This window comes from Peribacillus sp. NPDC096622 (assembly GCF_044762665.1).
GTDB lineage: Bacteria > Bacillota > Bacilli > Bacillales > DSM-1321 > Peribacillus > Peribacillus frigoritolerans_B.
Genome location: NZ_JBIWES010000011.1, coordinates 115,344 through 173,014 on the forward strand (window position 1 = coordinate 115,344; position 57,671 = coordinate 173,014).

Consider the following 57,671-nt stretch of genomic DNA (forward strand, 5'->3'; position numbering starts at 1 on the left):
TTTTATATGTTGGTGCTAATAGGAGTATTAACGGTAATGGGCGGAAAATCTACTGTAGGAATCTCTTTGAATAATCCTATGTTGTGGTTTGTTTTATTATTAACAATCGTTGATATGACCGTAAGATATAGGAAAATGAATGCTTAGGGAACGCTAGACTTATGAAATTGGGGAATTTCCGGACGAAAAAACAGTCAGTTTCATTTCCCTAGTTTTCCAACGTTTTTTCTAGTTCCTGGATTATATGTAAAGTTTTTGGTGAAGTGATCCAATGTTTCAATGCCGTATTTATTAATTCTTTCCTCATTGGCTCTATTTTTTTATGTAGCAGTCCCATAATGTTCAATGAAAATCCCCTCAAAACCTAACTGGATCAATACTTGGACGTCCTTTCTCTGAATACATATCTTTCACTAAATCATAAATGAAAGAGAAATCAATGGAAGTCTCCACTTTACGAACTCAATGGTTTGCCTGCACCAGTGGGTCTAAAGTAATCATTTCAAGTTGATCTCGCTGAATAGAATCATGTTTAGAAAGCAAACTCATCATCTCAAGTTTTAATAGATCTATTTTAAAACAAAAATGACTGTTGGCAAAAGGAGTATCCAAATTTTTTTAACATAGTTGACTGGAACGGAAGGTGCGAGACTCCTGCGGGAATAACGAGTCCATGGGAGACCCCACAGGCGCAAGTGCGCCGAGGGCGGACCGCCCGCGGAAAGCGAGTGCCCTACGTTCCAATCAACGTCCAAATTTCTACAGTCTGAGGCATCCATTCATTTTGGATGCTTTTTAATTAGGAAGAGTGATGATGTTAACAATTATCTAATGATTTAGCGGATATTACATAAAAATTAGTCACGAGTCCAAGAAAAGTATAAGAGGTAAGAGAAATATGCTGCAAAACTGCACCGTGACAATTAAAAATAATCTCAAATAATTCCGAGTGATGGTTTCTGCAGTTGTAATGATCCCATGAAGTATTAGTAGAAAAATCAAATTAGGTTTCATTCCTGTTTTTAGACATAATCTAAATCATTTTCTTTTTCATTTCGCAAGTAAATTCAACAGTCTATCCAGTTCCTGGCTTTTATGTAATGTTTTTGGGGCAGTAAATCCATATATCAATCCGGTGGTTATTAATTCTTTCCTCAACATTTCAATTTTTTCATGTAATTCTTCCATACTCTCCAATGCAGAATCCCTCAAGTACTTTCTTTTTTAGTTTTGAAACTATTATTACATAAATTAGGATGTTTTTAAATGAAAGGTGAGTATTTACTTATGAAATATTGTTAAGTATTTATTAGTCCGATTTTGGAAAAAAATGAGGATTCCTATACTTCCTTCGAATCTAAGGGTTTCTACAACGATGAAATTACAGCCAATTAATGGCGATCTTTTTTTATTCTACTATTTCACCCGCTTCTTTGCGCTTATATATACAGATTGGAAGTTATAAATTTTTAAAAGTTTTTTGTAAAAATAGCCCATGGAAGTCATTTGTAACGATTAAATAAATGATTCGTTAAGAGAACTAGGATGAAAGACTGTCGTTATATGTAAAAGTTTGTAGGTCTATGTAAATGCATGGGCGAATCAAAACTCTTTTTGCATTCAATGGGTACCATAAGTCCTGACTAAAAATTCCTAATTGGGAATTTTTTGATTTACACATCTTCATACACCATTAAAAATGGCCTTCTATACTTGAACCAGATTCAAATAATAGGAGGGAAAGATCAATGAATAATGATAGAGCGATGGATGAATTAATTAAGAATTGGAGCGAATTAGGTAAGAATATGGACCGCCGGAACTTTATCCAGGGAGCAAGTAAGCTTGCTGGACTATCATTAGGTCTTGCCCTTGCCCAATCAATGGGCGGGATTGAAGTGAATGCTGCCCCGAAATTCAGTGATTATCCATTTACTCTCGGTGTAGCTTCAGGTGATCCGCTCTCGGATAGTGTAGTTTTATGGACAAGGTTGGCACCTGATCCGTTGAATGGCGGAGGAATGCCAAAAGAAGCCATTTCCGTTAAATGGGAAGTGGCAAAGGATGAGAATTTCAGAAAGATTGTCCAGCAAGGCAAGGAAATAGCCAGGCCGGAACTTGGCCACTCCGTTCATGTGGAAGTAAGCGGGTTAAAACCGGATAAGGTCTATTTTTACCGTTTTAAAAGCGGCGGGGAAGTAAGTCAGACTGGGAAAACGAAAACACTTCCGCCAATAGGTTCAAGTGTTTCGAGCTTGTCATTCGCGTTTGTTTCATGCCAGCAATTTGAGCATGGTTATTATACGGCCTATAAACATTTGGCAAAAGAAGATCTGGATATTGTCTTCCACCTTGGCGATTATATATATGAATATGGACCAAATGAATATGTTTCCTCTACAGGTAATGTCCGTGTACATAGTGGTCCGGAGATCATTACACTTGAAGATTATCGGAATAGATACGCACAATACCGCTCTGATACCCATTTAAAAGCGGCACACGCAGCTTTCCCATGGGTCGTGACTTGGGATGACCATGAAGTTGAAAACAATTATGCAAATGTCATCCCGGAAAAAGGACAATCGGTAGAAGCTTTCATCAAGAGAAGGGCCGCCGCTTATCAGGCTTACTATGAGCATATGCCCCTTCGTAAATCATCTTTGCCTAAGGGAGCGGATATGCGCTTATACCGAAATTTCACATATGGCGACCTGGCCTCTTTCTTTGTATTGGATTCACGTCAATACCGGGATGATCAGGCAAACGGTGATGGAAGTTCACCGCAAACGCCTGAGTCACTTGATCCGAAACGGACATTACTAGGTCCAGAGCAGGAACAGTGGCTAACTGACAATCTATCAAAATCAAAAACGAAGTGGAATGTTCTGCCTCAGCAGATTTTCTTTGCACAACGGAATTATGGAACACCAACCGCTCCAAAATTCAGCATGGATTCCTGGGATGGTTACCCGGCTGCACGAGATCGCTTAATTGATGTAATCAAAAGAAACAACATGGAAAATCTGGTCGTGTTGACCGGTGATGTACATGCAAGCTGGGCCGCCAATTTAAAGGCGGATTTCGATGATCCAAATTCAAAGATTTTCGGTGTGGAGTTTGTCGGCACTTCGATCACATCTGGTGGAAATGGTGCGGATAAGCGTGCGGACACGGATAAAATACTAAGCCAGAATCCGCATATAAAGTTCTTTAATGATTACAGGGGATATGTCCGATGCAAAGTAACACCAGAACAATGGAAGGCGGATTACCGTGTAGTCCCATTCGTGACAGAACCAGGTGCGGATATATCGACAAGAGCATCCTTTGTTTTTGATAAGGATCAAACAGGGCTGCGAAAGGTTGCATCAGCAGCGGTTAAGGAAGGTGTACAAAAAACGAACGAAGTCGAGGAAGATCGGACACGTGCCCATAATCGCGCACACGAAAAACAAAGAATGAAAAAGCAGGGGAAAGTGACTAATTGATAGGGAACCTTATGATGCATGACAAAAAATAGCAAAGAAAAATGAGAAGATCAAAGGAGTGAGTAAGAATGCTTTCAAATATAGGAATACCCGGTTTGGTGATCGTCCTCGTGATTGCACTGATTATTTTTGGACCGTCCAAGCTGCCGGAAATAGGCCGTGCATTTGGCCGGACATTGTCCGAATTCAAAAGTGCAACCAAAGGATTGGTGAATGATACAGAAAAAGAAGATGAAAACGAGAATAAAGCCGCATTGAGGGCTGTTAAAAAAGAGGGATGAATTTAATGGGTTAGAGCGGGCGGAAAGACTCGCCTGCTCCTTTTCATGAGAAGGGTTCGAGGGGAAGAGCTATTTGCAGCAAATAATATGTCTAAAAAGGAGGAGTGAAAGTGGAGGGGAAGGATTTACACGTTATTGAACATATGGAGGAACTCCGAAGCAGAATCATTAAAACACTGATAGGTTTTCTGGCTTTTTTCATAGTGAGTTTCATATTCGTACAGGATATTTATGAACTGCTCATTAAGGATTTGGAAGGAAAGCTTGCCGTGCTCGGTCCAAGTGAGATCCTGTGGGTTTACATGATTATCGCTGCGGTTTGTGCAATAGCTGCAACGATTCCGCTAGCAGCCTATCAGTTATGGCGCTTTGTGGCTCCAGCGCTGAAACCGGAAGAGAGAAGAGTTACATTTCGGTTCATACCCGGGCTCTTCATTCTATTCATCACCGGTATCTCATTTGGATATTTTGTGTTGTTTCCAATAGTGCTGGGTTTCCTCACTTCCCTATCGGCCGGGCAGTTCGAGATGATGTTCACAGCTGAAAAGTATTTCCGGTTCATGATTAATTTGATCTTACCTTTCGGGATTTTATTCGAGATGCCGCTTGTGGTCATGTTCCTGACCAGATTAGGCATCATCAATCCAACAGTGTTGAAAAAGTCACGTAAGATTTCTTATTTCATCCTGGTTGTCATCTCGATCCTGATTACGCCTCCTGATATAATTTCGGACATTTTGGTTATCGTCCCTTTGCTTGTGCTTTATGAAGTGAGTGTACAGCTGTCCAATATGGTTTACCGAAAAAGGCTAATGAAAGATGAGGCAGCCTTGCCTGTAACATGAAATGGCTGATCCACTACCTAAGAAACATTTCTTGGGAAATAGTTATTGAACACTAAAAAGTTGAGGAGCATATCCCTCAACTTTTTTTATTGCAGAATAATACTTTTGGAAATGATTAGGGGTCATGCTGGATGACATCTTCGAACTAAGTCTGTTGAAGCGAGTATACGATGTGATTATGAAAGGGGGGATTATGTTTTACTCTGTAAAAGCCTTCTCCTTGTCCTGCCTTGGGGAATTCAAATCAAATCATTCATGTAAATCAAAGGTTTTGTAAAGCGTTTAAAGGTATTCATAAGGTACATAAGTTGTACAGAAATACTGTAGTGCCTTAATGATTATGTAGTAAAAAGGAACATCTTCAAGTTTCAATGGGGATGTTTTATTTTATTTTTTAGAAGGAGAGAGGATTCTGGTTAGCGAATTATTGTATTCACTTGAACAGCTAAATGCATTCTGCGTATAATCATTCCAAACTATCGAAAGCGAAAAGGATCGAATAAAAGGTGAATGTGCATCTATCGTTCAAGTATAAATATATATTTAGGGGGGAAAAAACATTATCAAAATATCGAACAGGATGGTGAGAGTTTATGAAGGATTTATTGAAAATTATTGCAGGAAACATTTCCATGACCTTTGCCTATGCTTATTTAATCGTTCCCAATGAAATTATTAATGGCGGGGTAACTAGCTCGGCATTATTATTGAATGCATTATGGGGTTATAACATTGCCATGCTCGCCAATTTCGTTACAGGATTACTGTTAATCATTTGTTTAGTTTTTCTAGGGAAAGAGTACTTTTTTAAGTCGATCGTAAGTTCCCTTAGCTACATGGTTTTTTTTAATTTTTTTTATTCATTGAACGTAAATTTTGATATGAATATCGTTTTAGTGATTTTCATTTCGTCGATTTTAATAGCGATAGGATATTATTTATGTATAACAGCAAATGCCTCCACTGTTGGCTTTGACGTGATCGCCTTAATTTTACATCACAAAAATGAAAAAATAGATATTGCAGTGACAATAAGGATTATTAATCTTATCGTACTGGTATTGGGCCTTCTTGTTTACGGTTATGCATCGATTGTTAAGGGAATAGCTTTTACATTGTTTTTTTCATACCTTTTAAAGAAAATGCTGGATAGGAAGCAGAAGGCAGTAAAGTCAGCAACTGAAAGTGTATTGGATGAAACCCCAAGGGTTACAGAAGTAAAATAAATAAAATTGCAGACTTAAAGGAGACCGTTTGTTTTACTTGAAAACTTTCATTTTGTTATCTAAATATTCTGATTTTTAAATTGACTTTAAAAAAATCAGAGTGTATTATACACATAGAAAGTGGTACTAACATCATGACGTAGTGATGTTAGATCCGCTTTGGATTTCAAAATAGCCTTAAGGAAGGAGGACTAGTGATATAGAATCTTAAGTTCATAGCGTCTTACCCTGTGTTGTTTGTAAATGCCACGTTTCCAAGTTCCCACTATCTTTGTGAAAGTGTAAAGGACAGGCAGCTTAAAAGCCTGTTTTTACATTCAAGTAGCGATTATCTTAGTGATTCCCCAAAATATTGAAAGTTGGTGGAGGGTATGAAACATCAACAGGAAGAACTGAAACCAGGTCTGAAACAAAGGCATTTAACGATGATATCTTTGAGTGGTGTCATAGGCGCTGGTTTATTCGTAGGAAGTGGTATCATTATTGGTCAAACGGGCCCCGGGGCGATATTATCATATGTTTTGGCAGGCTTGATCGTTGTTTTAGTCATGAGGATGCTTGGGGAAATGGCCACAGTGAATCCCAATACTGGATCTTTTGCCGTTTATGCAAGAGAGGGGATAGGTGAATGGGCCGGTTTTACAACAGGTTGGTTATATTGGTTCTTTTGGGTTATCGTAATTGCTTTGGAAGCAACGGCTGGAGCAGCAATCATACACAGCTGGCTTCCTTCCGTTCCCGTCTGGGTCATAAGTCTATCATTGATCATCCTATTGAAAATGACGAATATTTTTTCCGTAAAATCGTTTGGTGAGTTCGAATACTGGTTTTCAATCATTAAGATAATCAGTATCATACTATTTTTGTGCCTTGGTGTGGCAGTGATATTAGGGTTTATCCCAACGATAAAACCACCTGGCGTTTCCAATCTTTTGAATTTTGGCGGTTTTATTCCAAATGGGCTAAGTTCTGTCCTTGTTGGCGTCGCAATTGTTTTTCATGCATTTGTTGGAGTGGAGATTCCAGCGATTGCCGCGGGTGAAACCAGTGATCCGGTTAAATCAGTTAGAAGTGCATTGAATAGTGTGGTTTGGCGAATCCTGATTTTCTATATTGGGTCCATCGCCATACTAGTGACGCTATTACCATGGAATTCGGCTTCTTTGCTGAAAAGTCCATTTGTTGCCGTACTTGAAATGCTGGGAATCCCTTCTGCTGCCCTGATCATGAATATAGTGATTCTCATTGCATTGCTTTCCTGTTTGAATTCGGGATTATATACGAGTTCACGAATGTTATTTTCACTTGCACAAAAGGGTGACGCCCCAAAGATATTTTCTAAAGTGAGCAAGAACGGCGTACCAATATTTGCTGTAGTCGGCTCTACTTTATTCGCCTTTATCAGCACCATTTTCAGTTATGTTTCACCTGATAAAATCTTTTTCTTTTTAGTGAATTCCTCGGGCGGAGTCGGAATTCTTGTTTATCTGGCCATTGCGGTTTCCCATCTCCGATTAAGGAAGAGAATGGAGAAAGAAAATCCCGGAATTTTTAAGATCAAGATGTGGTTATTCCCGTATTTGACTTATGCAACCATAATTTCCATGATTTCCGTATTAATATTAATGGCCTTTATCGATTCGCAGCGTCCACAGTTCATCTTTACCATGCTATTTAGCTTGATCGTTATTTGTTCATTCTTTTTCATTCGGCGAAAAAAAGCGAAGTATATGGAGAATGAATTAAATATTGTTTCTGGTTCCCCTAATTCTGAAAAGTTATAGCTTTGGCTCTGAACCATTGGCTTAATTTAAGGTTACTTCTATGGAATTCCTCAGACAAAATTCTTCAATCACTAATCAGCTAGAATATGATTTCCCATTGAAAAAGAGAGTTGTGCCAATAAGTGCTTGGTGCCATCTGTCTTTTAAATCATGAAGGAGGGATTATGTTGAATGGTTTTCGTGTAATAACTTATGGGGTTGTCCTTGGAGTCATATTGCTGTCAGGCTGCAATAATTCAGAAAAACCAGACGAGGTTCAACAAGAAAAAAGTCCAGTCATGAATGAAAATCCGGATGCAAATACGGGTGAAACCAAAAATGAAGAGCTTATTAAAAAAGGTGTCGGCGATGTGATTCAATCCATAAAAGGATTGGAAACAGAAATAAGTACAGAGGCGGATACAAAGAAAATTCAAGAAATGGGAAAGGAAATCAGTTCTGTTTGGGATTCGATAGAAAAGCAAGTGGAAGATGAATACCCAAATTGGTATGAAAGGATCGAGAAAAACCTTTACCCATTAATTGGGGAGTCAGGGAATCCGGAAAAGGACCTTGAAAAGATTAAACGACTCTCTGTAGCTACTAAAAAAGATCTACAGTTATTTTTGGAAGAAGTGAATTGAATTCTCTTCATACCCGGATTTAGCACGTTTGGTGATTTTGGAGGAGGTAAGATGAGGAGGGAGCATAGATTGCAAAGGGCAAAAGAATGCAAAGAGGTTCAGGCAGTGATATTCGATTGGGCAGGAACGACGGTAGATTATGGTTGTTTTGCGCCGGTCCAAGCATTTGTTGAGATATTCAGGATAAGGGGGATAGATATTACCATTAAGGAAGCAAGGGAACCTATGGGTTTATTGAAAATGGATCATATTATGGAACTACTGAAAATGAAACGAATTTCTAATTCATGGATTGCTAAATTCGGGAAAGAACCGGACGAAAGAGATCTAAATTCATTATATAAGGACTTTGAGGCTTTGCTTTTTAAGGTTCTAAAGGATAACGCCAAGCCAATACCCGGCGTAATTGAATTAGTCGGCCGTTTAAGGCAGCAAGGAATAAAAATCGGTTCGACAACAGGGTATACTCGTGAAATGATTGATGTTGTTAAAGAAGAGGCGAAAAAATGGGGCTATCAACCCGATTCCATCGTTGCGTCTACCGAAGTGCCAACAGGAAGGCCCGCCCCTTGGATGTGCTTTAAGACGGCGATGAATCTCCAAGTGTATCCACTCAGCAAAATCGTTAAAGTGGGAGATACGATCAGTGATATCAAAGAAGGCATTTCTGCGGGAATGTGGACTGTTGCCGTATTGAAAGGCGGCAGTGAAATCGGACTTTCAGAAGCAGAAATCAATGAAATGGAACCTTATGATCTGCAAAAACGGATGAAAAATGCAGAAAACCGCTTTTTGAATGCAGGTGCCGATTTCGTAATTGATGAAATAGGTGATTTATTGGAGATCATCGATAGGATCAACTACAGATTGACAGAAAAAAAGGATATATTTATTGGTTAAAAAAGAGTCAAATACATGAGTTAGTGACAATGATGGTCGGAGGTTTAAATTAATTCAAAATATTCAAATTATTTATTGACTGTTATGCCTAATGGTAGTATTATACATCTTATAACTGGTACGGACGTCACTACGTCATTATCAGAAATAAATATAAATTAAGGAGAATGTGCTATGGTCGAAACAAAAATGTTAAGAGGTACGAAAGTTAAAATGACACCAAGTGAAGCCATCGTTGAGACATTAGTGGCCGAGGGAGTTAAACATATCTCGGGAATTCTGGGATCTGCTTTCATGGATATGCTTGATTTATTGCCAACTGCCGGCATTCGTTTCATTGGTGTCCGCCATGAACAAAGTGCAGCACATATGGAAGATGCCTATTGTCGTGTCTCTGGTGTTGCAGGAGTTGTCATCGGGCAAAACGGACCAGGAATGACGAATATGGTCACCTCTGTTGCAGCGGCCAATCAAGCTCATACTCCAATGGTGGTCATATCACCCTCAGCTGGTACACCTACAGTTGGATGGGATGGTTTCCAGGAATGCGATCAGGTTTCCATCTTCAAGGCAATCACGAAAGAAACGGTTAGAGTGACACACCCAGGCCGGGTCGCTGATTGCCTTAGGACAGCATTTCGGATTGCCTATGCCGAGAGGGGACCGGTTTTATTCGATATCCCGCGTGATTACTTCTATGGCGAAGTGGAGGATCAAATACTTCAGCCACATCAATATCGCGTAGATGAAAGGGGCTGCGGATCTTCTGCATCCTTGGATAGAGCGGCAGAAATTTTAGCAGAAGCTGAGTATCCGGTCATCATTTCTGGTAGGGGAACGGTTGATTCCGATGGCATTGAGGAAATTAAGAATATTGCAGAATATTTAACAGCTCCGGTAGCTGTCTCCTATATGCATAATGATGCATTTCCTGCTGATCATCCATTGTCAGTCGGCCCAATCGGTTACATGGGTTCAAAGGCTGCCATGAATACACTTAAGAAAGCGGACGTCATATTGGCGGTAGGCACAAGATTATCGGTATTTGGAACGCTGCCATGCTATGACATTGATTATTTCCCTAAAGATGCGCAAATCATCCAAATAGATATTAACCCAAGGCAAATAGCGAGGACGCACCCTGTGGAAGTCGGGATCATCGGGGATGCCCGCGAAGCGAGTCGTGAAATCTTGAAACGGTTGAAGGCTAGTAAACCAAACCTAAAACAAGAAAAAGAGCGGATAGTAGAAGTTACGAATGAAAAACAAAAATGGGAAGAAGAATTGGTGAAACTTGCGATGATCGATGGGACCCCGATCAATCCGCGTCGAGCCCTATTGGAATTGACTAAAGTGTTGCCTGAAAATGCCATCGTTACTACAGATATCGGTAATGTATCTTCAACTGCAAACGCTTACTTAAAATTCAATCAGGGACGCAGGCATATCGCTGCGCTAACATTCGGGAATACGGGATTTGCTTACCCATCCGCACTGGGTGCCAAATTAGCTGAGCCGAATACGCCTGTTTTAGCCATTGTTGGAGATGGCGCGTGGGGCATGAGCTTACATGAAGTGAGTACGGCCGTTGAAGAAAACATACCGGTCATAGCATGTGTCTTCAATAATAATGCATGGTGCGCAGAGAAAAAGAATCAAGTCGATTTTTATAATAACCGTTTTGTAGGGGCGGATATCCAAAATCCTGATTTTGCAGAAGTCGCCCGATCAATGGGTGCTGTAGGTATTAGGGTGGAAAAAGCTGACGAGTTAGGCTCTGTCATTGAAAAAGCAATAAAATCAAACAAACCGACTGTCATTGATATACAAGTGGATGGAACACAATTGGCTCCGCCATTTAGAAAAGATGCATTAAAAATGCCTACTAGATTATTAGAAAAATATTCTCATTTAGATTATAAAAACTGGGATAAATAAGAGTGTGAAAAAGGTGATAGGACAGCTGCGGTGACTTGGTGAACTATTTGGGTCATCGCACCATCACCAATTCGCTTTAAAAGGTCTGTAACAGCATGGGAACTTAACTTAATGCATTCAATGAAAAATAAGGGGGTTTCAATGGTGAAGATGGAAACTGAAACGAAAGACCTTGTTCAAATGGATAAAGATCATTTATGGCATGCGATGCATCGCTATAATGAGAAGGATGCTCCCATGATGGCTACAGAAGGATCCGGCTCATGGTTCACAGATACTAAAGGGGATAAATATTTAGATGGTGTTTCCGGTTTATGGTGCTTGAACCTTGGTCACGGACGAAAAGAGATTGCCCAGGCAGCCTATGAACAAATGATTAACTTATCTTACTTCCCTTTAACGTTAAGTCATAAGCCGGCAATCGAATTATCTGCAAAAATAAGTGAACATTTAAAGGGCTCTTATACAACTTTTTTTACGAACAGCGGCTCTGAGGCGAATGAGACAGCTTTTAAAATAGCCAGGCAATATCATTCCCAAAATGGCAAGCAGGGTAAATACAAGTTCATCTCAAGGTATAGAGCTTATCATGGCAATACTTTTGGCGCGCTAAGCGCAACTGCACAGGCTAATCGGAGAGTGAAATATGATCCGGCCGTTCCAGGTTTCCTGCATGTGCCGCCACCGTACAGTTATCGAAGCCCGTTTGGGGAAAACGTTGAAAACTCCGATTTGCTTGCAGCTGAATATATCGATCAGGTCATTAACTTTGAAGGAGCTGAGACGGTAGCGGGTGTAATCCTTGAACCAATCATCTCTGGTGGCGGGGTCCTTATTCCTTCAAAAGAATACTTAACGAGGGTTTCGGAAATTTGTAAGAAGCATGATGTTCTATTGATTGTGGATGAAGTGGTTTCAGGTTTTGGAAGAACCGGAAAAATGTTTGGGTTCATGCACTCAGATGGGGTTCAACCGGATATTGTTACGATGGCAAAGGGTTTGACCAGCGGTTATCTTCCACTTGGAGCAACGGCAGTGAATTCCAGGATTTATGAGAAATTCAAAGAGAACGGAAATTTAAATCATTTCAGACATGTGTCAACTTATGGAGGCCATCCTGCATCTTGCGCAGTTGCGCTAAAGAACATTGAAATCTTGGAAAATGAAAACATCGTTCAACGAGTATCTGAACTTAGTGAATCGACACTAAATGAGCTCTTTGAATTGACAGCCCTGGATAAAGTAGGGGAAGTTCGAGGAGTTGGTTTTTTATATGGTATCGAATTAGTGGAAGATAAAAAGGCAAAAACGCCTGTTTCCGATGAGTTCATGGGTAAAATAATCGGGGCATGCAAGGAAAAGGGTCTTATCATCGGCCGTAATGGTGATACGGTTCCTGGATATGGTAATGTACTCATCATCGCACCGCCTTTATCTTCGACCGTTGAAGATTTACGCTTTGTCATAGAAACGGTTAAATCCGTTTTATGTGAATTATGCTAACCAAAAAGATGATGAGCTTTAGGGTGCTATCTATTATATAGAAGAATATGAAGATGGGCATGATATGTCTAGCCGATTTGACATCCATGTCCATTTTTTCATATTGGGTCTAACCGTGTGGGAAAACTGGAGAAACCGAAGTAGGAGGAAATATGCAATCACAACAAAGGTTATTGGTGGTTCTAGCACATCCCGATGATGAGTCATTCCTGTGTGGCGGAACCATTGCTAAAATGTCCGAGCAAGGTGTTCAGATAACTTTACTATGTGCGACAAAAGGCGAAATGGGCAGACGCATGGGAAATCCCATTCTTACAACAAGGGAGACATTGCCAGAACTAAGGGTAGAGGAGTTAAAAAGAGCTTGTGAAGAATTGGGGATCAGTGACCTGCGATTTTTAAACATAAGGGATAAAACGATTGAATTTGAAAGCTTCGATTTATTGGCGACGAGAATCGTAAAGGTGATTCGTGAAGTTCAACCGGAGGCACTAGTTACATTCCATGAGAAATACGGGGGGCATCCAGATCATTGTGCGATTGGCCGTGCTGCAGCATTCGCTTTCTTAAAATCCGGTGATCCCGATTTTTATCCAGATCCAGTATTTCCAGCTTTTAAGGTTCATAGTCTGTACTTTGTCCTTTGGCATGCTTTTTATGATGAATGGTTAAAGGAAAACGGGCTGAGCAGTATCACAGAAGTGAATATAGCAGGGACTTTACAGAAAAAGATCCGTGCCTTAAGGTCACATCGTTCCCAGACTTTAGCGGTTCCTGAATTGTGGGGGAATCAAAATCCAAGTTTGCCTTTTTTAAAGGAATCCGAGTATTTTATCAAAGGGGATTCACTTCCTAATATAGAAGAAAACGATTTTTTTCAAACGATTGAAAGGATGGGATGATACGTAATTTGGGGTATAGTTTTATCTGGAAAGGGGGAAGGATGTATGGAATTAGAAAAATATGAGCCACTGGAAGAAACACCTCAGGTGCAGCAAAAACCACTTCAAAATAAGGTGCTTTTGTGGCTAAGCGGTATCGCTTTCACCTTTTTTATTGCCCTTTTAGGCTTGGGGCTGTCCAAGATTTCAGGTTTCAATCGAATCGGTCCTCTTGCATGCTCTATCATCATTGCCGTGATTTATCGTCAAATTGCGGGATATCCAGAAAAGTTCCGGACGGGAATTGAATTTTCCGCTAAAAAACTTTTGCGTTTTGCCATTATTTTATACGGGTTGAAGTTAAATATCGATGTGATTTTCAATCAGGGACTGCCATTGTTGGTACGGGACATTGGGACAGTAACATTTGCCATAGTCGTGATGGTTTTGATTGCAAAGTGGATTAAGGCAGACGCCTCCATTTCCCTCCTTCTTGCTGTAGGAACCGGAATATGCGGTGCAGCAGCCATCGCGGCAATATCACCAATCGTGAAAGCGAAAGAAGAGGATACAGCCATAGGCGTCGGGATAATTGCTTTAATGGGAACACTTTTCTCCATTGCTTATACACTTTTACGTCCGATCCTTCCGCTATCTGCTTTGGATTATGGAATTTGGTCTGGGATCAGTCTACATGAAATCGCCCATGTTGCTCTGGCAGGAGCACCGGCTGGTGAAGATGCGCTAGCGATTGCACTCCTCGCAAAATTGGGCCGTGTCTTTTTACTTATCCCTTTATGTTTCATTTTTATGTATTGGATGAAAAAACGCACATCCGGGAAAATGGGCCATGATGCCAAAATTGATTTTCCTTGGTTCCTCGTCGGTTTTATAATCATGAGTTTAATAGGAAGTTATGTGTTCGGAAGATATATTACGGTGTCTCCTCTCGTAATGGATGGCATTTCCAAAACTACTACATTTATATTGACTATGGCCATGATTGGTCTGGGACTGAATGTAAGCCTGCAGGCACTGCGAACAAAAGCCATGCGTCCCCTTTTAGCCATGACCATTACCTCTTTGCTGCTTTCCATAATATCGTACTTTATCGTTTAATATATAAGCTTTCATTGTGTCCAATTAAATTTGCCTGAAACGTGATGAAGGTTGCATATAGGATAAGCCCTGAATACTTAGAGCTATTCAGGTTTTTTTATTCACTCGAAGAAAACCGGTATATGAACGCTGAAAATTCAACATAATCCTAATTTAAGGAACAAATTGAACACCGGCATGTTTGAATATTATAACTATTTGGTTTACAATATAAGAACTGATACGAACATTACGATGTCTTTTTCTGTTTGGAGGAAATTTTATGGAGCTAGACTTTAAAAATCCAATCCCTTTACATGCTCAATTGAAAACCATATTGGAAAATCAGATTTTGGAAGGTTATTATAAAGACAAAATCCCGAGTGAAAGGGAACTGATGGATATGTATTCTGTCAGCAGGAGCACTGTACGGGAAGCCGTATCCATCCTGGTTCGTGAGGGAATATTGGAAAAGAGGCATGGGAAGGGAACGTTCGTTTCCCTTAAACCTGTACAAGAATGGCTTAAGATGATAAGTTTTACGGAAACCACTAAAAGTATGGGGATTAAACTACTAGATCATGGCCGTGTAATGACACCTGAAAATATAGCTGATGCAAATGGGTTTGAGGATGAATCTTACCATATTAAAAGGCTGCGGTTACAGGGTGATGTCCCAATAGCCATTGAATTGCATTATTATTCTTTGGACCTAGGGAAAAAATTGACGAAATTCGATTTAAGTACAACCGTATTGTATGATGCACTTGAAGGAGAATTAAACATTGACTTTTGTGAAGCGGAACAAATCATAACCTGCGGCTTTCCAACAAAAGAAGATGCAGAACATTTAGGTATAGCCGAAACGATGTGCTTGCTGATTACAGAACGAATGATTTTTGATTCTGATGGTAACTTAGTAGAATATTATAAAGGGTTATTCCGATCGGATATGTACTCATTCGCAATGAAAATGTCTCGGAAGAATTGAATTTCACATGAAAAGACCTAAGCCTTTCTAAGAAGCAGAGAGGCTTAGGTCTTTTAGGTTCAAAAATCATTGAGTTAGTTCGGTTTATCTAAGAAATTATATTTAAAATGAAAAAATAGGCATGTTTTAATATAATCTATTGTTTTAATTAACTGATATACCCTTTTTCAAGATCTAGTATACCTAAGCTTGCCCAATGTTTTCAGGTGTTTGGTTTTGGAGGGCTTGCCATCCTCCAATTTAGCCGAAATAAGCCCAAGTACCACTCCAAGCAACGCACCTGCTCCCACTTCCACAGGCTGATGCCCGAGCAGTTCATTCAATTCCTTCTCACGCTCCACAAACTCAAAGCTCGGAAACTCTCCGGAAAATTTCGCCATATTATCTTCAAGATCATTCACTAGCTTGGCAATTTCGCCTGTATGGCGCCGAATCCCCTGAGCATCATACATCACAATCACGCCAAACACTGTCGCAAGCGCTGTTTCCGTATGCAGCCAGCCTTTATTCGCTGCCACATAGGATGCCAGAGCGGACACACCGGCCGAGTGCGAACTAGGCATGCCACCAGTGGTGAAAGCCTGCTTCAAGTCCCACTTTCCGGTCAGCTTATAATGCGTTAAAATTTTCAGCCCTTGCGCAATGCCGATCGCCGACAGCGCCGTTAAAATTCCCCGATTCATCTTTTCCATGAGCAACTCCTCCGCTCCAGACCAGTCCAACCCAATCCAGGATTTTTTCTTCCCTCTTTTGATACCCCAATAATAATTTTTATATGCAGCAGGTTCCATGATTATCGGCATTTAATAGCAGCCTGCTTAATGGATCAAAACAACACTTTTTTCTGTGTCCGTGTTCAATTGAAGCTAAATTTCCTAGCGGTTCTGGCTTGTTTTTTACGGAAAGGTCACCACTTAATAATAATATTTATAGGATGGATCATTTAAGGAAAATATATAACGGAAGATTATTAACATGGTGTTAAGGTGGCAATGGAATGAACAAGATCAAGGATATGAATCCAAAAGAGTTAAAAAAGATCATGACGGTAACCGAGAGAATGTCTTTCACAAAAAACTTCAGGTCCGCTACTGCTGAAGAATGGTTCGTTTTCATTCCCGGCTTTAATGATCCAGTTACCGGGGGAGCTGCTGGAAAGGCTATCGTTCACTACAACCTATATGGAAACAAAGATATGTTCATTAACACAACGGTCATACTGGATGATCCTGTTCTATTTGAGGAAGAAAATTTTCAGCTGGTTTACTCTATTTGTGATGAACTTATAAATCGTCTAGTGGGTTACGCCGATACTTTACTGTCAGTACACGCAGGTTCAAATTCTTATAATGCTGAGTACAAACGATAATGTTCCTAAGTAACAAGGAGGAAAAACACGTGCAACATAATCTTGTTCAGTCAATAATCGAACAATCAGTCATGCTTACAAATGAAGCAGATTGGGATAAGCTCGTTCAACAAGTTAATAATTCAAAATTTGTTTTGCTTGGTGAGGCATCACATGGGACATCCGAGTTTTACACGGCCCGAGTTGAAATAACAAAAAAGCTGATTCAAGAAAAAAGGTTCACCTTTGTAGCCGTTGAAGGCGATTGGCCCGCATGCCAGGCAATAAATAGGTATGTTAAAGGCTATGACCTAGTGACTAAATCCGCAAAGGATGTGCTAAAAAGTTTTGACCGCTGGCCGACCTGGATGTGGGCAAACGAGGAAATGATCGACCTGATTGAATGGATGAAGGAATACAATCAGTCTGGACAAAATCAAACGAAAGTTGGATTTTATGGGATAGATATCTATAGTCTTTGGGAATCCATGGATGAAGTCATCCATTACTTAAAACAAATTGATTCACCTGACCTCGAGGCTGCCAGACAGGCATTCACCTGTTTTGAGCCATTCAATCGGAATAATGAGGAGTACGCAGTTTCCGCAGGCATCTTTTCAGAAGACTGTATAGAGGAGGTAGCCAAATTACTGACAACAATTCAACGAAAAAAAGAAAAATACCCTCATCATGAAGAATTGAATTTGAACCTTCAAGTGAATGCATTGGTAGCGTATAATGCAGAAAATTATTACAGGACAATGGTCGTTCATGATGATAAATCATGGAATATTCGAGATATGCATATGGTGGATGCACTTAATGAAATTATGGATTTTTACGGTTCTGAAGGCAAGGCGATTGTATGGGAACATAATACCCATGTTGGAGATGCCAGCGCTACAGATATGAGAGATTCCGGGATGATTAACGTCGGCCAAATCATTCGTGAACAAAACCCAATGGAAGATGTATTTATCACAGGTTTCGGAACCTACAGGGGAACTGTTATTGCAGCAGATGAATGGGGCAGGGATTTTGAAATAAAAACAGTACCCCCGGCAATGAATGGAAGTTGGGAGGAGGCTATGCACCTTTCAGGCGCATATGATAAGTTGCTCATTTTCACCGATGAAAATCGTCAGCTATTCCAAGACAGAATCGGACATCGAGCTATCGGGGTTGTATACCGGCCGGAATATGAACAATACGGAAACTATGTACCTTCTGTAATGTCAGAAAGATATGATGCTTTTATTTTCATTGATGAAACTAAGGCCCTTCGCCCGCTTGTGCATGAAGTAGCACCCGTTATGTAATATAAAGACGAAGCCCTTTATAACAATTCAAGTTATAAAGGGCTTGTTCGTGCCTTTCCTAATGCTGCCTTTTATTTTAAGCCTTATGAAAAGCGATCATTAAAGCAGTTAGTGGACCCAATAATTCTGTTCTTTGCAGTTGAAAATATCATGATAGCTCTGATTGGGTAGTTAAAGAACGACCTGGGTTAATCGTAGGAGCCCCATCAAAGGTTAATTTTTACTCACATTTAACACACTTATTCGTAAACTAATTCCTTTATCATTAAAAGGTGTGGACCGCCATCTTCCATAAAGACATCGGATGAAGTCCGATAGCCGAGTTTTTTATAAAAACCCTCTGCCTGTGTTTGCCCATGTAATTTAACCTGAGTAATACCCTTTTCTTTTGCAATTTCTTCCAACATTTTAATTATTATTTTACCAAGACCAAATTTACGGTATGGCTCCAAGATGCAAATTCTCTCCAATTTACCTAAACCATCAACAACTCTTAACCTTCCAGTTCCGACTGGTTTTTCATTATAATTGACTAATATGTGCTCAGATAAAGCATCAAGTGTATCAAATTCATCAAATTCAATTTCTAATGGGAAACCTTGTTCCTCCACAAATACTTCTTTTCTGATATGAAAGGCTATTTTTAAATCATTTTCAGTCGTTATTCTCTTTGAATCCAATGTTCTTCATCCCTTTTCTAGATTTATTTAAAAAGACAAGTCATAATACATGTATATCTTTCTTAGTATAAATGAAATCATTTTTGTTGTAAATACAACAAAAAAGTCAGGGGCTTTTTGAATGAAGGAAATACTCCGTGAAATTGGCATGATAGCAAGGGCATTGGATTCTATAAGTAATATCGAATTTAAAGAATTTGACCTTACTAAAGGGCAGTATTTGTATCTTGTTCGAATATGTGAAAACCCAGGAATCATTCAGGAAAAGTTAGCAGAAATGATAAAGGTTGACCGAACGACAGCAGCTCGTGCCATTAAAAAACTTGAAATACAAGGTTTTATTGAAAAGAAAAATGATGAGGAAAACAAAAAAATTAAAAAGTTATATGCAACCGATAAAGGTGAAAAGGTCTATCCCTTTTTGAAAAAAGAAGGAGAGTATACCGACAAGGTTGCGTTATCCGGATTTTCTTTGGAAGAAACGGAAACGATGCATCAACTTCTTCAAAGGGTGAGAAAAAATATTGAGGTAGATTGGGAATTTGTGAAAAAGGGAAATAAAAGGGGGTATTGATTCAGCTTATATGTTATCCCTGATTTAAGGATGACTTATTGGAGTAAGCATCAATGGAATGATTGTGGATAAGACTTTTATAAAAAGAGGCTCGATTCCGATTGGAAATTGAGCCTCTTTCTTATTATCCAGCTGCATTTTAAGTAAACTGACCATTGTTAAGATCTTCGTAGAACTCCGCTCCTCAATTGTGTCTTCTTAATTCAACAGAACTATCTCTTTAACAAAGTGAAATTAACTTGAAAATGTGAGATGAAAAGTGGTAGGATAATATTGCATTGAGTTAGTACCAGGTAATAATACTAGATGATAACGCATTTTAGGGTGTTGAATGGCAAGCATGCATACATAAAAGAGCTTTTTCTTCCTTGGATACATAACAGAATTTCAGTTTGCGAGACAAACAAACAGCTAATAAGAAAGGTTAGTAATTTCGTGATACAGAGATCTATTTTTAAATTGGGTGCCAGCATGAGGAAAACATTCTGGTTTTAACAGGGAAAAGTTTTAATTATTAGGAGGGATGATGACATATGGTTGAAAACCGCCATCTACAGGCAGGTCTGAGTGATGAGCAGGTGCTTGAGATGTATAGAATAATGTTGTTGGCAAGACGAATAGATGAACGGATGTGGCTGTTGAATAGATCAGGAAAAATTCCTTTTGTCGTTTCATGTCAAGGGCAAGAAGCCGCGCAAGTGGGTGCTGCATTTGCATTGAATCGTGAAAAGGATTATGTCCTTCCCTATTATCGGGATCTCGGGGTAGTGCTTGCGTTTGGGATGACCGCCAGGGATTTAATGTTATCCAGTTTTGCAAAAGCAGAAGATCCAAATTCAGGCGGGCGTCAAATGCCTGGGCATTTTGGGCAAAAAAAGAATCGCATCGTGACGGGATCTTCGCCAGTTACCACTCAAGTGCCACATGCAGTGGGGATTGCCCTCGCTGCAAAAATGGAAGGTAAAGATATTGTTTCGTTCGTTACATTCGGAGAGGGTTCATCAAACCAAGGTGATTTCCATGAAGGTGCGAATTTCGCAGGTGTACATAAACTTCCGGTCATCTTGATGTGCGAAAATAATCAATATGCCATTTCCATCCCGATTGAAAAGCAATTGGCATGCGGGAAAGTGTCGGACCGGGCCATTGGTTATGGCATGCCAGGGGTGACGGTTGATGGAAATGACCCGATCGAAGTATACCGGGTGGTGAAAGAAGCGGCCGAGAGAGGAAGGCGTGGTGAAGGACCAAGCTTAATCGAAACGGTTTCCTACAGGCTTACACCACACTCAAGCGATGATGATGATAGTCAATACAGATCGCCTGATGAAGTATCGGAGGCAAAAAAATTGGATTCGATCATTACTTTCGGTGCCTATTTAAAAGCAGTAGGAATCATGGATGATCAAATGGAGAAACAATTGAACGAGGAAATAATGGAAGTTGTGAACGAAGCGACGGATTATGCGGAAAATGCTCCATTTGCAAATGAAGACACGCTCTCAAAATACGTATACGCAGAAAGGTAAGGAGGAAAGAAGATGGCAGTGATATCTTATATAGATGCCGTGATAATGGCGATGCGGGAAGAAATGGAACGGGATCCCCGTGTATTTGTATTAGGTGAGGACGTAGGGGTAAAAGGCGGGGTTTTTAAAGCGACTTCAGGATTATACGAACAATTCGGGGAACAGCGTGTCATTGATACACCGCTTGCTGAATCCGCAATAGCAGGAGTTGGCATCGGAGCGGCCATGTATGGAATGAGGCCGATTGCGGAAATGCAATTCGCTGATTTTATCATGCCGGCAATCAACCAAATCATTTCGGAAGCTGCAAAAATCCGTTATCGCTCCAATAATGACTGGCATTGTCCTATCGTCATCAGAGCTCCATACGGCGGAGGAGTACATGGGGCGTTATACCATTCACAATCCGTTGAAGCCATTTTTGCGAATCAGCCGGGACTAAAAATTGTCATGCCCTCTACACCCTATGACGTTAAAGGTTTATTGAAAGCAGCCATTCGGGATGACGACCCGGTCCTTTTCTTTGAACATAAAAGAGCCTATCGCCTAATTAAAGAAGAAGTGCCGAATGATGATTATGTTTTACCGATTGGTAAAGCGGATGTAAAACGTGAAGGCGAGGACGTTACAGTGATTACTTATGGCCTTTGTGTTCATTTTGCGCTTCAGGCAGCTGAAAGGCTGGCCAGTGATGGCATATCCGTTCATATACTTGATTTACGAACCGTATATCCATTAGATCAAGAAGCCATTATGGAAGCTGCATCTAAAACAGGAAAAGTCCTATTGATTACTGAAGATAATAAAGAAGGAAGCATCATTAGTGAAGTATCGGCGATCATTGCAGAAAACTGCCTCTTTGATCTTGATGCCCCAATCATGAGACTCGCTGGCCCGGATGTTCCAGCAATGCCATATTCACCATCGTTAGAGAAATCATTCATGGTGAATCCTGAAAAAGTGGAAAAGGCATTGAGGGACCTGGTTGCCTATTAAATGATCGGCATAACGAACCTTGAATATAGAAAAATGAAAATACCCCAGCTGGGGGAAAGCTTTGTTTGTTCCCGTGATTAATCATGTTGATGAAAAATCTATTAAGGAAATCGCCAATGGTGTCCGTGAACTTGCCCAAAAGCACGAACATTTAAGGTGAAACCTGAAGATATGCAGAAGGGTAATACCTTACATTTATAGTTCACATCATCAGAATATAATTATCAAACTCAACCGTTTATATAGTTTATATTGAGGTTGAATCTTAAAAATGAACTTAAGCCTAGCAACGATAAAAAAGGTTGCCAGGCTTTTTTTTGCACTAAATAAATCATCTATTATGAAAAATAATCCTTTGGATTACGATAGAGAGGGGATGTAATATCTCCACTTTAATGAGCACTTTATTTCGCCGTGATTTTTTGAAAAATTTTCATATCGTAAATATGTATTGAACAAAGTGCGTGGTATTATATGGTAAAGGATACGAGGCAAAGGAGACTTATGATGAATAATGGAAACTATCAGGTATGGCGTTTGAAAGTACATATTATGGAATTGTAATTGTCGATAGTCACGCAAATTATTAGCAATAAATATTGTGAATTTTTAAATGTTGAACGCAGTATAGTGATTGGCGAACATTGAAAGTAGCAAAGGGGGGAACACCATGCTTCGATTATACGGGGCTTTAATCGGTCTTAGTTTGATATGGGGTTTATCGTTTGTTTTTATGAAGTGGCTGCTACCGCCTGCGGGCATTTGGGGGATTGTATTTCTCCGCTGTTTGGCGGGTGCTGTTGTTCTGCTTCCCATTTTATGGTGGAAGTGCAGGGAAATCAATTGGAAATTGCCGTGGAAAGCACTGGTCGTTGTCGGAATCTTCAATTGCGGATTAGCATGGGGATTAATACCTTTAAGTGAAACAGAGATTAACAGCAGCACGGCATCGATTCTAAATGCAACCACTCCGATCTGGACGGGGATCATCGGATTTATCATTTTTTCATACGTTCTAACCGCCCGACAATGGATGGGCATTCTAATTGGTTTCTTCGGAATTCTAGTATTGATGGATTTTCAAATCGGCCAGCTTTTCGGAAAGGAATTCATCGGGATTGGGACAATGCTGCTAGCGTCCATCTGTTATGGTTTTGCCGGTCATTTTACGAAAAGATTTCTTTCCAGTACCAGCATATTGGTCATTACGACGTTTACGCTGCTCACGGGTGCCATTATCGGTTTGATCGGGATGCTAGTAACAGAGCCGATTAAGCCAGTGATGTTGATGGAACCGCTGACGATTTTCGCCATAGTCGGTCTTGGGTGCTTTGGCTCTGGGATCGGCCAGCTGATCTATTTCTACATCAATAAAAATGGCAGCCCTGAGTTAGCCGCATCTGTTACATACCTTATTCCTGCAACCGCTATGGTTTGGGGTTATGTCCTGCTTGGAGAAGCAATTAATCCTAATGTAATTATTGGCCTGCTGATTATTTTCGCAGGAGTTTATCTTTCCTCTAAGAAGTCAAAAGAAACTGATGGCACAAACTCTTCATCCGGAAAACAAGCGGAATTGCATCACGTAAAATAATTAACCAAAACGAAATAGCCCTCACGTAAAGATTTTTTTTATGCCGGGGGCTTTCGTATTGAAACACATTAATCGTTATACTTAATTCTTATCCATTTTTGCCAAAGAAGTGATTGATTTACTTTGCCGCTATTCATAGCTATAGACATTTAAGGAAAATTGACAGTGTGTTATTTTGTCTGAAATTATTTTGATTTTGAGATATGTTAATTTGAGATAATGTTGTTGACAGTGAATGGTATTCATGATAAATTATCTTTAAATAAAGATATATTAATTCAAGATAATGAGTAAGTAAACACCTTATCAAACCCCTTTAATGATTAGCCATTCTTTTTGAAGGAAAAATATAGGGGATTAATGAAAAAGCTGAACATCAAAAAATTGAATCGTTTTAATGGGAGGAATAATTTATGAATGGATTAAAAGGTATACACCACGTAACGGCCATAACAAGCAGTGCTGAAAAAAATTATGAATTTTTCACAAATATATTAGGCATGCGTTTAGTCAAGAAAACTGTTAACCAAGATGATATCCAAACCTATCACCTGTTTTTTGCCGACGATGTTGGCGGTGCGGGTACTGACATGACATTCTTCGATTTTCCAGGAATCCCTAAAGGGGTGCATGGGACTAATGAGATCTCTAAAACATCCTTCCGTGTACCGAATGATGCGGCATTGGAGTATTGGGTAAAGCGCTTCGACCGTTTAGAAGTAAGGAATACGGGAATCCAAGAACAATTTGGTAAAAAGAACCTTTCATTTGTGGATTTTGATGATCAGCAATATCAATTGATCTCAGATGAAAATAATGAAGGGGTTGCAGCTGGAATTCCTTGGCAAAAAGGACCGATTCCTCTGGAATACGCTATTACAGGATTAGGACCAATTTTCATTCGTATCGCCAACTTCGATTACTTTAAAGAAATGATGGAAAAAGTTCTATTATTCAAAGAAATAGACAAGGAAGGATCATTTCACCTATTTGAGGTAGGGGAAGGTGGGAATGGTGCACAAGTGATCGTCGAGCATAATTCGATCCTTCCTCAGGCACGGCAGGGTTTTGGTACTGTTCACCATACAGCCTTCCGCGTTGAAGACCGTTCCGCTCTGGAAGAATGGATCAAACGAATGGAAAGCTTCCAATTTCATACGTCTGGTTATGTCGATCGTCACTTTTTTGAGTCGCTTTACGTACGAGTGGCACCGCAAATTTTATTCGAGTTTGCTACGGATGGTCCTGGATTTATGGGGGATGAGCCATATGAAACGCTCGGTGAAAAGTTATCTTTACCACCGTTCCTGGAACCGAAACGGGATCAAATCGAAAAGTTGGTCCGTCCCATTGATACAGTAAGAAGCACCAAGGAATTCATTAAAGAATAATCGACGATCTTTAGCGAATGATTTATTGGTATATGCCCATACTAATACAGGTAGAAATAAAAATGGAATAATCATTGAAATTGAAAAAATGCTCTGGAGGAATGAATCATGACAAAAGATTTTTACACGGCCATTAAAGAGAGACGTTCATATTATGGAATTAATAAAGAGGTTGGAGTATCGGATGAGAAAATTAAAGAAGTTGTTGAATTTGCGGTAAAACACACGCCATCGGCTTTTAATTCCCAATCTTCACGCCTAGTTGTTTTGACAGGCTCGGCACATGATAAATTATGGGATATTACGACGCAGGCTTTAAAGAAAGCGGTTGGTGAGGGAGATTTCTCTGGCACTCAACAAAAAATGGATTCGTTTAAAGCGGGATATGGGTCAATATTATTCTTTGAAGATGAATCTGTTGTGAAATCACTTCAAGAGCAATTTGCAACTTATGCCGATAACTTCCCAATCTGGTCACAACAAACATCAGGCATGCATCAATTAGTTGTTTGGACTGCACTTGAAGCAGAAGGATTGGGAGCAACTTTACAGCATTATAATCCTTTAATTGATGATGAAGTGAAAAAAGAATGGAATGTTCCAAGCAATTGGAAATTGATTGCGCAAATGCCATTTGGAAATCCAACAGCTCAACCAGGTGATAAAGAATTCAAACCACTTGAGGATCGTATAAAATTTTATAAATAAAAGTGGACTATTACGTTAAACTTTTTTTAGTGCCAATTCTAATTGGCACTCAGACTGTAGACAAACACTCGAAGAAAAGTGAGTTTGCCTGCAGTTTTTTTCTTTAAATTGTTTTCAGGAATCCGCTCCTTTTCCGCCGACTGTCTGCCAAGCCTCATAAAAGCAAGCGTCTTTGGTATCTGGGCTAGCCAGTTATTCTGCAGGAGTGTCGAAATTTCCTTCAACCTAGTGATAGTTCCATCCCATTTAAAACAGTAAAAATTCATGGAATATAATCAAGTCTTGTTTTGAAATTAGGATAATAATTCCCTAGATAAAATCGTGAAAGGGATTCGGGAAGAGACCATTCCGAACCCCTTTTGTCTATAAAATTAGAGCGAATTCTATTTAGCTCTTTTTTTGGTTGAGCTCATTTTGCATATGCTATTTCAGGATTACTAGTGTTAATGTATGTAACTAATGGCTTTACGTCGTTATCAGAAAAAATATTTTTACTGCTTTTTTTGTTTAATAACCTTATGTAAAAGCTTTATAAGTAATAGTTCTGTTTGTTCTTCAATTCTTTAAAAATGAGAGCTATTCCTTGGTCCAGTTTTTGTATATTTGTATTGGACACGTTCAATTTTAATGATTTTTCCTGGTGAAAGCCATCTAAATAATTTTGACCCATCGTCTCTACCAGTACTTGTTGATTCCGTAGGTTATTGATGAGGTGAGTACTATTTAAACGATGAGGCAGTACGATATGAGCGTTCATACATATGGATGCTGGGCGATAAAAGCCTGGGGCGGAGTGCTTTTCTAGAGCATCATATAGCAAGTTTGCACGGACTAAATAGGAGAGACGCACTTTGTTTCTATGGCGTTCAAACATACCGCTTTTTATGTAGATTTCCAAGGCTGCTTGTGAAATCATGGAACTATCAATATCAGCAGTCCTTTTATATAGTTGGAAGCTGTCCGTTAATGGTTTAGGCAATACGGCAACACCTATGCGTAATCCTGGAAACATTATTTTAGAGAAGCTTTTTAAATAAATGACCATGTTATGGGTATCCTCGGAAAAAATGGGGTCTACCTTCATATTTTCTTCGAAATCTGCTAAATAATCATCTTCTACAATATAGACACCATACTTTACAGCAAGTTTTAGTATCTCCTCTCTGTCCTTTTTAGAGTAAGAAGTCCCTAACGGATTATGGAAACGAGGCATCGTATAAAAGAATTTAATTTCCTGACTGCTAAAAATCCGCTCTAATTCCTCTAAATCAATACCTTCTGCAGTTCGTTGAATTCCTAGCACGGAAATTTTGTACGCTTTCAATTGCTCCACAAATAGATGATAACTAGGCTGCTCAACAAGTATATGAGTACGTTCATTTGGAAAGGGGATTAACGTTAATAAGGAAAGTGCTTGCTGCACGCCAGAAGTAATGAAAATCTGTTCTTCTTTTGCGAAAACCTGATACTGCTCTAATTGTTTTTGTATCACTTTAATTAAAGAGGGTAGTCCTTTTGGAGTGCCATAGATAAACAATTCTTGCTGATAGGTATCGATTGCTTTGTTGATGCAATGTTGAAAGTCATGATATGGAAATTGGTGCCAGTCGGGAGCTGAGGTAACAAAGTCGATATCCGTTGTTGGTTCGTTTTTACCATCAAATTCTTTTTGAACGACAAAATATCCACTTTTAGGAACCGCGTAGATTAAATGCCTCTTTTCCAATTCTTGCAGGGCTTTCAAGACTGTACTTTTACTACATTGATGTTGATCGATTAATTGACGAATCGATGGAAGTTTAAAGCCCGGTTTGAGCCGTCCATTCTGGATTAGAGATTCAAATTCATTAAACAAAGCTACGTATTTTAGCATGAATACCTCCTAAAACTGTACCGTTACAGATGCTACTTATTTGTATTGTATCGTAGTGGAACTTTTAATACGATACTTACAACCGGCCGGGTGTTGAAAAGGGGGATTACTCAATATGCCAGAAAATAAAAAAGCCTATTTTGCGGCGATACTATATGCCATTATTATTGGATTTTCATTTATCTTTACAAAAATATCATTAATGGAAGCTAGTCCGCTAGATACATTGGCACATCGATTTACGATGGCTTTGTTGATCGCGATAGTTTTTAAGCTGTATAGGAGGACATCAGTGAAAATGAGTGCAAAGGATACTTTGAAAATTCTTCCGTTGGTGTTCCTTTATCCAATTTTATTCTTTACATTACAAGTGTTTGGTCTCGTTTATACCTCTTCTTCAGAAGCGGGTATTATCCAAGCGACCATACCAATTTTTACGTTATTATCAGCTTCATTATTTTTGAAAGAACACGCTGGTAGAGGTCAGAAATTTTTTCTTTATTTATCTGTGATGGGAGTTATCTTTATCTTTGTCATGAATGACTTGCAACTTGCGGCTCACAGTTTGAAAGGAACGATACTGATCTTATTATCCTCGATTGCTGCCGCTCTCTATAATGTGGTAGCGAGGAAGGTAACAAAGCAATATTCACTATTTACGTTAACTTATCTGATGACGTTCTTTGGTTTTGTGGCTTTTAATAGTATGGCCGTCATCAACCATATAATTAACCAATCTATTAGTAGCTTTTTATTACCCTTCACAAGTAGTGCATTCCTCATTTCAATCGTATATCTTGGGGTATTATCGTCACTGCTTACTGCTTTTTTATCAAACTATGCATTATCCATTTTACCAGCATCTAAAATGAGCGTTTTTAGTAATTTAGCGACATTGATTACGATCATAGCAGGGGTGATTTTCTTACATGAATCGATTCATTATTATCATGTAATAGGTGCAATGATTATTCTTGCTGGGGTAATCGGCACGAATTATTTTGGTGGAATTCAATCAAAGCATAATAGTAAGACTTTTGCCGATCCATTGCTGAAAAGGGAGGTAAAGTGAATGAATAAATATGTGTTGTTACTCTTGATTAGTGGTATATGGGGATCTCAATTCTTCTTTATTGCATTAGTCATAGAAAATGTTGGGGTTATTACATTGTCAGCCCTCAAAGCATGTATCGGCGGTATCTGTTTACTCTTCTTTGGTTTTTTTTTATCAAAAGAAGAGCGAAAAGTACCTAGGAGTTATTATAAATGGTATATAATCATTGCTTTTTTCGAGGTTGTGCTACCATTCGTCTTTATTGCACAAGGCCAGAAATCGGTGCCTAGCAGTATCGCAGCGGTGCTGATTGGAATGGTTCCCGTCTTTACCATCCTCTTTTTACTAGCATTTTTCAAAAGAAAAAGCACAAAGCAGGAGATTACAAGTATCCTATTCGGATTTGTAGGTATTGTCCTTCTTTCCTGGCCAACACAAGGATTCCAAGACCTTTCTAACAGTGTTCAGGGTAACATCCTATTGATATTGGCTGCCATGAGTTTTGGATTATCATTGATTTTCATGGAGAAATTAAACGAGGGATCTTCCGTTATTCATATGAGAAATGTATTACTGATTGCCAGTGCATTGCTCATTCCCATGTCCCTATCGTTTGAGCAATCTTTCAAATTGGATTTAGCACGATCTCAATCTATCTACTTAGCGATTTTAGGCATTTTCCATGCAGGTGTTGTTTATGCATTATTTAATAGGCTGATTCGGCAAGAAGGCGCATTATTTACTTCATATAGTAATTATATAGTGCCTGTCATCGGAATGATTTTAGGCTTTTTCTTTTTACATGAAGCGTTGTCTATTCATCAGTTGGTTGGCATGGGTATAATTATGATATCATTATTTTTTTCAGACGGAAAAATAATAACCAAATTGACAAGAAAGTAGTATTTTATTATATGTGCTTTTTCAGTCATCTTTAATTGTACTAATAAACCAGTAATTTTAGTATTCGTATATTTAACGGAACCAAATTGAGAAAAGGGCAGCAGGTTTAATATTTTTTTTGTAAGATCATTTTTTGTTTTTTGATCCGCAAATGATTATATAGTAGAAGAAGCATCTGCTGATGTTAATGCAGATGCTTCTTCTACTAAAAGGGGTAACTGATTTATTGGCGCTAACCAGTAATAAATACTTATATTTTTATTTTTTCTGCATTAGATAGTGAAGTGTTTTTCTCCATCTTCATTATAATAAATCCACTCCAGGCAAACATTAAGGAGGCAATGTAAAAGATGCTGCCGATCGTTAAAAAGTCGACTAAATATCCGGTTGCAATCACCGCAGCTGCCGCACCGACGGATGTCCAAACATGGTAGTTCCCGATTTCCTCACCCGCTGTTTTCTTCGTAACATATCTTGCCAGTACCGTTTTTTCAGTGTTTTTTTGTACTGCCCCAAGTACCCCCATAATGATTTGCAGGAGATAGACATGCCAAATTTCATATGCGAGAGGAAAGGCAAGTAGGATAAGTGCCATCCCCCATGAATAGATAAGGAGAAATGCTTTGTCACCTGTTTTGTCAGTGAATTTTCCGATTAGAGGATAGCTAAGTGCTGCAGTCAATGAGAATATTCCATATGCCCACCCGAATTGCGTATAACTGGTGCCTACATTTTTGATTAGCAAAATATAAAAGGGGAAAATCATGCTGGCAGCCATTCCAACAGTGCCTTGGTAAAAAACAAAACGTTTATAATTCATGGATGATACTCCTCATAGAAAAGATTCATGAAGCGATTATCAGGATCATATTTCTTCTTTAATCGAAAGAATTCCTCCGAACGCGGATACGCTTCAAATAATTGTGTCTTGGTTGGATACCCATAATAGGGCAGATAGTAGCTGCCGTTATGGTCAAGCGTAATATCGATCATGTTACGGATGACCCTTCCGGTATTTTCCTTGCTTTCGTCACCTGTCCCTTGATTGATGAGCATCACTAAAGCGAACATATCATCCTTGGCATATGACATGAGTGATTCATCATTATGTTCCACATAACGAATTGTGATATTTAATAAATTAAAATCTTCCTCATCAGATAAGGTTCTTCTTAAGTCATCGATATAATCAGTAAATTGATCTATCGGAACGAAGTATTCTTGCAGTACTTCAGTTTTGTTGGGGTTGCTGTAATCCATGAATGCCGAATCCGACCGCATCACATTATTCCTCGAAACCAAGTTGCCATCAATATTGGCCGTGTAGGTTTTTTGAGTTTCCCAAAACCTTTTTTTACCCCAGTCATTATAACGTGAGAGGCCAAGAAAGAATTTAGGCACGGCAATGATCGTTTCCCGTTTGAGAGTATTGTAGTCAGATAGCCTTGTTTGTTCATTTGCCCTATAATAATCCGTTACATACATTTCATCCAAATAGGAGCCAGGAGCAACGGATATTCTTGCAAGATGCATTTTAACATCATCGTTTTGAAGGACTTCTCTTTTAAAGTACGACGTATATTCATCATAATGAAGTGATTTAGTTTTAATGGTATAAAGTTCGTCATCGGTAAGGTTGAGTGTTACATCAAGTATGACTCCAAACAATCCATACCCGCCGATAACTGTATGGAAGAGCTCCGAATTTTCTTCGCGGCTAACTGTAAGGATTTGTCCTTTTGCGTCAAGCAACCTAAAAGATTCAACGGTTTCTATTAAGGCATGGTGACGGATATCGCGGCCATGGACATTAACGCTCAAAGACCCGCCAATGGTAAAAATGTTTTGAGATTGACTGACCTTCAGCGCAAGTCCATATGGGTTGATATATTCCTGGAGAGCAGCCCAGGTTGCTCCGCTTTGGACCGTTATGCGTTTTTCTTTTACATCCAAATCAAGTATTTTATCATAGTGCTTCATATCGAGCAGGATGCCGTTTGGATATAATGTCTGACCTCCTTGGCTATGCTGCATTCCGGCAATGGAAATGGGATCATCGTTTTTTTTGGCATCCAAAACGACCTTTTTGATTGCTTCTTCACTATCTTCTGCCATTATCGCTTTCATTTTAACTGGCATCAGCCGGCTGATATCTTCTGCAATAGGGTGGTCAAGCTTGAAATTAAAGGAAAGCAGTGATAATCCAAATAATAGTGCATATAGGGTGATAAATAAAAATCGTTTCATGATATCTGGCATTCGACTCCTCGTTTAATTTGTCTGAAACTTAATTGAAATAAAGAAAAAGTCTGAACTTTATAGATTAATGGAGTTACCCTGACCATTCAGTGAGATTGGGGTTAAATTTGAATGAAATGTCATATTTTTTGAAAATGAATCTTTTGATTTATGTACTAGTTCTTGGTTTTCAGCCCATTAATGATTGTTTTGGTTAGCGGTATGGATAGTGATTCCAAGCTTTGTTCTGAGTTGTTTAATCCCCAATGATAGATGATTCCCATCAGGCTTTGGGTGATAAGTTGTGAAATTTCGTTAACTGATTGGTCAGTGTCAATGTCGTTTTGTTCTTTCGCCTCTTCAATTAATGAACGAATGATTTGGAAGAGTGAGCGATTTGAATTTAAAAAGTAAGTATGTTCTTTTGAATCTAAAGCGGAACTGTAAATCACTTTCATTAAATCTTTGCCCATTTCTTCTTCCAGAAAACGCATCAATTTCCGTATGAAAATAAACAATTTCTCTGTGGCGTCCATATCGACTGGGAACGAACGGAAGACTTCGCGATAGTAATTATCGACTTCTATGAATCTCACTGAAAAAATGTCCGATTTTGCTGAAAAGTGTTGGTAAAATGACCCTTTTGATGTGCCGCTTTTTTTCACGATCTCGTCAACGGTAACTTTATCATAACCTTTTTCGCTAAATAGCTTTAATGATATTTTTAAAATTTTTTCACGAGTCTTTTCTCCCCTAAGCTGTTTCTTTCTGGGTTCAATCATAAAAAACCTCCAAATGATAATTGACAGAATATTCCTGTATGGTTTAATATCAGACTACAGTCTAGTTAAATGATTGGTGGTCTATTTAATCTAACGTAGATCATGAATAATCACAACGCTTTCTTAATTGCATTTCCCACATTTAGAAAGCGCTTACAATATTTTGGGATCAAGTATGGGGTAGGTTAATTCATTTTAAATAGGAGGTTTTTCAAGGATTCCTATACAATCGGTTACTGTCTTGTAGAAAGTTTTATTCCCCTTTAGCCCTGAGTATATGGATTGCATTTATAATGTTGTTGGATTCGATTCAATATATGTAAATGGAGGGAGGTGGTATCAGGATAAACTTGATGGTCCTAGGAATGAACCAGAGTGTCGGGAAGCAGGAGAAGAATTGTGCGGTAAACGGATTATTTTATGGGAAATAGCAGCATGAAAAGGGAGGAAATAATCATGAATCATGCCAGTGGCGAAATAGAGAAAAGAACGATCAGTAAGACGATGAAACGCATTCTTCCATTTATCTTGCTCCTTTATATCATTGCTTACTTGGACAGGGTCAATTTAGGCTATGCTGCTTTACAAATGAATGCAGAATTAGCCTTATCCGCTGAAGTTTTTGGATTGCTATCAGGCATTTTTTTTATAGGTTATTTTTTCTTTGAAGTTCCTAGCAACATGATCATGCATAAAGTGGGAGCTCGGATATGGATTGCCCGAATAATGATTTCATGGGGTCTTGTGGTAATATTAACAGGTTTTGCGCAAACAACGATGCATTTATATATACTCCGTTTTTTATTAGGTGTCGCCGAAGCTGGTTTTTTCCCTGGTATAATTTTGTATTTAACTTATTGGTTCAGGGCGCGCGAAAGAGGACGGGCAACAGCGGTTTTGCTTTTAGCCCTGCCGATTGGCGGATTGATCGGTGCGCCTGTGTCGACGTGGATTCTTGACAATATTTCCTGGTTCGGTATGGCCGGCTGGAGATGGATGTTCATCCTTGAAGGCATCCCGGCCATTATTATTGGAATTGTTGTTGTTTTCTATTTAACTAATAGACCGACTAAAGCTAAATGGTTATCTAAGGTAGAAAGTGATTGGTTGGAAGGGGAGTTGAGTGCGGAAAGGAAAGTTAGCGCGAAAATGAATAAAGTCACAAAGCTTGCTATGCTGAAAGATGCGAAAATCTGGAAGTTGGCCCTTTTTTATTTCGCAGGGTACACATCTATCTATGGATTGTCATTCTGGATGCCAACCATCATTAAATCTTTATCGGAAAATGCAACAACCAATCTAGAAATAGGCTGGTTAGCGATGATTCCATCATTAATCGGTATACCTGCCATTATGTTTGCAGGCTGGAATTCAGATCGGACCAATGCACATAAAACACACTTGCTCGTCTGCCTCATGATAGCAGTTGTCGGATTTATCGGCTGCGGCTTTTCAGATAGTGTCTTTATGATGGTGCTTATGTTAACGATTACCTCTTTCGGTTTATACGGGTTCAGTGGATGTTTCTTTGCCTATATGACATTTTTCTTCACTGAGACCACTGCACCAGTTGGGATAGCCATAGTCAATTCACTTGCGGCTTTAGGCGGTTTTGTAGGACCGATGATTCTTGGAACTGTTGCATTTACCCAAGGTATGTTTATTTTATCTGGATTACTTGTAATAGGTGTAATCACCTTATTATCATTAAAATTGGCAGATGCTTCAGATGAAAACATCGTAAAAGAAGTTGAAGTCAATATTAATCGATTATAACGGTTCTACATGTGTTGAAGATTAAAAGTGATAAAAAAGAAACATCATTGGAAGCCACAGAGTTTCCATGATGTTTCTTTTTATATTTTCATAAAGGAAGCACAATCAATTGAGCATGTCAAAATTTAATCTAAAATCGCAGGTTCTGCCCAATAAGACTTGTTTGTAGTTTTCGGCGGGATTAGAATGGAGATGAGATGAAAGTGCTTTCGAAAAGATCATCGATTCCTTTTCTTTTAAAGTGCTGACTTCATATTTATTCATTAGAGGAATAAAAGCAGGAATGAGGTGATGATGTGGAAATTCATTTGGTGGCAAAAGATGAGATTGAGGCTCAAGGAATTCGTTGGATAGTGGAGTCCCACCTAACGGGAGTTAGACTGGTTTTATGGAAAACGATTGAAGAATTCGAAAAGGGCATGCGCAATCAGCAACCTGAATTCGTTATTTTGGATATGGATATTTGGACGGATGAAAGTGAGGCGATGGGTGTTTCGTTAAAGCGGAGGGGAATTCGATGGTTAGGGATTTCATCTGAGCGAATCTTTCAAACGGCTTATCGAGCCTTACGTTTTCGTGCTGAAGATGTTTTATTCCGTCCTTTTTCTTCCGCGGATTTGGTAAAACATATTCAACAATTACGTTTTCAATTAAGAAATGGTCCAGGTCTTCTTTCGTCTAACACCATGGATGATGAGAATGCTTTGGATATTGGGTATCCAGATTTCTTCTTGACGGACCGGAAGCATGAAAGCCGAATAACCATGGTCGCTTTTTTGACACCTGATAACAAGACCCTTCCATTGGTTTATGATGAACTGCAACGATATTCTTTTACTGGGAAGAATCAAATCTTCGCTTTATCGGATTTTATTTTATGTGTCCAGGAAACAAAGGAAATTGAGATATATAAGGAAGAATATCAAGCGTTTCTTGCCCATTGGAAAGAAAGAATGGATGAGCCCCTTGCCATCATAATAAAGGCGGCAACTTCAGATGAGTCTTTAAAAAGGATGTATCAGCAAACACGTGAATTTACGAGACAAATCTTTTTCGATGGATATGATATCATTTTAGCCGAAAGTCAACAGACTTCGCCTCGAGAGATGGATCCATTCCTCACTCCTCTTGAACAAAGACTATGGATAGAAATGCTCGAACGACGTGATGCGAAGGCCATCAGGAACTGGATTGAACGTGAATTCCTCACCTTCGAACGGCCATACCCCGACCCGGAAATCGTTCGTATCCGCCTTACAAGCGTACTTGCACAGATTCGAAGGCATATGAAATCATACAACTTGCAAAATGCTTCCCTGGAAGCCATTTACTATGATGTATTTCAGCAAATTGTACATAAACCTGTCATTCATCAAATAGTGAAAGAGCTGCATGCGTTCACCACCCATATGCTTCTGCAGGATCATGGACAATTACAGGAAGGGGCACGCACAATTAGCGAAAAGGCAAGGGAGCTGATCGAGTCCAACTATTGGGACGCCCAGTGGAATCTAGCGAGTTGTGCGGATACTCTGCGAATCAATAAAAGTACACTCAGCCGTCGTTTTGCCGCTGAATCCGGCGAGTCTTTTCGAAATACGCTGCATCAAGTTCGAATTAGGGAAGCTAAACGTTTATTAAAGGAAACGGATTTATCATTGGAGGAAATCTCACAATTGGCCGGCTATTCACATCAAACCTATTTCAATGCCAAATTCAAATTGCTTGAAGCCTGTACACCATCAGCATATCGGTCTGGCTTATAAAAAAGGACGATTCATTTATTGAATCGTCCTTTAGACTGCAGACAAACTCGGATATTGAATTTGACCGTTGATTTCCACTCCAGGCACTCGCTTTACGCGGGCGGTCCGGGAGCCTCCTCGGCATCGCGCCCGCGGGGTCTCCCTTGGACACGCTTTTCCCGAAGGAGTCTCGTACCTTCCGTTCCCATCAACTTTGTTTAAGATAGAACTCCTTTTGCTTACAGTCTTTTTGTTTTTTATAGGAAAATAACTTGAGGTGATAATGATCCTTTAAAAACATGATTCTATTCAGCGGGATCAACTTGAAATGATTACTTTAGATTAACTGGTGTCAAAGCATCATTTGGAAAGGGGGAGGCAGCAATGGATTTCTCATTCATTCATGACTTATGAAAGATTTGTTTTCAGTGGTAGGACTCGCAAGTATAAGGCGTATTATTTTAATCAAACGGACATTCATTCAATATACCTTCGGTAATCGTACCATGCGTAAAACGATTTAAGAAGTAAAAATCAACATGGCCTACCAATGCCTTCAGGTTAAGATTTCCATGATAAAGTGCCTCAATCCTCTACGTTCGGGAAAATTTATGAGCGACGCTATAAAGATTCTGACCTGTTTGAACAGATTTTTTATAGCCTTTTTATGAAAGGTTCTGAAATAGTACTGATAAGTGCAGAGCATATATTGGTACATTCCTCAAAATGTGAAAGCCAGTGTAGCCTCTGGTTGAACAAGTAATTGAGAAAGTGGAAAGCCTTCTTAAGCCGTTGCCTCAGATGCAGCTTACAAATCACCAGCCCTTTTACCCTATACACTTCCTCGAACAATTGAAAGGACGATTCAGTAAAAGTGAATCGTCCTTTTTTATTTATTTCAAAACAATGTAATTGATGAAATAGTTTATAAAAAAATAAAGTTAACTACAAAAGGTTGAAACAAATTATAAAATTATCATTAAATTATAACTATTTATTCTGAATTTTTCTTATAGAATGAAAATATAACAAAAACAAGGGGGAAATGAGAAATGAACACGATTACAAACAAGGTTACACGCTATAGAGGCACCGATTTGAATACGAAGGGTTGGCAACAAGAGGCAGTGCTTAGAATGCTGATGAATAATTTGGATCCTGAAGTCGCCGAACGTCCAGAAGATTTGGTGGTATACGGAGGGATTGGGAAAGCAGCACGTAACTGGGAATGCTTTGATGCAATCGTCAAATCACTAAAAGAGCTTGAAGAAGATGAAACATTACTTGTCCAATCAGGGAAACCGGTGGCAATTTTTAAAACGCATACGGATGCACCCCGTGTCCTGATTGCCAATTCAAATATCGTCCCGGCATATGCGAACTGGGAAACATTCCATGAACTTGATAAAAAGGGATTGATGATGTATGGGCAAATGACAGCCGGCAGCTGGATATATATTGGTTCTCAAGGAATTGTACAGGGTACTTACGAGACATTTGCCGAGCTTGCTAAACAACATTTCAATAACTCGTTGAAAGGCACAATCACTCTTACTGCAGGTCTAGGAGGCATGGGTGGGGCACAGCCACTGGCAGTTACAATGAACGGTGGGGTCTGTATCGGAATCGATGTTGATGAAACAAGAATTGACCGGAGAATCGAGACTCGTTATACCGATGTGAAAACGGATTCTTTGGATGAAGCCATTCGTTTAGCCAAAGAAGCTAAACTTGCAGGAAAAGCATTATCGATTGGTTTGATTGGGAATGCTTCAGATATTCTTCCAGAAATGATTGCAAGGAACTTCATTCCGGATGTCTTGACGGATCAGACTTCCGCCCATGATCCGCTTAACGGATATACACCTTCAGGTATGTCAATGGTGGAGGCGGCAGAATTAAGGAATTCGAATCCGGAAGAGTATATTAAACTCTCTAAAGCTTCAATGGCCAAACATGTAAGAGCAATGCTTGAAATGATGGAAAAAGGAGCCGTGACGTTTGATTATGGCAATAATATCCGTCAAGTTGCGAAAGATGAAGGTGTAGAAAATGCTTTTGACTTCCCTGGCTTCGTTCCAGCATATATCCGCCCGCAATTTTGTGAAGGAAAAGGTCCATTCCGCTGGGTAGCTTTATCTGGTGATCCTGAAGACATTTATAAAACAGACCAAGCCATTTTACGTGAATTCGCTGATAATGAGCATTTATGTAACTGGATAAGAATGGCTCAAGATAAAATCCAGTTCCAAGGTCTTCCTTCCCGCATTTGCTGGCTGGGTTATGGGGAGCGCGCCCGTTTTGGTAAAATCCTTAATGATATGGTTGCAAGCGGTGAATTGAAGGCCCCGATAGTGATTGGACGTGACCATTTGGATTCTGGATCTGTCGCTTCGCCAAATCGTGAAACGGAAGCCATGAAGGATGGTTCGGATGTAGTGGCTGACTGGCCGATCTTAAATGCAATGGTGAATGCAGTGGGCGGCGCAACCTGGGTATCCGTACATCATGGCGGTGGCGTAGGAATGGGATACTCAATGCATGCTGGCGTTGTAATTGTGGCAGACGGCACCGAAGAAGCAGCAGCCAGGATTGAGCGAGTGCTGACAACGGACCCTGGGATGGGCGTTGTGCGCCATGTTGATGCAGGATATGAACTTGCAGAGGAAACAGCCCGTGAAAGAGGTATTAATATCCCAATGCTTGATAAAGGAATTGATAAACAATGACAAAGCCGATTTGGATAAAACATGCCACTCAACTTGCTACCCTTACCTCTGAAAGGAAAGGCCCGCGTTCCAAAGAGGGAATGTCAGAGCTTGGTTTGATAGAGGATGGAAGTATATGGATGGAATCTGGGTTGATCCAAGCTGTCGGGACAACCAAGGAATTGGAAAAACTCTATGCTGATAGAATGCATGAAGCTGAAGTTTTCGATGCTTCTGGCCATTTGGTGACACCAGGGCTTGTTGATCCCCATACGCATGTTGTATATGGTGGAAGCCGTGAGCGTGAATTCGAAATGCGTCTAGAAGGTGCAACATATATGGACATCATGAACGCAGGTGGGGGCATTCATGCAACCACCCGCATGACAAGGGAAGCAAGTGAAGAAGAGTTGATGGAACAAACCATCCGACGCCTTGATTCGTTTCTCGCTCATGGCGTGACTACAGTAGAAGGTAAAAGCGGTTACGGAATGAATTTGGAAACCGAATTGAAGCAGTTGCGGGTGATGAAGAAGTTACAGGAAGAACATCCGATTGATCTAGTTCCTACTTTTATGGGAGCACATGCGGTTCCAAAGGATTATAAAGGCCGTGAGGATGAATTTGTCGATCATCTGATTAATGATATGCTTCCAATCGTCGCTGAAGAAAAGCTTGCTGAATTCAATGATGTTTTTTGTGAAAAAGGGGTTTTTACCCCTGAACAATCAGAGCGGATTTTAAAGGCGGGGAAAAAGTACGGCTTGATCCCTAAAATACATGCTGATGAAATTGAGCCTTACGGGGGAGCGGAACTTGCCTCCAAAATAGGGGCTATATCAGCTGAGCATTTATTAAAGGCTTCCGAAGAGGGAATTCAAGCCATGGCTAAGTCAGGAACCATTGCCTGCTTGCTTCCAGCCACAGCTTTGTATTTAAGAGAAGATGCCGCCCCAGGACGCCGAATGGTTGATGAAGGTGTAGCTGTTGCCATTTCGACCGATTGCAATCCCGGATCCTCACCGACGACTTCCATGCCGCTTGTCATGAACCTGGCATGCATCTCGATGCGGCTGACCCCTGCTGAAGCGCTTACCGCGGCAACATACAATGCTGCTTGTGCAATCAACAGACAAGAAAAGGTAGGCTCGCTTGAAGTGGGAAAACAAGCGGATGTCGTTTTATGGAATGTAGAAAACTATCAGGAATTGCAGTATTTATTTGGGGTTAACCATGTTAAGACTGTATGGAAAAATGGTGTGCAAGTTGTGAATGATAAAGTGAAGTCTGATTCCAAAAGCCTGACTGGCCTTTAAAAATCAGTAATCTCAATCAATGTCCACCCATTCCATCCGCTGAAAAATTCAGGGGATGTAATGGGCTTTTGGAAGTATTAGCAAATGTAATGGTGCCCAATCGTAGGATGGTGGTTTATCATCCTACCACTTTTCAGCGTTAAACACTTTACTGCTTTACAGTGAAATTAAATGAAAGTGTTTTAAGGAATAAATCTTCCATGTGGAGGGAATTTTATGTGGATAATCACTATCCATTCGAAAAATGGCATAAAAATGTTTGAGTTTAGCACTGAAAAAGAAGCACGGGATAAATTCGAGGTAATGGAAGGGTGTAAAATCCTTAGTGAAGTCATTTATTTCAATGATTTATGGTTAGTTGAATCTTAAAATTAAGCGGATGGATTATAATTTAAATAGAGATTAAAATGTAGATTGAATTGATATAAATTATAAAAAGGTTATTATTTTATAATATTCATAGCTGTTTTTCATTATCGTATTAGTCCTAATGAAAAATAACTTAAGTTCAAAATTACAAACGTGCATGTTTGGTAAGGTCAGTAAAATATTATTTTGTGAATACTGAAATCTGTTTTATTTAATTTCTGCCTGACTAACAGAGAGTTATAGTTTTAGTGTTTTTTTGAATCAATATATCTGATGAATCAAAATATGGAGGGGATTCCTTGAACGAACAAAAATTCACTATTGACGATGCCCCATTTAATAGGTTTCATTTTCGGATTGCAGGACTTACATTCGGCTCCAGCTTTTGTGATGGTTATTCTCTAGGGATCATTGCGATGGCCCTGACAGTATTCGGGCCTCAAATGAATATGAATTCATTGTGGACAGGGCTGATCGGGAGCTCTGCTTTAATCGGTCTGTTTGCGGGATCTTTAATACTTGGCAGACTTTCTGACCGTGTAGGTAGACAGAAAATCTTTCTTGTAAACTTTTTACTTATCACGGTAGCTACTATTTTACAATTTTTTGTTAGCAGCCCAGAAGAGCTTTTTATTTTACGGTTGCTGATTGGATTTGGACTTGGAGGAGATTACGCTGTCGGTACGACTTTGCTTGCCGAGTTTTCACCAAAAAAGTATCGCTCCTCGCTCCTAGCGTCTATAAACGTAGTATGGACGCTTGGATATGTTGCATCAAACTTTGTTGGTCATTACCTGGGTCAGGTTGGTTCAGACTCATGGCGTTGGATGCTTGTCAGCGCTGCCATTCCGGCTATAGTGGTTTTAATCTTGAGAATAGGAACGCCTGAATCACCAAGGTGGCTTGTCAGCATGGGGCGTGTCGAAGAAGCTCGCCAAATTGTAAAAAAACACCTTGGATCGAACGTTGAAATGGGAGAAATGGCGGCTGGCGCAGAAAATCAAAAGACTCTGGGATTCCGTGGGCTTTTCAGTAAAAGGCTTCGTAAGCGTTTGGCTTTTGGTGGAATATTCAAATTAACTCTTGTTATTCCGTACTTTGCAATTTACACTTTCCTGCCTTCCATACTTAGTACAATGGGTTTTGAACAAAACTTTTTTGCCGATACAATGTTAAATCTATTTTTGCTTGTTGGGGCAATTATTGGTCTTTGGCTGCTTGCAAAATTTTCTCGTAGAGGATTTACCATCGGGGCTTTCACGATCCTTACTATTTCATTGTTCTCACTCAGCTTCTTACACAATGGTTCTCAATTCTTAATGTTGTTGGCATTCTTGATCTTTACTTTTTTCATGTCAGCAGCATCGAACCTAACATTAGTATACCCAGCAGAGCTTTTTCCAACTGAGATACGTGGCTCGGGAATAGGTATGGTTACGGCAATTAGTCGGATCGGTTCGGCAATTGGAACATTTCTGCTGCCTGTTTCTTTAAGCTCATTTGGATTAAGTGCCTCAATGGCAGGAATGGCAGCCATTCTGCTGGTCGGCTTGATCGTATCGATCGCTTGGGCACCAGAAACGAAGAATCTTTCATTACATGAAGCAAGTGACCCTTTGCTAGAAGCGGAGAATTCTCTGAAGGGAACTGCTATTCCCTTTACAGAAAATGAAAAAATAACATAAGATTAACTTCCAGCAAATAAATGAGAAGGACCAAAACTTTTTTCTCCTTCCTGATAAGTCATATGAGAGGAGATGTATAAGGGTGACAACTACCGATTGTTTACAACCGAAGGATATTAAAGAGGTTGTACTAGGTGATGGTGCAATCTCGATCGAAGAGGTAATTGCGGTTGCAAGATATGGGGCGATGGTTTCCTTTACACAAACATATTGTGATAGGGTGGATAAATCACGTAGCTTAATAGACAAGTTTTTAGATGAAAATCGATTGATTTACGGTGTAACTACGGGTTTTGGCAGTAATATGACGGAGGTGATTTCTCCACAGGACGCAGAAACCCTTCAACGTAATATTGTTCGTTCACATGCCGTTTCTGTTGGGGAAACTCTTGAAAAAGAAGTCGTAAGGGCCATTCAATTGATGATACTAGTGAATTTAGGCCAAGGATATTCAGGAGTTCGTTTACAAGTATTAAATCTAATTGCTTCACTATTAAATCACGATATCATTCCGTTTGTTCCAGGTGATGGGTCAGTGGGGTATCTTTCTCCTGAAGCTCACATGGCCCTAGTGGTGATTGGTGAGGGGAAGGCATGGTATAAAGATGACCTCATACCTGGCATGGAAGCTTTAGAGAAAGCGGGATTAGCACCTGTTACGTTGGGTGCCAAAGAAGGATTGGCACTTACAAGCGGGACTACTTCCGTCACTGCGATGGCTGTCCTGGCTTTATACAATAGCATGCAGGCGGCTAAAACCGCGGACATTACGGGAGCTATGTCCTTAGAAGTGCTAAAAGGTACAATAAAAGCATTTGATCCCCGTCCCCACGCATTGAAAAAACATGAGGAACAGGCTAAGACAGCCAGAAATGTATCAAGGGTTCTTGAAGGCAGCCAAATCATTGATACATACAAGGAATATAGACTACAAGATGCACTTAGCTTACGATGCATTCCACAAGTACATGGAGCCATAAAAAGAGTATTGAAAGACGCTGCTGTATCAATCGAGAATGAAATGAACTCAGTGAGTGACAATCCTCTGATTTTTCCGGAAGAGGAAGATGGAATAGGCCTGATGGCTGGGAATTTTGATGGTTCATTTGTTGGGATTTATGCAGATGCGATATCCATAGCGTTAGCAAACTTAGCAAAAATAACAGAACGCAGAATAGATCGCCTTGTAAACCATTACCTTAGTGAATTACCTAATTTCTTAGTGGTCAATCCAGGTTTAAATAGTGGCTACATGATTCCACAATATACAGCTGCCGGGCTATTAAATGAAATCAGGGTGCTCTCGCATCCAGCCACAATAGACAATATCCCTACATGTGCAAATCAAGAAGATGTGATAAGCTTTGCCTATTTTGCTTCGAGGAAAGCATATCGGATTTCGAAGAAACTTGAATATATTTTAGCCATCGAACTGATGACGGCAACGCAAGCAATGGATTTTCATCTACCTTTGAAACCGTCACCGGTTACGGAGGGGGTGTATCATTTAGTTCGGAGTGAAGTCCCGATGGTTGGAGAAGATCGCTTTTTTCATCCTGACATTGAAGCGATTTATAGGCAAATTCATGAAGGGGAAATAGTGAAGCACGTTGAAATGGCGATCGGGAAAATAGAGTTCTAAAACCAGGTGGAAGCTGTTTTACTTTATTTTATAAGGTAAAATGGCTTCCTTTTTTTAAAATGAAGGATCATATTTAAAAGAGGAGGATGTAAGATGCACTATGATGTAATTGTTATTGGAGCTGGATCTATGGGAATGTCTTCAGGTTACTATCTATCAAAGAATGGACAAAAAGTATTATTATTGGATTCCTTTGCTCCTCCTCATAATAAGGGCAGCCATCACGGGGAAACAAGAATTATTAGGCATGCTTATGGTGAAGGCAGGGAGTATATTTCTTTGGCACTTAAATCCCAAAAGCTTTGGGGTGAATTGGAAAGAAATTCGGGACAACAATTATTTCTCCCAACGGGGGTCCTGAATGCTGGAAGCCAAAATTCCACTTTCATTAAACAAGTGATAGCAGGTTCAAAGGAATATGGTTTACCTATGAAAATATTGGATTACCATGAAATTCATGATAGGTGGCCAGGGATGACACTGCCAGAAGACTACATTGGGTGCTATGAATCGACTTCGGGCGTGTTGAAAAGTGAAGAGTGCTTAAGGGCGTATCAACAACTTACGAAATCCCATGGTGCCGACATCATTGTAAACAGTGAAGTAAGGAAGATAGTTGCTCATAGCAATGGGGTCACGATTAAAACGGATGAAGAGATATTCCACTCAGAATCTTTAGTGGTTGCAGTTGGGGCGTGGGCACCGAAAATATTGGCGATGTTAGATTTAAATCTGCCGCTGGAACCCATCAGAAAAACATTTGCCTGGTTTCATGCAAATGAGAAATTATATAATCATAATGATTTTCCGGCTTTTACTTTTGATACTTCAGATGGTACTTACTATGGCTTTCCTAGTATAAATGGTTCTGGACTGAAAATAGGGAGACATGATGGAGGAAAACGGATAAATCCTGATGGCTGTATTGAAGGTTTTGGTGAATTGGATGAAGATGAGGGAGATTTAATGAGGTTTTTAGGGCAATATATGCCTGCTGATCAAAAAATGAAATATGGGAAAACTTGCATCTACACCATGACCCCTGATGAGCATTTTATAGTGGATAAACATCCTTATTATCCACATATTGCTATAGCAGCAGGTTTCTCTGGACACGGGTTTAAATTCAGCAGTGTCATGGGAGAAATTTTGAGTGACTTGATTATCTCCGGTACGAGCAAGGAAGATATTTCATTGTTTTCAATTAACCGATTTTGAATTAATATACTCCAAACTTTAAGCTGTAATCATGGCCGTTGCTTCCTTTCAAAGGAAACAACGGCTTTTTTGTATCAAACTGCAATGTTAGGTTTTCTAACAAGATATTGTCGAAATAATTAAAATATGCTAGAATTAGAATATTCCGAAATATGAAACTATAATACCGAATTTCGGAACTTATACATTTGAGTGATTGAAAGATCACTTACATATTATTTACTGAAATTTCCGTTATTAAAGGAGAGGGTAGTATGAACACGGTTGATTTGAATTGTGATTTAGGGGAAAGTTTTGGTGCTTACCGGATTGGTAATGATCAAGAGATTTTAAATTATGTAACATCTGTCAATGTAGCTTGTGGATTCCACGCTGGTGATCCGACAGTCATGAGAAAAACGGTTCAGCTTGCTTTGGGGAAAGATGTAAAAATCGGAGCCCACCCAGGTTTACAGGATTTAATAGGATTTGGCAGACGCAATATGAATATTTCACCACAAGAAGCTTATGATATTGTCGTCTATCAAATTGGTGCATTAAATGGCTTTCTGCAAGCCGAAGGCGGAAGTATGCAGCATGTGAAACCGCATGGGGCATTGTACAATATGGCCGCAAAGAACAAAGAGTTATCCATGGCCATTGCCGAAGCGGTATATAAAGTGAATCCCGAGCTTATCTTATTTGGTTTGTCGGGCAGTGAATTAATACGTGCCGGACAGGCTATCGGATTGCAAACCGGGAGTGAAGTATTTGCCGATCGTACCTACCAACATGATGGTTCATTGACTTCCCGATTGGAAAAGGATGCATTGATCGAAAACGATGATGATGCCGTTGCCCAAGTCATTCGCATGGTGAAGGAAGGGAAGGTACTGTCCCAACAAGGCTCAGATGTGGCTTTAAAAGCGGATACCATTTGTATTCACGGAGACGGGGCACATGCTTTATCCTTTGCACGGCATGTCAAGGAATCTTTGCAATTATCTGAAATAACAGTCAAGTCCTTTTCTTGAAAAAACTAAACTCAGGAGGCAGATTCCATTGGAGCCAATCAAAAATACAACAGTACAGAAAAAGAATTTGACTAAGCCAAAAACGAACCGCACTTTATTGTTAGGTGCAGCATTCCTAATGGCAACATCGGCAATAGGACCAGGTTTTTTAATGCAAACGACCGTTTATACCCAAAGTCTTGCGGCAAGTTTCGGTTTCGTTATACTTATTTCGGTCATTCTTGATATATTTGCCCAAACAAATGTATGGCGCATTATTGCTGTATCCGAAAAAAGGGGTCAAGAGATTGCAAACATGGTCCTTCCTGGACTGGGTTATGTACTGGCAGCACTAATCGTCATGGGCGGGCTGGCATTTAATATTGGAAATATCGCAGGAGCCGGATTAGGTTTAAATGCGATGACGGGAATATCCCCAACTACTGGAGCCGCAATAAGCGCAGTCATCGCCGTACTGATTTTTGTAGTGAAAGAAGCAGGAAAAGCGATGGACCGTTTTACGCAAATCGCCGGATTTTTCATGATTTGTTTGATGATTTACGTTGCTTGGACAACCTCTCCTCCTGTAGGGGAAGCGGCAGTGAAGACCTTTGTGCCTGATAAAATCGATATTATCGCCATCGTTACATTAGTGGGTGGATCTGTAGGCGGCTACATTACTTTTGCGGGTGGCCATCGACTATTGGATGCAGGAGTGAAGGGCGTTGACTCATTGCCACAAGTCACGAAGAGCTCGGTAATGGGGATACTGATAACGACGGTCATGCGTGTTGCGTTATTTCTAGCAGTACTGGGTGTTGTATCGAAAGGTTTGCAAATTGATCCGGATAACCCTGCAGCATCCGTTTTTCAACTCGCTGCGGGTAATATAGGATATAAAATCTTCGGTATTGTCATGTGGGCAGCAGCTATCACGTCTGTTGTTGGAGCTGCATATACTTCGGTTTCATTTATCAGAACTTTCAGCGAAAAGATAAATAATAAGGCTAACTGGATAATCATTGGCTTTATAGTCGTATCGACCATCTGCTTTCTATTGATCGGTCAACCGGTTAAAGTACTGCTTGTAGTTGGGGCCATTAATGGACTGATATTACCAATTGCCCTTGGAACATTGCTTATTGCCGCATATAAGAAAAACATCGTGGGTGATTATAAGCATCCTTTATGGTTAACGATTTCCGGTGTATTCGTGGTAGTCATCATGGCGTTGATGGGCGTATATACATTAATGAAACAACTGCCCGCACTTTTTTAATGATTAATGAATGAAAATCCAATAAATAAAAGTGGGCGTGGCATCAGTTTGTCACTGGCTGCCAATTCGCAATAGGAGATGAATACTAATGATCGACCTTTCTCAAGCTACCCCGGCTGAGTTGCGTTCAATGATTCGAAAAAATGAATTGATAAAACCGACCGCTGGCATGGCTAACGGTTATGCACAAGCGAACTTAGCCATCTTAAAAAAAGAGCATGCTTTTGATTTCTTATTATTCTGTCAGCGTAACCCTAAATCCTGTCCATTGCTAGATGTTACGGAAATTGGTTCACCCATTCCCGCATTTGCAGCAAATTCGGGGGATATACGCACCGATATTCCGAAATATAGGGTATATAAAAATGGAGAATTAGTGGAAGAAGTAACGGATATTTCAAACTACTGGGAAGACGATATGGTTGGATTTTTAATTGGGTGCAGCTTTACATTCGAACACGCCCTCTTGAGTAATGATATTTCGATTCGTCATATTGAAGAGGGATGCAATGTACCTATGTATAAAACCAATATCCCTTGTATTGAAGCAGGGATTTTTCATGGGAAAATGGTGGCTAGCATGAGGCCGATTCCACAAAAGGATGTGGTGAGGGCAGCTCAAGTGACATCGCGGTTTCCGGCCGTTCATGGCGCTCCGATTCATATTGGAGACCCTGAAGCGATCGGTGTTTCCAGCATTCAGCATCCGGATTTTGGTGATCCAGTAACGATTCGTGAAGGGGAAGTCCCAGTATTTTGGGCATGTGGTGTAACACCCCAATCCATTGCCATGGAGACTAAACCGGAGATCATGATCACGCATGCACCTGGACATATGTTCATAACGGACATTCGTGATGAAAAATTAGGAGTTTTATAACTGACAGAAAGAGATGATTCCTATGCCGGAAAAGCTTTTGAAAAAAACTGCATGTACACTTTCTCCATTGGGCGATTCCGCAATCGTGATAACATTCGGGAATGGAATGGAATACAGCGTTCACAAAAAAATAAAGTTGTTAAAGGATTTGCTCGAAGATGAACCTTTTGCAGGGTTTATAGAATGTGTACCGGCTTATACTAATTTGACGGTTTTTTATGATCCACTCGTTATTTATAAGGATCAAAATAAAAGCTATGGTAGTGAAACCATTTCTCCCTTTGAAGTGGTCCAATCCATCTTGGAAATGAAATTACAGGATATAAAAGAAGATAAGAAACTAGTACATCGAACGGTTACCATTCCCGTGTGCTATGGGAATGAATATGGACCCGATTTGGAATATGTTGCCCGCTATAACGATTTGACTACGGATGAAGTCATTCATATTCATTCAACCGGTGAGTATTTGGCTTATATGATTGGGTTCGCACCGGGTTTCCCGTTTCTTGGCGGACTGTCAAAAAACATCGCGACACCTAGGCGTTCCTCTCCCCGAGTGACCATTCCGGCAGGGGCAGTAGGTATTGCCGGAATGCAAACGGGTGTATATCCCATATCAACGCCTGGTGGATGGCAATTGATCGGACAAACGCCAACCAAACTATTTTTACCAAATAGTAATCCTCCAAGTTTATTACAAGCAGGGGACATTGTGAAGTTCCATCCGATTACGGATCAAGAATATAAAGAAATGATTCTTAAGGAGGTGGTACAGTGAGCCTGCGCGTAATCAAACCGGGATTATTGACCAGTATACAGGATCTTGGAAGAAAAGGATTCCGGCAACATGGGGTTATTGTAAGCGGGGCGATGGATGCACATTCATTACGAATTGCCAATATGTTGGTTGGCAATGAAGAAGGAGAAGCGGCCTTGGAAATTACATTAATGGGTCCGACCGTTAAAGTAGAGAAAAATTGCCTGATTTCGATAACAGGTGGAAATTTATCACCTACACTTGATAATAAGTTTGTACCGATGTGGAAGCCCATTCTTGTGAAAAGTGGATCGATTCTTCGATTTGAAGGGTGTAAATCAGGTTGCAGGGCGTACTTAACTGTAGCGGGAGGCTTTGCTATTCCTGAAGTTATGGAGAGTAAAAGCACATATCTAAGAGCTGGGATTGGCGGCTATATGGGGAGGGCATTAAAGGCTGATGATGTCTTGGAGTTTAAGGAACCTTCGAAAAATCTTGGTGATCGGAAGTTCAAAATTTCATTTTCATTCCCAAAGTGGTTTGTCAATGAGAAGGAGTTCATGCCAGGGGGAAAACCTCTCATCCGTTTCATCGATGGAAGCCAATATGAATATTTCACAGATTCAAGTAAAGATAGTTTTGTAGCGGGATTATTTAAAGTTTCCAATCAATCCGACCGCATGGGATATAGAATATCGGGCCCTACACTGAAATTAAAGGATAATGGCGAGTTATTATCCGAAGCGGTCACAAATGGGTCCGTTCAGGTTCCTCCAGATGGAAATCCGATCATCCTCCTTTCAGATAGCCAAACAACGGGCGGATATCCTAAGATAGCTCAGGTGATTACGGCGGATTTACCAATTATCGCTCAGGTTAAACCGGGAGAATCCATTCAGTTCTCACGGGTGAATTTAAAGGAGGCTGAACGGCTGTTCCTTCAAAAAGAACGGCAATTGAAGGAATTGCAAGTTTCGATTTCATTGGCCTTGAACAAATGGCTGGATAAATAATTGCTTCTGCAAAGAAAGCAAACGATGAGAAAGTACTCTTATAGAGTGCTTTCTTTTTTTGTTTCAATAAACAATAAAGACGCTTCCTTTCTTCTCTTATATGCAATGCTGTCTTTCAAAGATGCTTTTTTTGCTAGACCCGGTTTGCAATTTCGAAGAGAGGAGAAGTTGAAATGCATTTTTTTCTCCAGAAAAATCTTGAAACCTTGAAACCTAACCAACCTCATACGTACTTATTTACATTATTACCCCATTCCTAATTAAGAAGTTATGAATCGGAATGATGGAAATTCGGGAGTAATCACCATTCTGACATCTGATTTGCTGTTTATTTGAAAAAGTTAAGGGGATTTTTCCAAAAGGATAGGGAAGTTCCCCGATATGGAACAATCGGGAAAGATCTTACAATTAGGGTATGGTAATTGTTTGTAATGAGGAGGAATAGTAATGCAGGCAAAAGTCGCAGCGAATCAAAAAACAAGAAAATCGATTGATGATGCTTTTGCATCACATTTTGCCAAGTCTATGTTTCTAGCAGTTTGCGGACTTGTATTCTTATCGTTTATTGGAACGAGAATGTTTACACACGTAGATTTAAACCTTTATGGCTATATGGTGGGAACTTTTATTTTTATTGGGGGTTTCTTTTACAGGTTTATCGCATGGGGAGAAAGGCCGCCAACAAAGGTTTTTATAAAGAAAGGAATCAGAATTCTATTTAGAAAATCAACACCTAAAACTACAGTTGACCATTTAGCAACATATAATTTCATCTGGAACAGGGGAATTTACCGATGGACTCAGCACGTTCTAATGGGCTGGGGATGCATTCTTTCCTGCTTCGTTACATTTCCTCTAGTGTTTGGATGGATGTACTTCACAATGGACGATAACGGTTACTACAACATCATTGCAATGGGGATCCAAGTAATGACAGTACCAGCTAATGGGCTTATTGCGAAGTTATCATATAACGCACTGAACATTACAGCAGTGATGGTGATTGCCGGTGTATGCATGGCTCTTTACCGCCGCTTGAAAAATATGCAGGCAAGAGCAGAACAACAATTCATGTATGACTTCCTTCCATTATTCATGCTGTTATTGGTAAGCGGTACCGGATTGGCACTAACGTTTATGAATATTTTCATGAACGGTGCAGGGCAGCCAGCTATGTCACTGATTCACCAATGGTCAGTCATTATTACATTGATTTATCTTCCGTTTGGAAAGCTTGCACACATACCTTTTCGCCCATTGAGTGTTTTTGCAAGAAACTACAGAGAACATTATGCGGAAGAATCCATGAAAGGCTGTAAAGTTTGCGGCCATGAGTTTGTTTCAACAGAACAATCAAAAGATGTCATAGAGGTGCTCAGTAAGAATGATATAGAATTTCAAACGAAGGATGGGTACCATCTCGCTGAAATGTGTCTTCCTTGTCGGAGAAAATACCGGATTGCCCAATTTTCCGGGTTTCCTATCCATGAGGTAAAAGTTAAGGAGGCAAACCAGAATGCAAAGGGATAAGTTTTTTAAAGAAGAAAAGAACGTGATGCACCCTAATGAAACATTGGTCAAAACCCATTGTGCATATTGCGGAATGCAGTGCGGAATGAATTTAAGGGTAAATGCAGTGACGAATAAAATCATAGGGGTTGAACCCCGTTATGACTGGCCAGTAACCGTTGGGAAAATGTGTCCAAAAGGGGTTACAGCTTACCAGCAGACAAATCATGTTGATCGTATTTTAAAACCGCTCATTCGCGACGATGCTTCATTAAAGGGAACAAAGGAAGGCTTCCGGGAAGCAAGCTGGAATGAGGCGTATGATTTAATCGCAAAAAAGTTCAGGGAACTTCAAGATAAATATGGAAAAGATTCATTATCCGTTTTCAGCGGGGTATCAATGACAAATGAAAAATGCTATTTAACAGGAAAATTTGCACGTGTGGCCCTTGGGACTCGTTACATTGACTATAATGGGCGATTTTGTATGTCAAGTGCGGCGGGGGGATTCCTTCGTTCTTTTGGGGTAGATAGAGGTTCAACATTACCCTGGACTGATATTCATGAAACAGATTGCTTATTTATTGCAGGAAGCAACACAGCGGAATGTCATCCAACTTCCATGTTCCGAGTCTGGAGCGTTCAAGAAAGAGGAGGTTACATTATTGTTGTGGATCCCCGCGAAACGCCTGTTGCGAGAAGAGCAGATGTGCACCTTGACCTGAAACCGGGAACAGATCTTGCCCTTGCTAATGGAATCTTACATTTATTAATTCAAAATGGTTATGCTGACGAAGAGTTTATTAATAATCATACAAACGGATTTAAAGAAACTAAAGAGCTTGTACGAGAATTTACACCGGAATATACGAGTGAGCTTACAGGGGTGGCACCGGAAAAAATTGTTCGGGCAGCAGATATTTATGGAAAAGCACCGAATGCAGTTGTAATGTTTGCCCGTGGAATTGAACAGCAGCATAAGGGTGTTGACAATGTATCTGGATATACAAACATGGCGCTTGTAACAGGTAAGATAGGCCGTCCGAAGTCTGGTGTAGCCACATTCACTGGTCAAGGAAACGGACAGGGTGGACGGGAACATGGCCAGAAGGCGGATTTATTGCCAGGATACCGTAAAATTACAAACCCTAAACATGTTGAAGAAGTTTGTAAAGTTTGGAAAATTACTCCGGAGGAAATGCCTCAGCCGGGTGTTTCTGCTTATGAAATGTTTGAACTGATGGAACAAAAAACGATCCGCGGATTGTATCTGCTATGTTCTAATCCTGCAGTATCTGCGCCGAACCTGAATTTCGTCAGAAGTGCGATGAAAAACCTGGATTTTATGTTGTGTTCGGATTTCTATCTTTCTGAATCTGCAGAGTTTGCGGATGTGATCCTGCCGTCTGTAACGTGGTCAGAAGATGAAGGAACAGTTACAAACCTTGAAGGAAGAATTATTAAGATAAACAAAGCACAAGAACCAATCGGTGAATCTAAGCCCGATTGGCAAATACAAATAGAACTTGCAGAACGTCTTGGAAGAGGAAAATACTTTTCCTACCTGAAAACAGCAAAGGACATTGCTGATGAATTCAGACTGGCTAGTAAAGGTGGATATGCCGATTATTACGGTGCAACATGGGAGAAAATCGATAAACAGGACGGGGTATTTTGGCCTTGTAAGGATGAAAATGATAAGGGAACGCCGCATATGTTCCTGGATAAAAAATTCTATCACGCAGACGGCAAAGCGAAAATTTGTGCGCTTCCTTACCGTCCCCCTGCTGAAGAACCAGATGAAAAATATCCGCTTCGTTTAACAACTGGACGTGTCGTTTACCATTACTTATCCGGGAACCAGACGAGAAGAATCCAGTTCTTGCGTGATATGTGTCCGGAGCCATACGTCGAAGTGCATCCGGAAACAGCAAAAAAATACAATATGGAACATGAAGAAAGTGTCCGCCTAATTACCCGAAGAGGCGAAGCAACCTATAAAGTGAAAATTACAGAAGCAATTCGTAATGATACCGTATTTGTTCCATACCATTTTGGTCACGAGCAATCTATCAATCTATTAACCATTGCAGCGCTTGATCCAATGTCCCGTATGCCGGAGTTTAAGGTTTGTGCGGTTCAATTGGAAAAAGTGGAAATGGAGAAGAAGGTGCAATAAATGAAAAAGAGGCTGTACTTAGAACTTGAAAACTGTATAGGATGCCGTTCATGCCTTGCAGCATGTACACAATGCGGAGGGCATGAAGAACGGAACAGGAACTATGTTTACGATGTAAACCCTATGGTTAATCGGCAAACCATGCCTCTAATGTGCCTTCATTGTGTGAATCCGGCCTGTGCAAGAAGCTGTCCGGCCCAGGCAATCCAAATCCATGAAACAGGGGCCGTATTATCCGCTCTCGTTGAAAAATGTATTGGCTGCCAAAACTGTACGATTGCTTGTCCATATGGAATACCGAAGTTTGACACAGAACAAAACTTAATGTACAAATGCGATTTATGTATCGACCGAACAAAAGACAGTATCCCGCCAATGTGTTCAAGTGTTTGCCCGTCTAATACACTTCAATGGCTAACTGATGAAGAAATTGAAAATAAGAAAAAACAATTTCATCTAGATAATGGAAAATGGGTGACTAGCATGCCGTATCTTGAAGGTGAAACAAACGTTAAAGTAAATTTGCCTGGAATTTTACAGGGGATTACGAAGCTATTTTAGGAGGGATTAAGATGCCGTCAGATAAAAATAATAAATTTCCCTTTAATGAAGATAATTACACCCATAATATTGACCGGAATAATGAAAGAAAGCTCGACAGACGTGGGTTCATGAAAACATTAGTGGGTGCGGCTGGTGTATTCGCAATTTCGTCCCTTCCTTGGGGAGCGGTAGCGGCTAAAGAATTGATGGGACTTGGTGAAAAGGAGTATCCTCACAAAAAAATCACAGATGTAAGCAAAATTGCAATTGGTGACGCAGTAGATTTTAAATTTCCTGGTGATCATGATGATGCCATTTTGATCAGATTGTCTGAAAAGAAATACGTAGCTTATCAAAATGCATGCACACATCTTCGTTGCCCGGTTTTCTGGGTGAAGGATGAAGGAGAGATGGTTTGTCCTTGTCATCATGGGAAATTTGATGTTGAAACAGGTGCTCCAACTGCGGGTCCGCCAAGAAGGCCGCTGCCTGAAATTCAGGTGAAAGTTGAAAATGGCGGGGTATACGCAGTGAGGGTGAAGCGTTATGGATCATAAATTTTTTGGTGTCGCGTTGCTTTGTGCCTTCTTGATGATTAATATTGTATTTACGCAATTTATGGTTCATCAATATTATTATGAAAATTATGTAAATGTTTTAATATTTGGGGGATTAAACCTTGGGGTATTTCCATTAGCGTTATTTATTTATAAAAAAACGAAAAACGAAAAGGCGTGAATCACATGAACAATGAAACATACCTTGATTTTTGTTTTGTAAAAGAAGCATCTGGAAATTTTGCTGCTGAAATCGATAAGCTCCTTTCAGAACTTTTTAAAGGTGTTCTTCTTAACTGGTATTTGGATGAAAAGTCAATAGATGGGGTCGACATTGTAGTTGCCGAAGTCAAGGGAATGGGCAAATGGGAGTCTGAAGAAGAAACAATTGAATTTATCGAGAATCATGCAGAAGATACATTCTGGAAATATTTGCAGGGTTATCAAATGAATGTATACACAGCGAAGAGAGGATGCAATACCTGTGGATCACATTAAAATAGAAGATATACAATCATTGATATCGGAAAAAGCAAGTGTAGCCATCTTGGATGATGATGGCCAGGATAAAGCTCCTTTCGTTTCTAAAACGATTGTTAAGGTGGAACTTTGTCCTGATATAACACATCTGCGTATTTACTTTGACGACATTAATTTTTTCGCTGTCCCGTTGATTTCCAATGTAACTAAAAATACAAATGAGTGGTCAGCTTTTGACGAAAAAGCGAGTTTACAATATGTAATTAGAAGAGAGAGTGGTCAGGATGTTTAAAAGAATTCAGCTTCCATTACAAACCTTAAACCTCGTTGTCGGATTTATGGTGTGGGTATTAATATCGTCCCTGCTGCCGTTTATTAAAGAAGATATCGCAATACCGGATGGTCAGCTTGCACTGGTAACAGCTGTTCCGGTTATTTTAGGATCTATTCTTCGCATTCCCCTTGGCTTTTACGCCAATCAGTTCGGGGCAAGGAAAATTTTCCTGATTAGCTTTATATCACTGGTATTCCCTGTTTATTATATCAGCATTGCGGATTCTCTTGCTGATTTGTTGATTGGGGGGCTTTTTCTTGGTATTGGAGGAGCCGTATTCTCTGTTGGAGTAACCTCTTTACCGAAGTATTATCCTAAGGAAAGCCACGGCTTTGTAAACGGAATTTATGGTGCAGGAAACCTCGGTACGGCTATATCAGCGTTTGCTGCACCTGTTGTAGCTACGAAGTTTGGCTGGTCAACAACCGTTCAGCTTTATCTCGTTATTTTGGCAGTCTTTATCGTAGGTAACTTCCTATTAGGGGATAAAAAGGAACTGAGAGTTAAAACACCGCTTTTAGAACAAATTAAGGGTGTCTACAAAAATGAAAAACTATGGCTGCTAAGCTTATTTTACTTTATAACATTCGGTTCTTTTGTTGCATTTACTATTTATCTGCCAAACTTTCTTGTAGCGAACTTTGGATTAGACAAAGTTGATGCGGGTGTAAGGACAGCAGGCTTTATTGTTCTTGCTACCATGATGAGGCCTATTGGCGGGTGGCTTGCCGACCGCTTCCATTCTCTTATTCTCCTCATGTTTGTTTTTGGAGTTTATACGATTTCAGCAATGATCCTATCCTTTGCTCCATCAATTGGCTGGTACACATTTGGCTGTTTAAGTATTGCTCTCTGCGCTGGAATAGGAAATGGTGTTATTTTTAAGCTCGTGCCCATGTATTTCCAAAAGCAGGCTGGTATTGTGAATGGTATCGTGTCCGCAATGGGCGGTTTGGGAGGATTTTTCCCACCGTTAATTCTTTCCTTGCTATTCAATATCACAGGCCATTATGCAATCGGGTTCATGGCATTATCAGAAGTTGCCCTTGCAAGTTTGATTTTAGTAGTCTGGATGTATTTCCAAGGTAAAATGGGGCTTGCCAAAGAAGTGATTGATCATACAATAGAAGGGATTCTGATCACCGATACCACCGGTAAGATCATTTCAGTAAACCCTTCGTTTACAAGGATTACTGGCTATCAAGAAAATGAAGTAATTGGAAAGGACCCCAGTTTACTTAAGTCAGGCAGGCAGCCTCAAACTTTTTATGAGGATATGTGGAAATCTATTGAAAAAAATGGTTTCTGGCAAGGTGAAATTTGGAATAGCCGAAAAGATGGGCAACAATACCTACAATGGCTGACGATTAGTGCAATTAAAGATGATGCTGAGGATGTTGTTCAATATGCCGGAATGTTTAGTGACATTTCAAGTCATAGTGAAAAAAGCATAAAATGAAATATGCGGATAAAATCTTTGAATTTGAAGTCTGAATTGGAGAATGCAAATTTTCCGATGGGAAAGAAAGTTACGTCAGTGTTTTCACCGCTTGACCGAAAAGCTTTAATTGGGAGAATGGCGATTTCGGATGGCAAATAACCAGCGACAATAAGAAGGAGGATGGGAATGAATGAATACTCAGCCACTCAAAAACAAAATAAGTTCTTATATCATACAAACACATGAAGAAGAGATAAAACGAATTGCAATGGAGCTTCATGAAGGTGTGGGACAGTCCCTCTACAGTCTTTTTACAGGTATGAAGCTCATTGAAAAGACAATCGAACAGCCTGCCATGAAAAGCTATGCAGGTGATATGAACCAGTTATTGGAAAAGACAATTCGAGAAATCAGGCTCTTGGCTGTAGAATTGCATCCTCCCACCCTAACAACTCTAGGGCTGATGTCTGCTATGAAAAGCTATATTAAATTATACACTTCAACCTATGGCATTGAGGTTGAGATAGAGAATTTGGGTATTGAATCGCAAATCTCCGATAGAGATAACATTACACTTTTCAGGGTTTGCCAAGAAGCATTGATGAATATAGCAAGGTATGCAGATACAACGAAGGCAAGTATGATATTCATATGGGAAAAAAGCAGGTTAATGATAAAGATTAAAGATTCAGGGA

At 39.9% G+C, this 57,671-nt stretch carries 53 protein-coding genes and 1 pseudogene (2 of these 54 cut by a window edge); 46 read left to right on the forward strand and 8 right to left on the reverse strand.

What is annotated here, in order from left to right:
• Positions 1–147 carry the 3' end of a hypothetical protein gene (locus ACIQYG_RS19005; protein ID WP_402840981.1) on the forward strand. The gene continues 210 nt to the left of window position 1, outside the view, so 147 of the gene's 357 nt are visible here — the last part of the coding sequence; its start codon lies off the left edge, out of view; it ends in the stop codon at positions 145–147.
• Between the two features lie 219 nt (positions 148–366).
• Here the strand turns inward: ACIQYG_RS19005 and ACIQYG_RS19010 are convergent.
• Together ACIQYG_RS19010 and ACIQYG_RS19015 are read right to left on the reverse strand one after the other, a co-directional pair.
• Positions 367–549, reverse strand: a pseudogene (locus ACIQYG_RS19010) (transposase); the annotation flags it as partial.
• A gap of 501 nt (positions 550–1,050) precedes the next feature.
• Positions 1,051–1,188, reverse strand: a complete 138-nt coding sequence (locus ACIQYG_RS19015; RefSeq protein ID WP_402841160.1) for an aspartyl-phosphate phosphatase Spo0E family protein — start codon at positions 1,186–1,188, stop codon at positions 1,051–1,053.
• Between the two features lie 560 nt (positions 1,189–1,748).
• Here ACIQYG_RS19015 and ACIQYG_RS19020 point away from each other — a divergent pair.
• From ACIQYG_RS19020 to ACIQYG_RS19075, 12 genes are all read left to right on the forward strand, one after another.
• Positions 1,749–3,491, forward strand: a complete 1,743-nt coding sequence (locus ACIQYG_RS19020; protein ID WP_402840983.1) for an alkaline phosphatase D family protein — start codon at positions 1,749–1,751, stop codon at positions 3,489–3,491.
• A gap of 68 nt (positions 3,492–3,559) precedes the next feature.
• Positions 3,560–3,772 (forward strand): twin-arginine translocase TatA/TatE family subunit, encoded by a 213-nt coding sequence (locus tag ACIQYG_RS19025; RefSeq protein WP_096338675.1) that lies wholly within the window; start codon positions 3,560–3,562, stop codon positions 3,770–3,772.
• A gap of 143 nt (positions 3,773–3,915) precedes the next feature.
• Complete coding sequence (tatC, locus tag ACIQYG_RS19030) at positions 3,916–4,617, forward strand: twin-arginine translocase subunit TatC (protein ID WP_402841163.1); 702 nt, start codon at positions 3,916–3,918, stop codon at positions 4,615–4,617.
• A gap of 593 nt (positions 4,618–5,210) precedes the next feature.
• The gene (locus ACIQYG_RS19035) at positions 5,211–5,843 is read left to right on the forward strand and encodes a YitT family protein (RefSeq protein WP_402840987.1); all 633 of its coding nucleotides are present in this window, start codon (positions 5,211–5,213) and stop codon (positions 5,841–5,843) included.
• Positions 5,844–6,214: 371 nt separating this feature from the next.
• Complete coding sequence (locus ACIQYG_RS19040) at positions 6,215–7,627, forward strand: amino acid permease (RefSeq protein WP_402840989.1); 1,413 nt, start codon at positions 6,215–6,217, stop codon at positions 7,625–7,627.
• Between the two features lie 164 nt (positions 7,628–7,791).
• The gene (locus tag ACIQYG_RS19045; RefSeq protein ID WP_402840991.1) at positions 7,792–8,250 is read left to right on the forward strand and encodes a hypothetical protein; all 459 of its coding nucleotides are present in this window, start codon (positions 7,792–7,794) and stop codon (positions 8,248–8,250) included.
• 69 nt (positions 8,251–8,319) lie between these two features.
• Positions 8,320–9,150 (forward strand): phosphonoacetaldehyde hydrolase, encoded by an 831-nt coding sequence (gene phnX, locus ACIQYG_RS19050; RefSeq protein WP_402840993.1) that lies wholly within the window; start codon positions 8,320–8,322, stop codon positions 9,148–9,150.
• 174 nt (positions 9,151–9,324) lie between these two features.
• Entirely contained in the window at positions 9,325–11,088 is a 1,764-nt protein-coding gene (gene xsc / locus ACIQYG_RS19055; RefSeq protein ID WP_402840995.1) for a sulfoacetaldehyde acetyltransferase, read from the forward strand.
• A gap of 141 nt (positions 11,089–11,229) precedes the next feature.
• Complete coding sequence (locus ACIQYG_RS19060; protein WP_402840998.1) at positions 11,230–12,591, forward strand: aminotransferase; 1,362 nt, start codon at positions 11,230–11,232, stop codon at positions 12,589–12,591.
• Positions 12,592–12,743: 152 nt separating this feature from the next.
• Complete coding sequence (locus ACIQYG_RS19065; RefSeq protein WP_402841000.1) at positions 12,744–13,493, forward strand: PIG-L family deacetylase; 750 nt, start codon at positions 12,744–12,746, stop codon at positions 13,491–13,493.
• Between the two features lie 45 nt (positions 13,494–13,538).
• Complete coding sequence (locus tag ACIQYG_RS19070) at positions 13,539–14,591, forward strand: YeiH family protein (protein WP_402841003.1); 1,053 nt, start codon at positions 13,539–13,541, stop codon at positions 14,589–14,591.
• Positions 14,592–14,853: 262 nt separating this feature from the next.
• Positions 14,854–15,561: a GntR family transcriptional regulator gene (locus tag ACIQYG_RS19075; protein ID WP_034312712.1), complete on the forward strand. Its 708-nt coding sequence runs from the start codon at positions 14,854–14,856 to the stop codon at positions 15,559–15,561.
• Positions 15,562–15,728: 167 nt separating this feature from the next.
• Here the strand turns inward: ACIQYG_RS19075 and ACIQYG_RS19080 are convergent, their stop codons facing one another.
• Positions 15,729–16,253, reverse strand: a complete 525-nt coding sequence (locus ACIQYG_RS19080; protein ID WP_402841166.1) for a divergent PAP2 family protein — start codon at positions 16,251–16,253, stop codon at positions 15,729–15,731.
• Between the two features lie 323 nt (positions 16,254–16,576).
• On the opposite strand from ACIQYG_RS19080, the gene ACIQYG_RS19085 reads away from it, so the two are divergent.
• Both ACIQYG_RS19085 and ACIQYG_RS19090 read left to right on the forward strand, forming a co-directional pair.
• A complete protein-coding gene (locus ACIQYG_RS19085; protein ID WP_402841169.1) occupies positions 16,577–16,930 on the forward strand; it encodes a hypothetical protein in 354 nt (117 codons plus the stop codon).
• Positions 16,931–16,959: 29 nt separating this feature from the next.
• Positions 16,960–18,228 (forward strand): erythromycin esterase family protein, encoded by a 1,269-nt coding sequence (locus ACIQYG_RS19090; RefSeq protein WP_402841005.1) that lies wholly within the window; start codon positions 16,960–16,962, stop codon positions 18,226–18,228.
• A 239-nt stretch (positions 18,229–18,467) separates the two neighbouring features.
• Here ACIQYG_RS19090 and ACIQYG_RS19095 read toward each other — a convergent pair whose 3' ends face one another.
• Entirely contained in the window at positions 18,468–18,908 is a 441-nt protein-coding gene (locus ACIQYG_RS19095; RefSeq protein ID WP_402841008.1) for a GNAT family N-acetyltransferase, read from the reverse strand.
• A gap of 121 nt (positions 18,909–19,029) precedes the next feature.
• Between ACIQYG_RS19095 and ACIQYG_RS19100 the strand changes: the two genes are divergently transcribed.
• From ACIQYG_RS19100 to ACIQYG_RS19130, 7 genes are all read left to right on the forward strand, one after another.
• A complete protein-coding gene (locus ACIQYG_RS19100) occupies positions 19,030–19,482 on the forward strand; it encodes a MarR family winged helix-turn-helix transcriptional regulator (RefSeq protein ID WP_402841011.1) in 453 nt (150 codons plus the stop codon).
• Positions 19,483–20,015: 533 nt separating this feature from the next.
• Positions 20,016–21,011, forward strand: coding sequence for a thiamine pyrophosphate-dependent dehydrogenase E1 component subunit alpha (locus ACIQYG_RS19105; RefSeq protein WP_402841014.1), 996 nt, complete (start codon positions 20,016–20,018; stop codon positions 21,009–21,011).
• Between the two features lie 12 nt (positions 21,012–21,023).
• Positions 21,024–22,007: an alpha-ketoacid dehydrogenase subunit beta gene (locus ACIQYG_RS19110; RefSeq protein ID WP_402841017.1), complete on the forward strand. Its 984-nt coding sequence runs from the start codon at positions 21,024–21,026 to the stop codon at positions 22,005–22,007.
• A 61-nt stretch (positions 22,008–22,068) separates the two neighbouring features.
• Entirely contained in the window at positions 22,069–22,167 is a 99-nt protein-coding gene (locus ACIQYG_RS19115) for a hypothetical protein (protein WP_402841020.1), read from the forward strand.
• Positions 22,168–22,677: 510 nt separating this feature from the next.
• Positions 22,678–23,601 (forward strand): DMT family transporter, encoded by a 924-nt coding sequence (locus ACIQYG_RS19120; RefSeq protein ID WP_402841022.1) that lies wholly within the window; start codon positions 22,678–22,680, stop codon positions 23,599–23,601.
• A 413-nt stretch (positions 23,602–24,014) separates the two neighbouring features.
• On the forward strand, positions 24,015–24,992 hold the full coding sequence (locus ACIQYG_RS19125) for a ring-cleaving dioxygenase (RefSeq protein ID WP_402841025.1): 978 nt from the start codon (positions 24,015–24,017) through the stop codon (positions 24,990–24,992).
• Between the two features lie 108 nt (positions 24,993–25,100).
• The gene (locus ACIQYG_RS19130) at positions 25,101–25,700 is read left to right on the forward strand and encodes a nitroreductase family protein (RefSeq protein ID WP_402841028.1); all 600 of its coding nucleotides are present in this window, start codon (positions 25,101–25,103) and stop codon (positions 25,698–25,700) included.
• A 529-nt stretch (positions 25,701–26,229) separates the two neighbouring features.
• Here ACIQYG_RS19130 and ACIQYG_RS19135 read toward each other — a convergent pair.
• The gene (locus ACIQYG_RS19135; protein WP_402841030.1) at positions 26,230–27,573 is read right to left on the reverse strand and encodes an aminotransferase-like domain-containing protein; all 1,344 of its coding nucleotides are present in this window, start codon (positions 27,571–27,573) and stop codon (positions 26,230–26,232) included.
• Between the two features lie 115 nt (positions 27,574–27,688).
• Between ACIQYG_RS19135 and ACIQYG_RS19140 the strand changes: the two genes are divergently transcribed.
• Together ACIQYG_RS19140 and ACIQYG_RS19145 are read left to right on the forward strand one after the other, a co-directional pair.
• The gene (locus ACIQYG_RS19140; RefSeq protein WP_402841033.1) at positions 27,689–28,645 is read left to right on the forward strand and encodes a DMT family transporter; all 957 of its coding nucleotides are present in this window, start codon (positions 27,689–27,691) and stop codon (positions 28,643–28,645) included.
• Positions 28,646–29,530, forward strand: coding sequence for a DMT family transporter (locus ACIQYG_RS19145; RefSeq protein ID WP_402841036.1), 885 nt, complete (start codon positions 28,646–28,648; stop codon positions 29,528–29,530).
• 250 nt (positions 29,531–29,780) lie between these two features.
• Here ACIQYG_RS19145 and ACIQYG_RS19150 read toward each other — a convergent pair whose 3' ends face one another.
• The 3 genes from ACIQYG_RS19150 to ACIQYG_RS19160 all read right to left on the reverse strand — a co-directional run bounded on the left by ACIQYG_RS19150 (position 29,781) and on the right by ACIQYG_RS19160 (position 32,550).
• Positions 29,781–30,350: an MFS transporter gene (locus tag ACIQYG_RS19150; RefSeq protein WP_402841039.1), complete on the reverse strand. Its 570-nt coding sequence runs from the start codon at positions 30,348–30,350 to the stop codon at positions 29,781–29,783.
• On the reverse strand, positions 30,347–31,789 hold the full coding sequence (locus ACIQYG_RS19155; protein WP_402841042.1) for an FAD-binding protein: 1,443 nt from the start codon (positions 31,787–31,789) through the stop codon (positions 30,347–30,349). Before ACIQYG_RS19155 ends, ACIQYG_RS19150 begins: the two co-directional genes overlap by 4 nt.
• Before the next feature lie 155 nt (positions 31,790–31,944).
• Positions 31,945–32,550 (reverse strand): TetR/AcrR family transcriptional regulator, encoded by a 606-nt coding sequence (locus tag ACIQYG_RS19160; RefSeq protein ID WP_402841045.1) that lies wholly within the window; start codon positions 32,548–32,550, stop codon positions 31,945–31,947.
• A 456-nt stretch (positions 32,551–33,006) separates the two neighbouring features.
• Between ACIQYG_RS19160 and ACIQYG_RS19165 the strand changes: the two genes are divergently transcribed.
• From ACIQYG_RS19165 to ACIQYG_RS19270, 22 genes are all read left to right on the forward strand, one after another.
• On the forward strand, positions 33,007–34,326 hold the full coding sequence (locus ACIQYG_RS19165) for an MFS transporter (RefSeq protein WP_402841048.1): 1,320 nt from the start codon (positions 33,007–33,009) through the stop codon (positions 34,324–34,326).
• A gap of 296 nt (positions 34,327–34,622) precedes the next feature.
• Entirely contained in the window at positions 34,623–36,092 is a 1,470-nt protein-coding gene (locus ACIQYG_RS19170) for a helix-turn-helix transcriptional regulator (protein WP_402841051.1), read from the forward strand.
• A 1,031-nt stretch (positions 36,093–37,123) separates the two neighbouring features.
• A complete protein-coding gene (gene hutU / locus ACIQYG_RS19175; RefSeq protein WP_402841053.1) occupies positions 37,124–38,800 on the forward strand; it encodes a urocanate hydratase in 1,677 nt (558 codons plus the stop codon).
• On the forward strand, positions 38,797–40,095 hold the full coding sequence (gene hutI, locus ACIQYG_RS19180; RefSeq protein ID WP_402841056.1) for an imidazolonepropionase: 1,299 nt from the start codon (positions 38,797–38,799) through the stop codon (positions 40,093–40,095). Before hutU ends, hutI begins: the two co-directional genes overlap by 4 nt.
• Positions 40,096–40,311: 216 nt before the next feature.
• Positions 40,312–40,464, forward strand: coding sequence for a hypothetical protein (locus ACIQYG_RS19185; protein ID WP_402841059.1), 153 nt, complete (start codon positions 40,312–40,314; stop codon positions 40,462–40,464).
• A 299-nt stretch (positions 40,465–40,763) separates the two neighbouring features.
• Entirely contained in the window at positions 40,764–42,149 is a 1,386-nt protein-coding gene (locus ACIQYG_RS19190) for an MFS transporter (RefSeq protein WP_402841061.1), read from the forward strand.
• Between the two features lie 82 nt (positions 42,150–42,231).
• Positions 42,232–43,791 carry a histidine ammonia-lyase gene (gene hutH / locus ACIQYG_RS19195; protein ID WP_402841064.1) on the forward strand — a complete coding sequence of 520 codons (1,560 nt, stop codon included), beginning with the start codon at positions 42,232–42,234 and terminating at the stop codon, positions 43,789–43,791.
• Positions 43,792–43,884: 93 nt separating this feature from the next.
• Entirely contained in the window at positions 43,885–45,009 is a 1,125-nt protein-coding gene (gene solA, locus ACIQYG_RS19200) for an N-methyl-L-tryptophan oxidase (protein WP_402841066.1), read from the forward strand.
• A gap of 254 nt (positions 45,010–45,263) precedes the next feature.
• Positions 45,264–46,022 (forward strand): 5-oxoprolinase subunit PxpA, encoded by a 759-nt coding sequence (gene pxpA, locus ACIQYG_RS19205; RefSeq protein WP_402841068.1) that lies wholly within the window; start codon positions 45,264–45,266, stop codon positions 46,020–46,022.
• 118 nt (positions 46,023–46,140) lie between these two features.
• Complete coding sequence (locus ACIQYG_RS19210; RefSeq protein WP_402841172.1) at positions 46,141–47,280, forward strand: NRAMP family divalent metal transporter; 1,140 nt, start codon at positions 46,141–46,143, stop codon at positions 47,278–47,280.
• Between the two features lie 88 nt (positions 47,281–47,368).
• Entirely contained in the window at positions 47,369–48,160 is a 792-nt protein-coding gene (locus tag ACIQYG_RS19215) for a putative hydro-lyase (protein ID WP_402841070.1), read from the forward strand.
• Positions 48,161–48,182: 22 nt separating this feature from the next.
• Positions 48,183–48,941 (forward strand): 5-oxoprolinase subunit PxpB, encoded by a 759-nt coding sequence (pxpB, locus tag ACIQYG_RS19220; protein WP_402841071.1) that lies wholly within the window; start codon positions 48,183–48,185, stop codon positions 48,939–48,941.
• A complete protein-coding gene (locus tag ACIQYG_RS19225; RefSeq protein WP_402841073.1) occupies positions 48,938–49,933 on the forward strand; it encodes a 5-oxoprolinase subunit C family protein in 996 nt (331 codons plus the stop codon). Before pxpB ends, ACIQYG_RS19225 begins: the two co-directional genes overlap by 4 nt.
• A gap of 447 nt (positions 49,934–50,380) precedes the next feature.
• Positions 50,381–51,463 carry a hypothetical protein gene (locus tag ACIQYG_RS19230; RefSeq protein WP_402841076.1) on the forward strand — a complete coding sequence of 361 codons (1,083 nt, stop codon included), beginning with the start codon at positions 50,381–50,383 and terminating at the stop codon, positions 51,461–51,463.
• Entirely contained in the window at positions 51,450–53,621 is a 2,172-nt protein-coding gene (locus tag ACIQYG_RS19235) for a molybdopterin oxidoreductase family protein (protein WP_402841079.1), read from the forward strand. The genes ACIQYG_RS19230 and ACIQYG_RS19235 overlap by 14 nt, the downstream gene beginning before the upstream one ends.
• Positions 53,622–54,182, forward strand: a complete 561-nt coding sequence (locus tag ACIQYG_RS19240; RefSeq protein ID WP_402841081.1) for a 4Fe-4S dicluster domain-containing protein — start codon at positions 53,622–53,624, stop codon at positions 54,180–54,182.
• An 11-nt stretch (positions 54,183–54,193) separates the two neighbouring features.
• Positions 54,194–54,721 carry a Rieske (2Fe-2S) protein gene (locus ACIQYG_RS19245; protein WP_402841083.1) on the forward strand — a complete coding sequence of 176 codons (528 nt, stop codon included), beginning with the start codon at positions 54,194–54,196 and terminating at the stop codon, positions 54,719–54,721.
• Complete coding sequence (locus ACIQYG_RS19250; protein WP_402841086.1) at positions 54,711–54,902, forward strand: hypothetical protein; 192 nt, start codon at positions 54,711–54,713, stop codon at positions 54,900–54,902. Before ACIQYG_RS19245 ends, ACIQYG_RS19250 begins: the two co-directional genes overlap by 11 nt.
• Before the next feature lie 5 nt (positions 54,903–54,907).
• Complete coding sequence (locus tag ACIQYG_RS19255) at positions 54,908–55,219, forward strand: hypothetical protein (RefSeq protein WP_402841089.1); 312 nt, start codon at positions 54,908–54,910, stop codon at positions 55,217–55,219.
• Positions 55,206–55,493: a hypothetical protein gene (locus tag ACIQYG_RS19260; protein WP_402841092.1), complete on the forward strand. Its 288-nt coding sequence runs from the start codon at positions 55,206–55,208 to the stop codon at positions 55,491–55,493. The genes ACIQYG_RS19255 and ACIQYG_RS19260 overlap by 14 nt, the downstream gene beginning before the upstream one ends.
• Positions 55,486–56,994 carry a nitrate/nitrite transporter gene (locus tag ACIQYG_RS19265; protein WP_402841094.1) on the forward strand — a complete coding sequence of 503 codons (1,509 nt, stop codon included), beginning with the start codon at positions 55,486–55,488 and terminating at the stop codon, positions 56,992–56,994. Before ACIQYG_RS19260 ends, ACIQYG_RS19265 begins: the two co-directional genes overlap by 8 nt.
• A 172-nt stretch (positions 56,995–57,166) precedes the next feature.
• Positions 57,167–57,671: the 5' portion of a sensor histidine kinase gene (locus ACIQYG_RS19270; RefSeq protein WP_402841097.1), read on the forward strand. The gene runs 146 nt beyond the window's last position; only the first 505 of its 651 coding nucleotides appear in the window; the start codon lies at positions 57,167–57,169; the stop codon falls past the right edge of the window.

Bases quoted from the DNA above. Each gene is read 5' to 3' on its own strand.
- ACIQYG_RS19015 (WP_402841160.1), bottom strand. From the start codon at position 1,188: ATGGAAGAATTACATGAAAAAATTGAAATGTTGAGGAAAGAATTAATA.
- ACIQYG_RS19020 (WP_402840983.1), top strand. From the start codon at position 1,749: ATGAATAATGATAGAGCGATGGATGAATTAATTAAGAATTGGAGCGAA.
- ACIQYG_RS19025 (WP_096338675.1), top strand. From the start codon at position 3,560: ATGCTTTCAAATATAGGAATACCCGGTTTGGTGATCGTCCTCGTGATT.
- tatC (WP_402841163.1), top strand. From the start codon at position 3,916: ATGGAGGAACTCCGAAGCAGAATCATTAAAACACTGATAGGTTTTCTG.
- ACIQYG_RS19035 (WP_402840987.1), top strand. From the start codon at position 5,211: ATGAAGGATTTATTGAAAATTATTGCAGGAAACATTTCCATGACCTTT.
- ACIQYG_RS19040 (WP_402840989.1), top strand. From the start codon at position 6,215: ATGAAACATCAACAGGAAGAACTGAAACCAGGTCTGAAACAAAGGCAT.
- ACIQYG_RS19045 (WP_402840991.1), top strand. From the start codon at position 7,792: ATGTTGAATGGTTTTCGTGTAATAACTTATGGGGTTGTCCTTGGAGTC.
- xsc (WP_402840995.1), top strand. From the start codon at position 9,325: ATGGTCGAAACAAAAATGTTAAGAGGTACGAAAGTTAAAATGACACCA.
- ACIQYG_RS19060 (WP_402840998.1), top strand. From the start codon at position 11,230: ATGGTGAAGATGGAAACTGAAACGAAAGACCTTGTTCAAATGGATAAA.
- ACIQYG_RS19065 (WP_402841000.1), top strand. From the start codon at position 12,744: ATGCAATCACAACAAAGGTTATTGGTGGTTCTAGCACATCCCGATGAT.
- ACIQYG_RS19070 (WP_402841003.1), top strand. From the start codon at position 13,539: ATGGAATTAGAAAAATATGAGCCACTGGAAGAAACACCTCAGGTGCAG.
- ACIQYG_RS19075 (WP_034312712.1), top strand. From the start codon at position 14,854: ATGGAGCTAGACTTTAAAAATCCAATCCCTTTACATGCTCAATTGAAA.
- ACIQYG_RS19080 (WP_402841166.1), bottom strand. From the start codon at position 16,253: ATGGAAAAGATGAATCGGGGAATTTTAACGGCGCTGTCGGCGATCGGC.
- ACIQYG_RS19085 (WP_402841169.1), top strand. From the start codon at position 16,577: ATGAATCCAAAAGAGTTAAAAAAGATCATGACGGTAACCGAGAGAATG.
- ACIQYG_RS19100 (WP_402841011.1), top strand. From the start codon at position 19,030: ATGAAGGAAATACTCCGTGAAATTGGCATGATAGCAAGGGCATTGGAT.
- ACIQYG_RS19105 (WP_402841014.1), top strand. From the start codon at position 20,016: ATGGTTGAAAACCGCCATCTACAGGCAGGTCTGAGTGATGAGCAGGTG.
- ACIQYG_RS19110 (WP_402841017.1), top strand. From the start codon at position 21,024: ATGGCAGTGATATCTTATATAGATGCCGTGATAATGGCGATGCGGGAA.
- ACIQYG_RS19120 (WP_402841022.1), top strand. From the start codon at position 22,678: ATGCTTCGATTATACGGGGCTTTAATCGGTCTTAGTTTGATATGGGGT.
- ACIQYG_RS19125 (WP_402841025.1), top strand. From the start codon at position 24,015: ATGAATGGATTAAAAGGTATACACCACGTAACGGCCATAACAAGCAGT.
- ACIQYG_RS19130 (WP_402841028.1), top strand. From the start codon at position 25,101: ATGACAAAAGATTTTTACACGGCCATTAAAGAGAGACGTTCATATTAT.
- ACIQYG_RS19135 (WP_402841030.1), bottom strand. From the start codon at position 27,573: ATGCTAAAATACGTAGCTTTGTTTAATGAATTTGAATCTCTAATCCAG.
- ACIQYG_RS19140 (WP_402841033.1), top strand. From the start codon at position 27,689: ATGCCAGAAAATAAAAAAGCCTATTTTGCGGCGATACTATATGCCATT.
- ACIQYG_RS19145 (WP_402841036.1), top strand. From the start codon at position 28,646: ATGAATAAATATGTGTTGTTACTCTTGATTAGTGGTATATGGGGATCT.
- ACIQYG_RS19150 (WP_402841039.1), bottom strand. From the start codon at position 30,350: ATGAATTATAAACGTTTTGTTTTTTACCAAGGCACTGTTGGAATGGCT.
- ACIQYG_RS19155 (WP_402841042.1), bottom strand. From the start codon at position 31,789: ATGCCAGATATCATGAAACGATTTTTATTTATCACCCTATATGCACTA.
- ACIQYG_RS19160 (WP_402841045.1), bottom strand. From the start codon at position 32,550: ATGATTGAACCCAGAAAGAAACAGCTTAGGGGAGAAAAGACTCGTGAA.
- ACIQYG_RS19165 (WP_402841048.1), top strand. From the start codon at position 33,007: ATGAATCATGCCAGTGGCGAAATAGAGAAAAGAACGATCAGTAAGACG.
- hutU (WP_402841053.1), top strand. From the start codon at position 37,124: ATGAACACGATTACAAACAAGGTTACACGCTATAGAGGCACCGATTTG.
- hutI (WP_402841056.1), top strand. From the start codon at position 38,797: ATGACAAAGCCGATTTGGATAAAACATGCCACTCAACTTGCTACCCTT.
- ACIQYG_RS19185 (WP_402841059.1), top strand. From the start codon at position 40,312: ATGTGGATAATCACTATCCATTCGAAAAATGGCATAAAAATGTTTGAG.
- solA (WP_402841066.1), top strand. From the start codon at position 43,885: ATGCACTATGATGTAATTGTTATTGGAGCTGGATCTATGGGAATGTCT.
- pxpA (WP_402841068.1), top strand. From the start codon at position 45,264: ATGAACACGGTTGATTTGAATTGTGATTTAGGGGAAAGTTTTGGTGCT.
- ACIQYG_RS19210 (WP_402841172.1), top strand. From the start codon at position 46,141: ATGGCAACATCGGCAATAGGACCAGGTTTTTTAATGCAAACGACCGTT.
- ACIQYG_RS19215 (WP_402841070.1), top strand. From the start codon at position 47,369: ATGATCGACCTTTCTCAAGCTACCCCGGCTGAGTTGCGTTCAATGATT.
- pxpB (WP_402841071.1), top strand. From the start codon at position 48,183: ATGCCGGAAAAGCTTTTGAAAAAAACTGCATGTACACTTTCTCCATTG.
- ACIQYG_RS19230 (WP_402841076.1), top strand. From the start codon at position 50,381: ATGCAGGCAAAAGTCGCAGCGAATCAAAAAACAAGAAAATCGATTGAT.
- ACIQYG_RS19235 (WP_402841079.1), top strand. From the start codon at position 51,450: ATGCAAAGGGATAAGTTTTTTAAAGAAGAAAAGAACGTGATGCACCCT.
- ACIQYG_RS19240 (WP_402841081.1), top strand. From the start codon at position 53,622: ATGAAAAAGAGGCTGTACTTAGAACTTGAAAACTGTATAGGATGCCGT.
- ACIQYG_RS19245 (WP_402841083.1), top strand. From the start codon at position 54,194: ATGCCGTCAGATAAAAATAATAAATTTCCCTTTAATGAAGATAATTAC.
- ACIQYG_RS19250 (WP_402841086.1), top strand. From the start codon at position 54,711: ATGGATCATAAATTTTTTGGTGTCGCGTTGCTTTGTGCCTTCTTGATG.
- ACIQYG_RS19255 (WP_402841089.1), top strand. From the start codon at position 54,908: ATGAACAATGAAACATACCTTGATTTTTGTTTTGTAAAAGAAGCATCT.
- ACIQYG_RS19265 (WP_402841094.1), top strand. From the start codon at position 55,486: ATGTTTAAAAGAATTCAGCTTCCATTACAAACCTTAAACCTCGTTGTC.